57 protein-coding genes and 1 pseudogene are annotated in these 55,365 nt (G+C 49.1%); 42 read left to right on the forward strand and 16 right to left on the reverse strand.

Going from position 1 to position 55,365, the window contains the following annotated elements; genetic code table 11:
* Nucleotides 1-216 precede the first annotated feature (216 nt).
* Nucleotides 217-636 (forward strand): hypothetical protein, encoded by a 420-nt coding sequence (locus tag ACPLJI_RS04145; RefSeq protein WP_424731420.1) that lies wholly within the window; start codon nucleotides 217-219, stop codon nucleotides 634-636.
* Between the two features lie 319 nt (nucleotides 637-955).
* On the opposite strand, the gene ACPLJI_RS04150 is transcribed toward ACPLJI_RS04145, so the two are convergent.
* Nucleotides 956-1,204 (reverse strand): HypC/HybG/HupF family hydrogenase formation chaperone, encoded by a 249-nt coding sequence (locus ACPLJI_RS04150; protein WP_074358355.1) that lies wholly within the window; start codon nucleotides 1,202-1,204, stop codon nucleotides 956-958.
* A gap of 126 nt (nucleotides 1,205-1,330) precedes the next feature.
* Between ACPLJI_RS04150 and ACPLJI_RS04155 the strand changes: the two genes are divergently transcribed.
* Entirely contained in the window at nucleotides 1,331-2,614 is a 1,284-nt protein-coding gene (locus ACPLJI_RS04155; protein ID WP_424731419.1) for an FAD-dependent oxidoreductase, read from the forward strand.
* Here the strand turns inward: ACPLJI_RS04155 and ACPLJI_RS04160 are convergent.
* A complete protein-coding gene (locus ACPLJI_RS04160; RefSeq protein ID WP_424731418.1) occupies nucleotides 2,603-3,652 on the reverse strand; it encodes a glycosyltransferase in 1,050 nt (349 codons plus the stop codon). The two genes, ACPLJI_RS04155 and ACPLJI_RS04160, sit on opposite strands and share 12 nt — an antisense overlap.
* Before the next feature lie 132 nt (nucleotides 3,653-3,784).
* On the opposite strand from ACPLJI_RS04160, the gene ACPLJI_RS04165 reads away from it, so the two are divergent.
* A complete protein-coding gene (locus tag ACPLJI_RS04165) occupies nucleotides 3,785-5,428 on the forward strand; it encodes an ABC1 kinase family protein (RefSeq protein ID WP_424741145.1) in 1,644 nt (547 codons plus the stop codon).
* A gap of 5 nt (nucleotides 5,429-5,433) precedes the next feature.
* On the opposite strand, the gene ACPLJI_RS04170 is transcribed toward ACPLJI_RS04165, so the two are convergent.
* The 3 genes from ACPLJI_RS04170 to ACPLJI_RS04180 are packed head-to-tail and all read right to left on the reverse strand — an operon-like array spanning nucleotide 5,434 to nucleotide 8,584.
* Nucleotides 5,434-6,324, reverse strand: coding sequence for a hypothetical protein (locus ACPLJI_RS04170; RefSeq protein ID WP_424731417.1), 891 nt, complete (start codon nucleotides 6,322-6,324; stop codon nucleotides 5,434-5,436).
* A 30-nt stretch (nucleotides 6,325-6,354) separates the two neighbouring features.
* Nucleotides 6,355-7,509, reverse strand: coding sequence for a radical SAM protein (locus ACPLJI_RS04175; RefSeq protein WP_424731416.1), 1,155 nt, complete (start codon nucleotides 7,507-7,509; stop codon nucleotides 6,355-6,357).
* A gap of 13 nt (nucleotides 7,510-7,522) precedes the next feature.
* Entirely contained in the window at nucleotides 7,523-8,584 is a 1,062-nt protein-coding gene (locus tag ACPLJI_RS04180) for an mRNA surveillance protein pelota (protein ID WP_424731415.1), read from the reverse strand.
* 115 nt (nucleotides 8,585-8,699) lie between these two features.
* Between ACPLJI_RS04180 and ACPLJI_RS04185 the strand changes: the two genes are divergently transcribed.
* The 6 genes from ACPLJI_RS04185 (at nucleotide 8,700) to ACPLJI_RS04210 (ending at nucleotide 17,680) form a co-directional block, all read left to right on the forward strand.
* Nucleotides 8,700-9,050 (forward strand): hypothetical protein, encoded by a 351-nt coding sequence (locus ACPLJI_RS04185; RefSeq protein ID WP_424731414.1) that lies wholly within the window; start codon nucleotides 8,700-8,702, stop codon nucleotides 9,048-9,050.
* A 10-nt stretch (nucleotides 9,051-9,060) separates the two neighbouring features.
* Nucleotides 9,061-10,365: a prephenate dehydrogenase gene (locus ACPLJI_RS04190; protein ID WP_424731422.1), complete on the forward strand. Its 1,305-nt coding sequence runs from the start codon at nucleotides 9,061-9,063 to the stop codon at nucleotides 10,363-10,365.
* Between the two features lie 201 nt (nucleotides 10,366-10,566).
* Nucleotides 10,567-12,756 (forward strand): CDC48 family AAA ATPase, encoded by a 2,190-nt coding sequence (locus tag ACPLJI_RS04195; RefSeq protein WP_424731413.1) that lies wholly within the window; start codon nucleotides 10,567-10,569, stop codon nucleotides 12,754-12,756.
* 821 nt (nucleotides 12,757-13,577) lie between these two features.
* Complete coding sequence (gene ahcY / locus ACPLJI_RS04200) at nucleotides 13,578-14,831, forward strand: adenosylhomocysteinase (protein WP_424730801.1); 1,254 nt, start codon at nucleotides 13,578-13,580, stop codon at nucleotides 14,829-14,831.
* Nucleotides 14,832-14,841: 10 nt separating this feature from the next.
* Nucleotides 14,842-15,462 carry a DUF2119 family protein gene (locus ACPLJI_RS04205; RefSeq protein WP_424730800.1) on the forward strand — a complete coding sequence of 207 codons (621 nt, stop codon included), beginning with the start codon at nucleotides 14,842-14,844 and terminating at the stop codon, nucleotides 15,460-15,462.
* A 253-nt stretch (nucleotides 15,463-15,715) separates the two neighbouring features.
* On the forward strand, nucleotides 15,716-17,680 hold the full coding sequence (locus tag ACPLJI_RS04210; protein ID WP_424730799.1) for an IGHMBP2 family helicase: 1,965 nt from the start codon (nucleotides 15,716-15,718) through the stop codon (nucleotides 17,678-17,680).
* Between the two features lie 3 nt (nucleotides 17,681-17,683).
* Here the strand turns inward: ACPLJI_RS04210 and fen are convergent, their stop codons facing one another.
* From fen to ACPLJI_RS04240, 6 genes are all read right to left on the reverse strand, one after another.
* Nucleotides 17,684-18,670, reverse strand: a complete 987-nt coding sequence (gene fen / locus ACPLJI_RS04215; protein ID WP_374891969.1) for a flap endonuclease-1 — start codon at nucleotides 18,668-18,670, stop codon at nucleotides 17,684-17,686.
* Between the two features lie 10 nt (nucleotides 18,671-18,680).
* Nucleotides 18,681-19,223: a chorismate pyruvate-lyase family protein gene (locus ACPLJI_RS04220; protein ID WP_374891968.1), complete on the reverse strand. Its 543-nt coding sequence runs from the start codon at nucleotides 19,221-19,223 to the stop codon at nucleotides 18,681-18,683.
* Between the two features lie 41 nt (nucleotides 19,224-19,264).
* Nucleotides 19,265-20,521 carry a homoaconitase large subunit gene (gene hacA / locus ACPLJI_RS04225; protein WP_424730798.1) on the reverse strand — a complete coding sequence of 419 codons (1,257 nt, stop codon included), beginning with the start codon at nucleotides 20,519-20,521 and terminating at the stop codon, nucleotides 19,265-19,267.
* Nucleotides 20,522-20,583: 62 nt separating this feature from the next.
* Complete coding sequence (locus ACPLJI_RS04230) at nucleotides 20,584-21,759, reverse strand: homocitrate synthase family protein (RefSeq protein WP_321211475.1); 1,176 nt, start codon at nucleotides 21,757-21,759, stop codon at nucleotides 20,584-20,586.
* Nucleotides 21,760-22,117: 358 nt separating this feature from the next.
* Complete coding sequence (gene cyaB / locus ACPLJI_RS04235; protein ID WP_424730797.1) at nucleotides 22,118-22,651, reverse strand: class IV adenylate cyclase; 534 nt, start codon at nucleotides 22,649-22,651, stop codon at nucleotides 22,118-22,120.
* 3 nt (nucleotides 22,652-22,654) lie between these two features.
* Entirely contained in the window at nucleotides 22,655-23,050 is a 396-nt protein-coding gene (locus tag ACPLJI_RS04240) for a hypothetical protein (RefSeq protein WP_321211473.1), read from the reverse strand.
* A 255-nt stretch (nucleotides 23,051-23,305) separates the two neighbouring features.
* On the opposite strand from ACPLJI_RS04240, the gene ACPLJI_RS04245 reads away from it, so the two are divergent.
* The 5 genes from ACPLJI_RS04245 (at nucleotide 23,306) to ACPLJI_RS04265 (ending at nucleotide 30,453) form a co-directional block, all read left to right on the forward strand.
* Nucleotides 23,306-23,851, forward strand: a complete 546-nt coding sequence (locus ACPLJI_RS04245; RefSeq protein WP_013295048.1) for a TATA-box-binding protein — start codon at nucleotides 23,306-23,308, stop codon at nucleotides 23,849-23,851.
* An 11-nt stretch (nucleotides 23,852-23,862) separates the two neighbouring features.
* Nucleotides 23,863-25,338 (forward strand): phosphoserine phosphatase SerB, encoded by a 1,476-nt coding sequence (gene serB / locus ACPLJI_RS04250; RefSeq protein ID WP_424730796.1) that lies wholly within the window; start codon nucleotides 23,863-23,865, stop codon nucleotides 25,336-25,338.
* A gap of 10 nt (nucleotides 25,339-25,348) precedes the next feature.
* Nucleotides 25,349-25,504, forward strand: a complete 156-nt coding sequence (locus tag ACPLJI_RS04255) for a hypothetical protein (RefSeq protein WP_171770388.1) — start codon at nucleotides 25,349-25,351, stop codon at nucleotides 25,502-25,504.
* Nucleotides 25,505-25,521: 17 nt separating this feature from the next.
* On the forward strand, nucleotides 25,522-27,657 hold the full coding sequence (gene topA / locus ACPLJI_RS04260; protein ID WP_424730795.1) for a DNA topoisomerase I: 2,136 nt from the start codon (nucleotides 25,522-25,524) through the stop codon (nucleotides 27,655-27,657).
* Between the two features lie 255 nt (nucleotides 27,658-27,912).
* Nucleotides 27,913-30,453 (forward strand): dolichyl-diphosphooligosaccharide--protein glycosyltransferase subunit STT3, encoded by a 2,541-nt coding sequence (locus ACPLJI_RS04265; protein WP_424741146.1) that lies wholly within the window; start codon nucleotides 27,913-27,915, stop codon nucleotides 30,451-30,453.
* A 66-nt stretch (nucleotides 30,454-30,519) separates the two neighbouring features.
* Here the strand turns inward: ACPLJI_RS04265 and ACPLJI_RS04270 are convergent, their stop codons facing one another.
* On the reverse strand, nucleotides 30,520-30,897 hold the full coding sequence (locus tag ACPLJI_RS04270) for a CBS domain-containing protein (RefSeq protein WP_424730793.1): 378 nt from the start codon (nucleotides 30,895-30,897) through the stop codon (nucleotides 30,520-30,522).
* 130 nt (nucleotides 30,898-31,027) lie between these two features.
* Between ACPLJI_RS04270 and ACPLJI_RS04275 the strand changes: the two genes are divergently transcribed.
* The 15 genes from ACPLJI_RS04275 (at nucleotide 31,028) to ACPLJI_RS04345 (ending at nucleotide 39,854) form a co-directional block, all read left to right on the forward strand.
* A complete protein-coding gene (locus ACPLJI_RS04275) occupies nucleotides 31,028-32,122 on the forward strand; it encodes an OBG GTPase family GTP-binding protein (protein ID WP_424730792.1) in 1,095 nt (364 codons plus the stop codon).
* Nucleotides 32,123-32,187: 65 nt separating this feature from the next.
* The gene (locus ACPLJI_RS04280; RefSeq protein WP_424730791.1) at nucleotides 32,188-32,964 is read left to right on the forward strand and encodes a sulfide-dependent adenosine diphosphate thiazole synthase; all 777 of its coding nucleotides are present in this window, start codon (nucleotides 32,188-32,190) and stop codon (nucleotides 32,962-32,964) included.
* Entirely contained in the window at nucleotides 32,964-33,503 is a 540-nt protein-coding gene (locus ACPLJI_RS04285; protein ID WP_424730790.1) for an adenylate kinase family protein, read from the forward strand. Before ACPLJI_RS04280 ends, ACPLJI_RS04285 begins: the two co-directional genes overlap by 1 nt.
* Before the next feature lie 106 nt (nucleotides 33,504-33,609).
* A complete protein-coding gene (rnp4, locus tag ACPLJI_RS04290) occupies nucleotides 33,610-34,041 on the forward strand; it encodes a ribonuclease P protein component 4 (protein ID WP_424730789.1) in 432 nt (143 codons plus the stop codon).
* Nucleotides 33,974-34,207 (forward strand): YhbY family RNA-binding protein, encoded by a 234-nt coding sequence (locus tag ACPLJI_RS04295; RefSeq protein WP_374891921.1) that lies wholly within the window; start codon nucleotides 33,974-33,976, stop codon nucleotides 34,205-34,207. Before rnp4 ends, ACPLJI_RS04295 begins: the two co-directional genes overlap by 68 nt.
* Nucleotides 34,208-34,217: 10 nt before the next feature.
* Nucleotides 34,218-34,655, forward strand: coding sequence for a 30S ribosomal protein S19e (locus ACPLJI_RS04300; RefSeq protein WP_374891920.1), 438 nt, complete (start codon nucleotides 34,218-34,220; stop codon nucleotides 34,653-34,655).
* 31 nt (nucleotides 34,656-34,686) lie between these two features.
* A complete protein-coding gene (locus ACPLJI_RS04305) occupies nucleotides 34,687-35,022 on the forward strand; it encodes a DNA-binding protein (protein ID WP_374891919.1) in 336 nt (111 codons plus the stop codon).
* Nucleotides 35,019-35,621 carry a DUF7411 family protein gene (locus ACPLJI_RS04310; RefSeq protein ID WP_424730788.1) on the forward strand — a complete coding sequence of 201 codons (603 nt, stop codon included), beginning with the start codon at nucleotides 35,019-35,021 and terminating at the stop codon, nucleotides 35,619-35,621. Before ACPLJI_RS04305 ends, ACPLJI_RS04310 begins: the two co-directional genes overlap by 4 nt.
* A complete protein-coding gene (locus ACPLJI_RS04315) occupies nucleotides 35,622-35,777 on the forward strand; it encodes a 50S ribosomal protein L39e (protein WP_374891917.1) in 156 nt (51 codons plus the stop codon). It abuts the gene before it with no gap.
* A 13-nt stretch (nucleotides 35,778-35,790) separates the two neighbouring features.
* On the forward strand, nucleotides 35,791-36,036 hold the full coding sequence (locus tag ACPLJI_RS04320) for a 50S ribosomal protein L31e (protein WP_013295035.1): 246 nt from the start codon (nucleotides 35,791-35,793) through the stop codon (nucleotides 36,034-36,036).
* A gap of 15 nt (nucleotides 36,037-36,051) precedes the next feature.
* On the forward strand, nucleotides 36,052-36,720 hold the full coding sequence (locus ACPLJI_RS04325) for a translation initiation factor IF-6 (protein WP_374891916.1): 669 nt from the start codon (nucleotides 36,052-36,054) through the stop codon (nucleotides 36,718-36,720).
* A 3-nt stretch (nucleotides 36,721-36,723) separates the two neighbouring features.
* The gene (gene rpl18a, locus ACPLJI_RS04330) at nucleotides 36,724-36,954 is read left to right on the forward strand and encodes a 50S ribosomal protein L18Ae (protein ID WP_374891915.1); all 231 of its coding nucleotides are present in this window, start codon (nucleotides 36,724-36,726) and stop codon (nucleotides 36,952-36,954) included.
* Nucleotides 36,955-36,958: 4 nt separating this feature from the next.
* Nucleotides 36,959-37,384 (forward strand): prefoldin subunit alpha, encoded by a 426-nt coding sequence (gene pfdA / locus ACPLJI_RS04335; RefSeq protein WP_374891914.1) that lies wholly within the window; start codon nucleotides 36,959-36,961, stop codon nucleotides 37,382-37,384.
* Nucleotides 37,385-38,464, forward strand: a complete 1,080-nt coding sequence (ftsY, locus tag ACPLJI_RS04340) for a signal recognition particle-docking protein FtsY (RefSeq protein ID WP_424730787.1) — start codon at nucleotides 37,385-37,387, stop codon at nucleotides 38,462-38,464.
* A 118-nt stretch (nucleotides 38,465-38,582) separates the two neighbouring features.
* Nucleotides 38,583-39,854: a GAF domain-containing protein gene (locus tag ACPLJI_RS04345; RefSeq protein WP_424741147.1), complete on the forward strand. Its 1,272-nt coding sequence runs from the start codon at nucleotides 38,583-38,585 to the stop codon at nucleotides 39,852-39,854.
* 51 nt (nucleotides 39,855-39,905) lie between these two features.
* On the opposite strand, the gene dmpI is transcribed toward ACPLJI_RS04345, so the two are convergent.
* The gene (gene dmpI, locus ACPLJI_RS04350) at nucleotides 39,906-40,091 is read right to left on the reverse strand and encodes a 4-oxalocrotonate tautomerase DmpI (RefSeq protein WP_374891909.1); all 186 of its coding nucleotides are present in this window, start codon (nucleotides 40,089-40,091) and stop codon (nucleotides 39,906-39,908) included.
* Nucleotides 40,092-40,178: 87 nt separating this feature from the next.
* Here dmpI and ACPLJI_RS04355 point away from each other — a divergent pair, with 87 nt between their 5' ends.
* Nucleotides 40,179-40,631: a dCTP deaminase gene (locus ACPLJI_RS04355; RefSeq protein WP_424730784.1), complete on the forward strand. Its 453-nt coding sequence runs from the start codon at nucleotides 40,179-40,181 to the stop codon at nucleotides 40,629-40,631.
* Nucleotides 40,632-40,636: 5 nt separating this feature from the next.
* Here the strand turns inward: ACPLJI_RS04355 and acs are convergent, their stop codons facing one another.
* A complete protein-coding gene (gene acs, locus ACPLJI_RS04360) occupies nucleotides 40,637-42,598 on the reverse strand; it encodes an acetate--CoA ligase (protein WP_424730783.1) in 1,962 nt (653 codons plus the stop codon).
* Nucleotides 42,599-42,667: 69 nt separating this feature from the next.
* On the opposite strand from acs, the gene ACPLJI_RS04365 reads away from it, so the two are divergent.
* A complete protein-coding gene (locus ACPLJI_RS04365) occupies nucleotides 42,668-44,236 on the forward strand; it encodes a thiamine pyrophosphate-binding protein (RefSeq protein WP_424730782.1) in 1,569 nt (522 codons plus the stop codon).
* Nucleotides 44,237-44,304: 68 nt separating this feature from the next.
* Here the strand turns inward: ACPLJI_RS04365 and ACPLJI_RS04370 are convergent, their stop codons facing one another.
* Nucleotides 44,305-45,462, reverse strand: coding sequence for a pyridoxal-phosphate-dependent aminotransferase family protein (locus ACPLJI_RS04370; RefSeq protein WP_424730781.1), 1,158 nt, complete (start codon nucleotides 45,460-45,462; stop codon nucleotides 44,305-44,307).
* 397 nt (nucleotides 45,463-45,859) lie between these two features.
* Between ACPLJI_RS04370 and ACPLJI_RS04375 the strand changes: the two genes are divergently transcribed.
* Nucleotides 45,860-46,558 carry a 6-hydroxymethylpterin diphosphokinase MptE-like protein gene (locus tag ACPLJI_RS04375; protein WP_424730780.1) on the forward strand — a complete coding sequence of 233 codons (699 nt, stop codon included), beginning with the start codon at nucleotides 45,860-45,862 and terminating at the stop codon, nucleotides 46,556-46,558.
* A 343-nt stretch (nucleotides 46,559-46,901) separates the two neighbouring features.
* Nucleotides 46,902-48,026, forward strand: a complete 1,125-nt coding sequence (locus tag ACPLJI_RS04380; RefSeq protein WP_424730779.1) for an ORC1-type DNA replication protein — start codon at nucleotides 46,902-46,904, stop codon at nucleotides 48,024-48,026.
* Here the strand turns inward: ACPLJI_RS04380 and ACPLJI_RS04385 are convergent, their stop codons facing one another.
* Nucleotides 48,027-48,197 carry a hypothetical protein gene (locus ACPLJI_RS04385; protein WP_424730778.1) on the reverse strand — a complete coding sequence of 57 codons (171 nt, stop codon included), beginning with the start codon at nucleotides 48,195-48,197 and terminating at the stop codon, nucleotides 48,027-48,029.
* A gap of 123 nt (nucleotides 48,198-48,320) precedes the next feature.
* On the opposite strand from ACPLJI_RS04385, the gene ACPLJI_RS04390 reads away from it, so the two are divergent.
* From ACPLJI_RS04390 to ACPLJI_RS04430, 9 genes and pseudogenes are all read left to right on the forward strand, one after another.
* Nucleotides 48,321-48,743, forward strand: a complete 423-nt coding sequence (locus ACPLJI_RS04390) for an archease (protein ID WP_424730777.1) — start codon at nucleotides 48,321-48,323, stop codon at nucleotides 48,741-48,743.
* Between the two features lie 25 nt (nucleotides 48,744-48,768).
* Nucleotides 48,769-50,217, forward strand: a complete 1,449-nt coding sequence (locus ACPLJI_RS04395; RefSeq protein ID WP_424730776.1) for an RtcB family protein — start codon at nucleotides 48,769-48,771, stop codon at nucleotides 50,215-50,217.
* 15 nt (nucleotides 50,218-50,232) lie between these two features.
* Nucleotides 50,233-51,018 carry an S-methyl-5'-thioadenosine phosphorylase gene (mtnP, locus tag ACPLJI_RS04400; protein ID WP_424730775.1) on the forward strand — a complete coding sequence of 262 codons (786 nt, stop codon included), beginning with the start codon at nucleotides 50,233-50,235 and terminating at the stop codon, nucleotides 51,016-51,018.
* 8 nt (nucleotides 51,019-51,026) lie between these two features.
* Nucleotides 51,027-51,587 carry a flavodoxin family protein gene (locus ACPLJI_RS04405; protein ID WP_424730802.1) on the forward strand — a complete coding sequence of 187 codons (561 nt, stop codon included), beginning with the start codon at nucleotides 51,027-51,029 and terminating at the stop codon, nucleotides 51,585-51,587.
* Between the two features lies 1 nt (nucleotide 51,588).
* Nucleotides 51,589-51,918 carry a NifB/NifX family molybdenum-iron cluster-binding protein gene (locus ACPLJI_RS04410; protein ID WP_424730774.1) on the forward strand — a complete coding sequence of 110 codons (330 nt, stop codon included), beginning with the start codon at nucleotides 51,589-51,591 and terminating at the stop codon, nucleotides 51,916-51,918.
* 229 nt (nucleotides 51,919-52,147) lie between these two features.
* Nucleotides 52,148-52,735: a 30S ribosomal protein S3ae gene (locus tag ACPLJI_RS04415; protein WP_013295016.1), complete on the forward strand. Its 588-nt coding sequence runs from the start codon at nucleotides 52,148-52,150 to the stop codon at nucleotides 52,733-52,735.
* Between the two features lie 19 nt (nucleotides 52,736-52,754).
* Complete coding sequence (locus ACPLJI_RS04420) at nucleotides 52,755-53,438, forward strand: TIGR00297 family protein (RefSeq protein ID WP_424730773.1); 684 nt, start codon at nucleotides 52,755-52,757, stop codon at nucleotides 53,436-53,438.
* 25 nt (nucleotides 53,439-53,463) lie between these two features.
* Entirely contained in the window at nucleotides 53,464-54,693 is a 1,230-nt protein-coding gene (locus tag ACPLJI_RS04425) for a 2,3-bisphosphoglycerate-independent phosphoglycerate mutase (protein WP_424730772.1), read from the forward strand.
* Between the two features lies 1 nt (nucleotide 54,694).
* Nucleotides 54,695-55,365, forward strand: a pseudogene (locus ACPLJI_RS04430) (phosphoglucosamine mutase); the annotation flags it as partial.

Below are 55,365 nucleotides of genomic sequence, written 5' to 3' on the forward strand. Positions count from 1 at the left end.
GGAACATCGAAATGAATATAGAAAAGTTCGCTAAATACGTGCCAAAAAAGTACTGGTGTTACTTTGCTTATCATCCTCCGTTCAAAAAAGTGAGAGCTTATATCGGGAAAGACCACAGGATCCATTATATAGAATACGATGCCTAGACAAATACACATGTAAAAATATGTCTATTACATTTTATTTTTTTAAAATTAAATAACTGGAGGGTACTAAATGGAAAATAAGCCAATTATAATCAGCTTACTGGTAGCATTCATAATAACTAGCATTATCTCTCTTACAGGGTATATGGAAGGTGCTGGACTGATGCCGCCAAAAAGTGCCATAAGTTCGTGGATAATATTACTGGATATATTTGTTGTAGGTATGACATTAGGTTTAATAGAGGCTATTTATGGTTGGATGAAAGGAAAAGGAACTTACGTGCATATTAATATTAGAAAATCGCCTGAAAAACTTTTAATTAGTGTTTTAGTTACAGTGGGGTTCAATTTTTTGGGTTTGTTAATTTCTTTAACCTCAAAGGCTCCTCTTGAAGAAAGTATATTTACAACTACAATGATTGGTTTCATGGTGGTTGCTCTAATGTGTCTTTTGTATAGCATTATGATAATAAGGCAAGCGCCTGCGTGAAACATGAAAATCAAAGCTTAAAACCGCCTAAATGATGAGAGGTGGATTACCCAAACAACATAGTCTTCATAGAGTGAGTGGAGCCAGTGGGATCCCAGGCCTTTAAGCTATAGAGGATGGCACCATGAGGACATACAATGGATACTGGGGATCCATATAATATTCATGATGGACATACCCACATCAGAAATCAAAGATAGGAATCCGCAGAAATCATGGTATACCATGTGAAAAATGAAAAAACCTTATTTTTCTTAAATTCTTTATTTTTCGTCTTTTCCGAAACCAATCAAAAAAATAAATGGAATGGATCTGTTAATCACAGCTCCAAGTTATCCTCCTCTTCAAGGGCCTTCAGGAGTTCATCCCAGGCCTCCAGGGACTCCCTGGCCGCCTCATCAGACATCACCTCAATGGCGTAGCCTGAGTGAACAAGCACATACTTACCCTCCTCAACATCATCCACAAGATCAAGTTTCACCTGTTGCCTCACACCACCAAAGTCGACGGTGGCAACATTATCCTCGCTGTCAATTTCAATAATCTGAGCAGGTGCTGCAATACACATTCAATAACCCTCTCCAAATTAATAGGATTAAAGTCAAAAAATTACACTGTCAGTAATTAGATAAAGATTTGTGACATATAAAGATTTGTGGGAAATAACCATTCAAAATTAATACAGGTGCATCCTATGGAGTGTGTTGTGATAGGGGGAGGTCCCGCAGGAAGGGCCGCGGCCATGGAACTCGCAGCCCTCGGAAACGACGTTACAATCCTTGAAAGGAAATTCATTGGGGGAACATGCCTTAATGAGGGATGTATGGTTGTGTGTGGTCTGAATGATGTTGCAAGGTTTCTGGATGAAGCCCGCCAGCTCAGGGATCTGGGTGTCGTTGACCTTGAATACTCCTCAGACTACAGGGAAATAGCCAGGGGTGTGAGAAAAACACTCAGCAGGATAAGGCATGTTACAGAAAGGGAGACACTTGATGCGGGTGTAGAGGTAATATACGCCGACGCAGAGGTCTCAGAGGGTAGAGTAACCGCAGGGGATGATGAAATCCCCTATGACAGGCTCATAATAGCAACAGGGGCCAGGCCCAGCATACCCCCCATCGAGGGTGCTGAAAAAGCCATAACCTACAGGGACGTGCTTGATCTTGACAGGACCCCTGAAAAACTCGTTATAATAGGTGGGGGTGTGATTGCAGCTGAATTTGCAGGTATATTCTCCTCCCTTGGATCAGAGGTGAGCGTGGTATCAAGAGGCGAGTTTCTGGGTAAACTTGACCCCCTCATCAGGGATTACGTGATGAGGAAACTTCTGAAAAACGTCAGAATTCTTGAGAATACATCCACCACCACAATAGATGAGGATGGTGCCGAAACATCAGCCGGCCGGATTGAAGGCCTCACACTCCTTGCAACAGGTCAGAGACCAAACTCAGAGTTCCTTGATGGGTTCGTTGAACTCAGAGAAAACGGTGCAGTTAAGGTTAATGAATTTATGGAGACCTCAAGAAAGCATGTCTATGCTGCAGGAGACGTTACCGGTGGTCACGGGACAACGCCCATTGCAAGGATGGAAGGTGTGGTGGCTGGGCTCAATGCAGCGGGTGTTGAGAGGCGAATTGACTACCGGTACCTTCCCTATGCAATATCACTGGGGTACGATGTTGGTTTCATTGAAAGCGGGGATCATGAGGGTAGGGAGGCTGTCATACCAGGCCTTGCAGGCCCAGGTTCATTCTGGAGTGTTCTTGAGGGAAAAACAGGACTAACCAAGGTCAGAATCCATGATGATGGCACCTCGGCTGCAGTATACTCTGTTGCCCCGGGTGCCAGGTTGATAATGCCCTACCTTTCACTGCTCATGAGAATGGGTGTTTCAATGTATGAGTTTGAGGACTTGGTGGAGACACACCCATCAACGGATGGTGTGTACAAGCTCATGAGGTTCCTCTCAAGGTACTGACCTCACTGCCTCCTCCTCTATAATTTCAGCTATCCTGTCTGCAGCACCTATCACATCCCCACTGTAGGCCTCCGCAGCCCTCCTCATATCATCTGCAGACTCAAGTGCCCCTAAAATAGCCTCCTCAATACCATCAAGCTCGGTCTCCAGCACGGCCCCCCTGAAGACAGAACCCATGTTATGGTACCTTCCATACTTGACACCCCTCAGTGCCACCACAGGCAACCTCATGGCAATGGCCTCATGGACCATCACCCCATCATCAGAGAGCACAGCAAGGTCTGCGAGGCTGTAGAGGTCACTGACCCAGTCTATGTAACCAAGGTTGATTATCCCATCACGGTCCACCATCCGCCCGTACTCCTCCCGCAGGGGATGCCCCACAACCGTGATGTTTGCACTGACATTGGATTCTACAACCTTAACCGCGGCCTCAGCCATCATCCTGAAGAGGGAGGAACCTGAGGAGAAAACAATGGTTGGTCTTTCAGGGTCAAATTCAGGGGGCATCCTTTGGATGGCCCTTTCAGGATCCCCCAGTGTTATGTCAGGGTTGATGGGTGAATAAACACTCTCAACACCCTTAAATTCCTTTCCAAATAGGTTGGATTCTGGAAGCGCCACGTTCCTGTTGAGACGGGTGCAGACCCGTGCATCAGTGGGGGTTATAAGAACACCCACAGCAGGAACTCCAGTAATTCTTGCGGAAAGGCAGCCCACAACCGCGCCCCCTCCTATCACACCAACAACCACATCGGGTTGGATCCTCCTTATCAGCCTTCCGGTCTCGTAAACCGCCCTCAGGGTCCTGAAAGCAGCCTTCAGCAGTTTCAACCTGCTTGCTGCGTGGCCCCCAGCCTGCGGTATCCTGACCCTGTGCCATCCAATACCCCTCTTCTTGAGGAGTATTCCAGGGGCGCTGTGATCAAGTGCAAATTCACATTCAAATCCTCTCTTCTCAAGTGCACTGGCTATGTTAAGTGCTGTTATTGCGTCTCCACCCATTCCCCGACCTGTTACAGTGAAAAGTGCCTTCATATGATCACCATAATTTCAGTGAAAAACCCATGAAATGTGACGGGAGATTCTATATCTGCAAAATAGGTTTAAATATCATACATTAAATAATTGGTTAATATGAACATACCCCCATATAATAAGAGGCCTGACATGGGGCGCCTCAGGGAGATAATAAGGGTAATGGGCAAGTACCACTTCGGGAACATACTTGAGGCCATAGGCCTCAAAAACAGGCTATTTGAAAGCCTGAAACTCTACATAAGGAGCCCTGAGGAGATCCATGAACCGGCCCCAGTACGCCTCAGACTTGTCCTTGAAGAACTGGGGACGACCTTCATCAAACTTGGCCAGGTGCTGAGCACCAGGGCGGACCTTGTGGGCAGGGAAATAGCAGATGAACTGGCCAAACTTCAGGATGAGGCACCTCCATTTCCCTTCAGGGACGTCAGGATGGTTATCGAATCTGAACTTGGCATGCCCCTGGAGGATATATTTTCCGACTTCCAGGAGGAACCCGTTGCATCGGCATCCATAGGCCAGGTCCACAGGGCTAGGTTGAAAAGCGGGGAGACGGTTGCCGTTAAGGTGCAGCGCCCCGGTATAACCGCCACCGTGAAAAGTGATATCATACTTATGAAGTACCTTGCAAAGCTTGCAAATGATCGCATCCCTGGTCTGGAGTACTACAACCTCCCTGGGATAGTGGCGGAGTTTGAAAGGGCCATCAGAAAGGAACTGGATTACCACCAGGAGGCCAACAATGCTGAGAGATTCCGTGCAATGTTCCTTGATGACGAAACCGTTTACGCCCCCTACGTCTACAGGGAATACTCCACCAGCAGGGTGCTGACCATGGAGTACGTTGAGGGCGTTAAACTCACAGAAATCCTGGGATCCGACATAAAATTCAATGCGAGGACAATAGCAGAGCGGGGTGCCCGTTGCTATTTCCGGCAGATATTCATACATGGCTTCTTCCACGCCGACCCCCACCCTGGCAATATACTCGTCCAGAGGGGTAATGTGCTGTGCTTCCTGGACTTCGGAATGATGGGTCACCTTGACCGTTCATTCAGGGATAAACTGGCTGAACTCTTCATTCTACTCATGAACTATGATGTGAACGGTATAGTGAACCAGCTGAGGTACATGAATATCCTCACAGAGGACACGGACCTTGAAGAGGTCAAGTACGATATAATAGACCTCCTTGATCGCTACTATGGTGCAGACGTTAAGAAGGTTGGGGAGATCCTCACAGAATTCACAATGCCCGAGATGATAATGAAGCACAGGATAAGGATCCCCAGGGACTTCGTGCTCCTTGCAAGGGTCATGAGCATGGCAGAGGATCTTGGTGAGCGCCTGGATCCCAGATTCAATGGAGTGGAGGTTGCATGGGAGATGACCCACAGCCTCATAAGAAAACGCCTGAACCCCCTGCGGAACCTGGACGAGGTCCCCTCGGCGTTCATAGAACTTGAACACATAGTGAACGATCTCCCGCGTGGCATGATAAGGGCCCTTCAGCGACTGGAGGAGGGTAAACTGAAGATGGAGCTTGAACACAGGAACCTCGATGAGATATCAAGGAGAATTGAAAGATCAACCAACAGGATATCGGTGGCCATGCTGGTCTCAGCCCTTATAATAGGCTCATCACTGGTTGCAATCCCAAAGGAGGCCCTTATACTCCAGAAGTTCCCCTTCCTGGGGCTTTTCGGTTTTGCTGTGAGCTTCATCATAGCCCTTGCACTCATAATTTCAATCATAAAATCGAGAAAGATGACCTGATGGAATCAGAGCTCATCCCTGAACCCCTGGGACGCATGGGGGTTGAAAAGTAGCCTCCTGAATCCAAGGGAAATCAGAAGAGGGTTATGGATTCTGAAAGCCCTTCTACCAAGTATTATTCTCCTTAAAAGATCCCCAAGGCCTCCGCCCGTCATGACATCCATATAAAGATCTCCAAGGGTGGGGTTCTCAATTTTAAGTCTCTTCTCAATGAATTCTGAGAGATTAGCCCTCCTTAAAATGGCTGTTATAAGGGGTGTCAGGAGAAAGAGTGACAGGAGAAGCAGCGGGCCCCCTGCAATGTAGAATAAAAGTCCAAGGGCAACTGCAAAGCTGTGGTTTCCAACCTCACCCATCATTATCCTTCCCATGTAATCAAGTGGTGAGTATGCAAGTGCAGCCACAATGATAAGAAGGGCTAGGTGGATGCCTGAACCTGTTATGATGGCTGCAGGTAGTGCCAGGAGGGACATGATGACCGTCACGGTGCAGGCCACCCCTGGCTGCATGTCGGCAATGTTCACCGGCTGTACCATGAGTGCCACAAGGAGTCCCCACGCCCCCATCAGGGGGTAGGTGATGATAACAACTGCCAGCATGCCCATGCCCCGTGAAAGCTGCCCCAACTCAATGGGAAGGTTCATTATCCTTCTTCTCCCAGTAATGTCATCAATAAATGCAAGAGCCCCCATCACAGCAACAGGGGTGTTGAATGGTGGGGGTGTGAATATCGAGAGGGCCGCCCATGGCACAATACCTGCAGCGCGGGGTGTGCCCCCCCTCACATCAGTGTATAGATTTGAATTTTTAAATAGCGATATGATGGCTGCGGCAGCAGGTGTCAGTACAAGCACGGCCACAGCCGCTACAAGCAGGGACCAGTCATCAATTAACATCACCATCAATCTCCATGACTCTGTCTGTGATCACCCTATGAACCCCGAGGATGTCTGGACAATTACCCTTCTGAGGCCCTCATCAAGCATCAGATCACGCACCTCAAGCATTTCAGGAACCGATGGCCTCTGAATATCCTTAAGCCTGAACTCCGGTCTGTAGTCAAGAAGAGTTACCTGGACGTCTGCACTGACAGAGACTATTTCAGACGCCATTTCAGCAATCTCCCGCGTGGATATGAGTGCACTGTTGTATGGGACCCCCAGCCCCATGAATATTCCATGATGCTCCTCAGAGATGTAGCTGAAAGCATTCCATGAGTTTTCAAGGTATACCCTGGCTTTTTCAGGATCACTGAGCCCTGTTATCCCCATGAAGGTCTTCAGCCTCCTCCCCTTGATGTCAATTCCTATCCTGTTCATGCCGGCCTCAGCAAGCTCATCAATGTATGGGGGCGTGAGCACCGTGCCATTTGTATCCACGTGAATGTTGATCCCACCATCAAGTTCCCTTACCCTCCTGACTGAACCGGAGAGCCATGACCTGTTAAGTGTGCATTCACCGCCAGAGAACGTGACAGTGCCTGTCCTGTAAATCGATTCAACACCAAGCAGCATCATTGCGGTTTCTTCAGGGTCAAGCAATGTGACCCCACGGGTGAACGCCACCTGGCTGTTCTGGCACTGGGGACACCTCAGGTTGCATCCATGGGCGAAGCATACCACCTCAACAGGGCCCTCCCCCCTTTCACTGAGGGGTGTCCCCACTCCCCCCGCTGTATGGGGGCCGAAATTACCCACATATCTCAGTGGCGGTTCAGGTATGGTCTCTATGACCATCCCCTCCTCAAGGGGTGTTACACAGGACTGCAAACTCATCCCATTTGCTGATACAGCGCATGCCCAGCACCCCCCTGTACCGCATGGTGAGAATACCTCCCCTTCCCCTGGTATGCCACTTACCCTGATACCCGCAGCCTCAAGGGCGTCCCCCACGGTGCCCGTGGCCCTGACATCTTCACTGTTTACTTTCACCCTGTACTCTGTATCATCCCTTCCTCCGGGAACAAGTGCGCCCTCAGGGCATACCAGCTGGCAGGCACCACAACCTGAACAGTTTTCACTGCACTGGAGCATCCTGCATCTTCCGCACCCGGTGCATCTATCCTGGAGAATTCTGAACAATGACAGTCCCCCATCATGAGATCCTGAACCTCAAGATACCTACAAGTCCGCCGAGGGATTCCAGCTGTTTGCCACCCTCGTGTTCACTGCTTATGAGCACAACAGAGCCGCCCATGCTCTCAACAATATCAAGGTATCCCTCAATATCCTCCCTGCTCACAACCCTGTCAAGGACCAGCAGCCTCTCAACAGCCCCCATGTTGATGGCATCCAGCACCTCCTCCCTGCCATAGACCACCGTTTCAGGGTCCCTTGCCAGCCTTTCAAGGACCTCATTCACATTCCTCACCTCTGCTGCCACCCTTTTCTCTGATGAAACCCTCTCCACTGTGCCCTTCCTCAGAACCTCATATATTCCTGACCTTCCACCGGTCCCTGTATTCTCAACCACGGCCTTACTTCCAATTTCAGGGTGTTTTTCCAGCAGGTATTCATGGAAATCTGACTTGTAGAAGCCAGGCCCTGCAATTATGATCGTCTCAAGTTCACCGTATTTTTTGAGGGCGTCCACTATCCTCTCATAGAACTCAAGTCGCAGTTTACCCCGGTCCCTCTGCTGCATCCTCTTACCTGGAATGTGACCTGTGATGGGGCCCTGGTACTCCACACCATACTGTCTTATGACTCCAATGTCTGCCACATCATCCTCAATTACAACTATCAGTGCCCTGATATGCTTTGATGCATTCACGGCCTCCTGAAGCCTCCTGAGTGTCCATCTGCTCCAGGAATCCTTTTTGATCCTGAGGGGGGTGTTGAGTTTAACCTCAAGGGTGTGGTGGGACCCGAGGGGCACAAGGTCCTCAGGGCCCCGCTCTATAACCCCTGTTGCCCTGAGTTTTCCTGTGTAGACGTGGAAACTGACACTTTCAACCCTTATACCAAGATAGAACGTTTTCTTAACTCCCCTGTCGCTTCTTATCTTCTCTCCGCTGGTATCCTGTATTCTTCTTGTTGTCCTTGCTGAAAGCAGGTCTCCCTCCTCAATTATATGGGAGAGGTGCCAGAGGTCGTCAAGGGTTTCGGGTACAACTTCTATGACACCGTTTTTCTCATCCTCATGTACTATCCTCATCTCTTCACCCTGAAATCATTGGAAAATGATTCTATCATGCTGAATGATCAGTGATAATATATATGAATACTTTTATAAATTAAGAGTCAGCTAAGTGGGAGAGGAGTGTAATCTGATGGGTGACTATGAATCAGGTACGGCAATTTTTCTGAGCATCATCGTGGGCTTCATCATGCTATTCTTCATTGACGGCCTCTTTGTTTATACCTTCACAGGATTCCTGGCGGCCTACCTCACAAGGGCTGAAAGGAGAAGTGCAGGTGAAGGGGCTGCCGCTTCACTCATACTTGCAGTTATGAGTTTCTCATCAGGGATGATATTCGGTCCCAGAATGCCCGGTAGAATTGCAGGTCTTGCCGCGCCTGATATCTTCACCTTCACCACAGGTCTCGTAATAATTGGGGGCCTTAGCTTCCTGCTCGGTGGTATCGGGGGCTACATCGCTGTGAAGGCCTTCAGGGAGTAGGCTGGTGGAAATGATTGTGAGCATCATAGGGGGTACTCGTGGGCTTGGATACTGGATAGCCCGATTCCTGAAAAGGGAGGGCTTAAAGGTCATAATCACCGGAAGGGACCATGATGCTGGAATGGAAGCCGCATCAAAGATTGGTGTGGAATACTGTGGTGACAACGTTCAGGCAGCATCCCGTGCAGATGTCGTGGTTGTTTCTGTGCCGATAGATGTAACTGCAGATGTTATAAGGGAGGTCGCCCCCCACGTCAGGGAGGGGGGTCTCCTGATGGACGTCACATCTGTAAAGGAGGAGCCAGCCCGGGTCATGGAGGAGTCCATAGGGGATGGCGCCCACCACCTTCCAGCCCACCCCATGTTCGGACCCAGGGTGTCCTCTCTTGAGGGACAGGTAGTTGTACTCACACCTACAAAGGAAAATCCATGGGTTGATACTGTTATTGAGTTTCTTGAGAAACATAAGGCCCGTGTTATAGTAACTGACCCGGCGACCCATGACCGTATGATGAGCGTTGTCCAGGTCCTCACACACTTTGCCTACATAAGCATAGCCTCCACCCTTGAGGCAGAGGGGGTAGATATAAGGGAGTCAAGGAAATTTGCAAGCCCAATATACAACCTCATGATAGACACCATTGCAAGGATAGTGGCCCAGAACCCATATCTGGCGTACTCCATCCAGACCCATAACCCCCATGGACAGGATATGCGTGACAGTTTCCTCAGGACGGCCTCTGAACTCAATGAGATGCTCAGTGCTGGCAGAATGGATGAATTCGTATCAAGGATGGGTCTTGCAGCCAAGAACATCGATGATGTTGAGGCGTCCCTTGGAAGGTCCGATAAGGCAATAGAGGCCCTCAATGAGGAACTTAAAATTCTGAAGGATTCCGTTGGAGCCGAAGTTGGTCTGAGGCACATCTATTCAGGTAAGGTGCATGTGGGGGTGCTTGAGTCGGTCACACCGGATTATGCGACCCTGAGGGAAGGTAAGAGGGTTCTCAGCTTCAAGATTTCCAATATAATGGTTCTCTCTGATGAGGAACTTCAGAGGTGGAAGGCTGAAAACCTTTCCACACGTGTGTATGATATATCGGCTGTTTTTCCAGATACAGTGGATCCCCATGTTATTGAGTACCTGACAGGGCTTCTTGATGGTGTTGCTGGCTCAGAGGTTGTTGATGTTTACAGTGGGCCGCAGATACCCGCAGGTCATGTGAGTTTAACCCTCAGGATTCATGTATTCCAGCAAGAGGACTACCAGAGGGTCAGGGAAATCCTTGAGGGTATGGGGGCCAGGATAAGGTAGTGGCTGCCCTCCGGTTAAAGATGGCTGAAGTGGGGCGGCAGCGTGGGTATTAATTGGTTCTGATATTAATATATAAATATACCGAAAACTTTATATATGATGACTTGCTTCAATATTATAGTAACTTAAATTTACTAAAACATTCCGTTAAATTATAAATTTAACTGGAAACATAATAATCATATAAAAGAGGTGGGTTGTATGGCAGAAAAGGAAATAAAATTAAAGGTTGCAGAGGCCCTCGCCCAGCAGGACGTTGGTAGGGGGATAGCCCGTGTGGACCCCGCATGCATGGAAAAGCTGGGTCTCTCCGACGGAGACATAATCGAAATAGAGGGTAAAAAACTGACCGCTGCGACCGTCATATCATCACAGTCCGACATAGGCCTGGGAATCATAAGGATAGACGGATACCTCCGTAAAAATGCAGGGGCATCCATCGGCGAGGAGGTGACAGTGAGGAGGGCAGACGTAAAGGACGCCCAGAAGGTCGTGCTGGCACCCGTCGACCAGGAAGTGATCATACGTGGAGATATAAGATCAGCATTCCTCAACAGAGTCCTCGTCAAGGGAGACATAATCGTATCAGGCATAAGGCAGCAGATATCCGGTGGAGGACTCTTCGATGAGTTCTTCAGGGACTTCATGGACCTCTCACCACTGGGGGAAATAAAACTCGCGGTCGTATCAACAAGCCCCGCAGGTGTCGTGAGAGTCACACCCACAACCCAGGTGGAAATTCAGTCAAAACCCGTTGACGTCAGCAAGCTGGAGGGCGTGAAGAACCTCGTGGACGTCACATACGAGGACATCGGAGGCCTCAAGGAGGAGGTAAAAAAGGTCAGGGAGATGATAGAGATCCCCCTCAAGAGGCCAGAACTCTTCGAGAGACTGGGCATAACTCCACCAAAGGGCGTCCTCATGCACGGACCGCCAGGTACAGGTAAAACACTCCTCGCAAAGGCAGTCGCCAACGAAAGCGACGCCCACTTCATAGCCATAAACGGTCCTGAAATAATGAGCAAATACGTTGGGGGATCAGAGGAGAGACTGAGGGAATTCTTCGAGGAAGCAGAGGAAAACGCGCCATCCATCATATTCATAGACGAAATAGATGCAATAGCACCCAAAAGGGAGGACGTAAGTGGCGAGGTTGAAAGGAGAATAGTTGCCCAGCTCCTCACCCTCATGGACGGCCTGAAAAGCAGGGGACAGGTTGTGGTCATAGGTGCAACCAACAGACCAGACGCCCTTGACCCTGCGCTGAGAAGACCCGGAAGATTCGACCGTGAAATCGAAATAGGCGTCCCTGACAGGGAAGAAAGAAAGGAGATACTCCAGATACACACCAGGGGGATGCCCCTCGCAGAGGACGTTGACCTGGATGAACTTGCAGAGATAACCCACGGCTTCGTAGGTGCCGACCTGGAATCACTCTGTAAGGAATCCGCCATGAGAGTGCTGAGGAGGGTTCTGCCTGAAATAAAGGCCGATGAGGAGATACCCAAAGAGGTCCTCAAGAAGATGATAGTCACAAGGGCAGACTTCAAGGAAGCCCTTAAGGAGGTCCAGCCCTCAGCCCTCAGGGAGGTCCTCGTACAGGTGCCCAGCGTCTCATGGGAGGACATAGGTGGACTTGAAGACGCCAAACAGGAACTCAGGGAGGCCGTGGAGTGGCCCCTCAAGTACCCCGACAGGTTCAAGAAATTCGGCATAAAACCGCCAAAGGGCATCCTGCTGCATGGATCACCGGGTACAGGTAAGACACTCCTCGCAAAGGCAGTGGCCAATGAGAGCCAGGCCAACTTCATAGCCGTGAAGGGCCCTGAACTACTCTCAAAGTGGGTGGGCGAATCTGAGAAGGGTGTCCGTGAAGTATTCAGAAAAGCACGTCAGACAGCGCCAACCGTGATCTTCTTTGATGAGATAGATTCAATAGCCTCAGTGAGAAGTGGAAGCACAGCAGACTCAGGGGTGACACAGCGTGTTGTGAACCAGCTCCTCACAGAGATCGATGGACTTGAGGAACTTCAGGACGTTGCTGTGATAGCCGCAACCAACAGGCCGGACATACTGGACCCTGCACTCCTCCGACCTGGAAGATTCGACAGACACGTCAAGGTCAATGATCCAGACAGGGAGGCAAGGCTCGCCATATTCAAGGTACACACAAAGGACATGCCACTTGCAGATGACGTGGACCTTGAAAAACTCGCAGACAAAACAGAGGGATACGTTGGTGCCGATATTGAAGCCGTATGCAGGGAGGCCGCCATGCTGACACTCAGAGAGAACATGGATGCAGAGGAGGTCCCAATGAAACACTTCCTTGAGGCCATGGAAAAGATAAAACCAAAGGGTGGCTTTGAGGAACAGGTTCAGTACCATTAACCTCCACTTTTTTTAAATGAATATAATACATTTTTAAATTTAAAATATTTCAATCCCATTTTGGTCTGATTTTAACAGGGCGGATTTTTTCTTTATTTGACCTGTATCGTTCTGAAATTTCTCCTCTCAGACTTATAAATCTGTCGATCCCCAATAATGCAGTTCATTTATATTGACAGACGACTCCCTGTAAGGCTTCATAAGTAAAAAATAAAGATCATGAACTGTTCAAAAAATTATAATCAAAATTTTAGCAGGATAAAAATTCAAAAATCAAATATAAAGTCTTCTAATGATAAAAAAGCTTAAAATAACATATGGTTATTATAAAAGGCCGGTTAGAAAATGGTCAAAAACTTCCGGAGAATATCCCTTCAATGACCGTAAAAAATAATTTTAGCGGATTAAAAGTTTTAAAAATAATTTTTAGCGTGATATGAAATTATTAGAATCATTAAAAATGTTTTATAAATTCATAGAGTTTATTGAAATTCCTATTATTGAATCAAAACCCTCTTAAATTTCTATAATCTAAAAAAACAAAATTTAAGCAATTATATAGGTCATTTTGGTGGATTCAGAAGGTAAAAATCACTAAGGTAAATACTGGAAAGAGTCAGACATCCTCACAACACCTTTAAGTGGTAATTTCAGTGTATCCTGCTGAGGCCCCGAGTTCCATATCGTCTCCTCATAACTATTTTTAAGTGGTCATTCCAACTATATCTAAAGTCAATTTATATTAAGTGTATTGGGAGGACCCCGAACACGGTGGTCATTCCAACTATATCTAAAGTCAATTAGGTTAACCTGGTGATAAGATGCCATATAATGTTAAAGACATTTCACTTGCCCCCCAGGGTAAAAAGAAGATCATGTGGGTTCAGGAACACATGCCTGTACTTGAAAGGATCAAGAGGGACTTCTCAGAGGAAAAACCATTCAAGGGGATCACAGTAGCATCATGCCTGCACATAGAACCAAAGACCATAAACCTGGGACTCACCCTCCTGGCAGGCGGTGCAGAGGTTGCCATGACAGGATGCAACCCACTATCAACCCAGGACGATGCAGCCGCCGCCGGAGCGAAAATGGGCCTCAACATGTACGGCTGGCGCGGTGAAACCAATGAGGAGTACTATGAAAACATACACCGCGTCCTGGACCATGAACCAGACATCCTCATCGACGACGGGGCAGACATGATATTCCTCGTCCACAGGGAAAGAAGAGAACTACTGGATGGAATAATAGGTGCCTGTGAGGAGACAACAACAGGAATACACCGACTGAGGGCCATGGCAGCCGATGGTGCCCTCGAATTTCCCGTAATGGCCGTGAACGACGCCTATACAAAGTACCTCTTCGACAACCGATATGGTACCGGCCAGTCAACATTTGACTCCATAATGGGGACCACCAACATGCTCATAGCAGGTAAAACCGTTGTGGTGTGTGGCTATGGCTGGTGCGGGCGTGGAATAGCCCTGAGGGCGCAGGGTCTTGGCGCGAATGTCATAGTAACCGAGGTTAACCCCATAAGGGCGCTTGAGGCCCGTATGGATGGATTCAGGGTGATGAGGGTTTCAGAGGCCGTTAAACATGCGGACATACTCGTAACTGCAACAGGAAACACCGATGTGGTCGCTGGTGATGACTTCATGAACATGAAGGACGGCTGTGTGATGGCAAATGCAGGCCACTTCAACGTTGAAATAAACAGGGAAGATCTTGAAAGGCTATCAGAGGATAAAAGGCTGGTTAAGGAGGACATAGAGGTATTCATCATGCCTGATGGGCGCAAATTATACCTCCTCGCCGAGGGAAGACTGGTTAACCTCGCCTCAGAAAGGGGTCAGGGTCACCCTGCAGAGATAATGGACATGAGCTTTGCAATGCAGGCACTATCAGCAAGGCACCTCCTCAGTGAAAAACCTGAACCCGGCGTCTACAGGGCCCCTGATGAAATAGACATGCGGGTTGCGGAGATGAAACTGGAGGCCATGGGGATCCAGATCGATGAACTGACAGAGAAACAGCTAAGGTACCTTGAAAACTGGGAAGAGGGGACATAGGAGGAAGAACTTGGGTTTCTTCAGGATGATAGATAAGGGCAAAAGCCCTGTAAGGCTCTTCGTTGGTGGTGTGCATGGAAAGGAGGGTCTCACAGCAATAAGGGCCCTCAAGAGGCTGGGTTTCAATGACATCCGGAGGGGAAAGCTTATAATATACAGCTGCAACCCCACAGAGTACATGAGCACCCTTGACCCCAATTATTACAGAAGCGAGCAGGGAATGGAAATAATAGGACTCATAGAGAAGTACCGGCCATCAACATACCTTGAGGCCCACTGCTACAGGGAGGGGAGCTACGGCAGGTTAACTGATCCCTCAAGGAGGAGCCTTGATGGTGTCCCTCCCCTAATAGAACTGGAGAGGGGTGTTCTGATAGGTTCAGTATCACCCCACATACGCAAGAAACTCTTCAGACGCGAGGATATCTGCCTCACCATTGAAATGCCCTGTCTGAGGAGTTCCAAAGACGAACTTGATGGACTTGAGGTTTACGTGAATTTCCTGAAGACTGTTGCATCATCAGAAACCCGTGAAGAACTGGAAGAGCGTCTTGGCAGGAGATACCCTGAACAGGTTGAAACCGCGAGGAGATACGCCAGGGAGTTCTTCGGGGAATACCCCCCATTCTAGAATGCTGGAAAATCATGTCCATGATGAATGGGATACAGATGATGCTTAGGGCTTAACTTCTATGATGATAAGAATGAAGTTAAAATCGGATGAATGGGATACAGATGATGCTTAGGGATAAAACATTATACTGAATCATGTTAATGAAGATATACCTTAGGTGAAGTCTGGGGAAAATAGAAGAAAAACCCGATATGGATTTTGAATGAATGAAGATATACCTTAGGTGAAGTCTGGGGTGGATAACATCAGTGTGAAATCATACATAAAGAGACTTATTAAACTTGTTGAGATGGAGAGGGAGGCAGAGATAAACGCCATGATGAATGAGATAAGGAGGCTGTCCCCCCAGAAGCGTGAAAGGATAGGAAGGGCCATAAATGGTCTTAACGGTAAGGTGACCGGACGTGAACTTGGATTCCATCTCGTGAAATACGGAAGGAGAGAACCCATAGATACCCAGATATCGGTGGGTGACCTTGTCCTGATAAGCCGTGGAAACCCCCTGAGAAGTGACCTCACAGGTACCGTGGCGGCGAAGGGTAAACGATTCATTGTGGTGGCACTTGAAAATGTCCCGAGATGGGCCCTGAAGAACGTCAGGGTGGACCTCTACGCCAATGACATAACCTTCCAGAGGATGATAGACAACCTCAAGGGGGCAGGCAGGAATGTGTTCAGGGTTTTAAGGTTTCTGCTGGGGGAGGAGAAACCATCTGATCACCAGATTGTTGAATTTGAACCCATAGACCCTGAACTCAACAGGTCCCAGAGGGAGGCCATAATGAGGGCACTGGGATCAGATGATTTCTTCCTTATACATGGACCCTTCGGTACAGGAAAGACACGTACACTCCATGAACTCATAAGGCAGGAGGTCAGGAGGGGTAACCGTGTCCTTGTGACAGCTGAGAGCAACGCTGCAGTTGACAACCTCCTTGAGGGAATTGCAGGTCATCTGAGATGTGTCCGGCTCGGACACCCCCAGAGGGTCTCCAGGACAAACCTGCAGGAGACACTTGCATATAAACTTGAGAACCACCCCGAGTACACGAGGGTCCTCCAATACCAGGGGAGGATTGACAGGCTCATTGAAGAGCGTGAAAGGCACCATAAACCCACCCCACAGTTGCGCAGGGGGCTCACAGACACTCAGATAATGATCAACGCCACAAAGAGGAGGGGTGCCCGGGGCATATCCCCTAATGTGATGATATCCATGGCCCGATGGATAGAGATCAACCAGCAGATAGACGACCTCCACAGGAAGATGCAGGAGGTTGAAGTTGATATCGTTGACAGGATAATCCGTAACAGCCAGGTTGTCCTTGCAACCAACTCCTCCGCGGCCCTTGAGTACATAGATAACGTGAAGTTTGATGTTGCAATTGTCGACGAGGCATCCCAGGCCACAATACCCAGCATACTCATACCACTCTCACGTGCACCGAGGTTCGTGCTGGCAGGAGACCACCGACAGCTTCCACCAACCATACTGAATCCTGATGCCTCTGAACTGGAGGTGACACTCTTTGAGGAGCTCATAGGGTCATGGCCTGAGAATTCATGGATGCTGAACTGTCAGTACCGTATGAACCCTGCTATAATGGAGTTCCCAAACAGGGAATTCTATGGGGGTAGGATAAGGGCCCACCCATCCCTTGAGGAAATCTCAATACTGGATGTTATATCCTCTGAAATCCCTGACTCCATGCCCCACAGAAAACTTGCAGAGAAGAGCCCTGTCCTCTTTATTGATACCTCCAAGGTTGGAAAGGGTGAGAGGAGGCTGAAGGGCTCAACATCAATTCAGAATCCCCTTGAGGCAGACCTTGCAGTCATAATCGCAGGTGCCCTCATGAGGATGGGTGTTAAAGAAGAGGATATCGGTATAATAACGCCCTACGATGACCAGGTGGACCTCATATCCTCCATGACCGATGTTGAGGTTAACAGTGTTGATGGTTTCCAGGGGCGCGAGAGGGAGGTTATCATCATCTCAATGGTGAGAAGTAACAGTGAAGGTAACATAGGTTTCCTGAGGGACCTCAGGAGGCTCAATGTTTCACTTACACGGGCAAGGCGCAAGCTCATAATAATGGGTGATACCAGTACCCTATCATCCCACCCCTCCTACAGGAGGTTGATTGAATACTGCAGGGAGAGGGGATTCCTCTATGAACCATCAGCTGATGATCTGAGGGAGTGGGGCCCATGACCTTTAGAACCAGTCCTCAAGGCTTTTCTGTGTGAATGAAGCTCTTTCAATTTTTTTAAGTGCAGCCATCACCCTTTCCTCTGAAAAGCCATGCTCATCGCAGAGGAACCCGATGATCCCATCCCTATCGGGTTTCCTCCATCTGAGTTCATAGTCCCCTGTCACGTCAGGTTCAAGGAATATCCTCCTGAGGACCTCAGGGTCGCCTCCTATGTCTCCATCAACCTCATCAATTACACTGAATACGTCACCCTTTTCCTTTATGAGTTTGAGTCCTCTCCTGGCACCTATCCCCTTTATTCCATCATTGAAGTCTGTGCCAACGAGGAGTGCAAGGTCCACCAGCTGCTCATGGGTGATTGAAAGGGTCTTGAGGGCTGATTCCAGTTCAATTATCTCTGGTTCCTCCAGTTTTCCGCTGAGTGTGAGGTTTCTCACGACCCTCGGGGCGCCGAAGAGGAGGCAGTCATAGTCCTGGGATGCCACTGCCCAGGCATCGCCCCTCCTAACAATGAATGATGCCTGTGCCTCACCTTCTCCGGGTGCCTGAACGTACGGGATCCCAAGGAGTTCAAGGAGCCTTTTGGAGCTTTCAACTATATCCTGTGACATCCTTGAGGACCTCACAGCATACTTCCTTGCCCTCTCAATGTCCCCCTCCTCAAGGGCCCTCCTCCATTCCATCTCAGACTTCTTTCGGGTCTCAATTCTCCTTGTCACTGTTTCGCCCTTCAGGTGATGGGATTTCCCGTCAAAAACATAGGCAACCCTTATATCCCTCTCCATCACCGCCGCTGTCCTGTAGAGTATGCCGCTGAGGTGGGATGTCACCCGCCCCTCTGAGTCCATGAGGGGTGTTCCATCCCTCTGTCTTATGCTTGAGAGGAACTGGTATATGCTGTTGGCTGCATCAACTGCAACGGTGCGTCCCCTGAGATCCTCAAGCCTTATCTTCTCTGCTGATACTATATCCTTTAATTTAACTCCCATGCGAACACCGTTACTGGAATTCTTCCCTGAACCAGTCAAAGGGGAAGGTCTCCTTTATCCTTATGAGCACCTCGTCCTGGTGGATTATGTTATAGGTCCTTGTGAGCATGGGGGAGTCTGTTCTGAATATTTCCCTGAGTTCTCTGCTGGGACTTTCTATGTCAAGGATCTCTATCTCCCTCCGGGATTCTATACTGTGCTTCTTAAGTATCCTGCCTATGGGTATATCCGCCCTTATGAGGTCCTCTCTGAAGGCATCATCAAGCCTTGATAGTGGTATGTATGATATGGCGTGTATCAGGGGCTCCCTGTTTCCTATGACAACCACCCGGTGATTAACCATTTCTCCCGGGGATATTCTGAGTTTATCTGCGATTTCAGGAGTTGATGGTATGAATTCCTGTTTCAGGGTCCTTATGGTTACTGTTCCCCTCAGCACGTCAAGTATCCTTGTTACCGAGCCATCTGTTGATAGCAGTATTTTCTGGGTGTTTGAGAGTCTCCCTATTATCCTCTCGATGCGTTCGATCTCCTCCATGACATTGACATCCATTTCCTGCCTCCCTCATAATGCAGGTCTTTCCGGTATCTTTTTTATTCGGGTGCGCTGATCACCCCTTTAATTGCAGATTCCGCCACTACCGCCGGGTTGGCCAGGTAGACCTTTGATGATGGGTCCCCCATCCTTCCCCGGAAGTTACGGTTGGTTGTGGCTATGCTAACCTCCCCTGGAGCCAGGACCCCCATGTGGGCCCCGAGACATGGGCCGCAGCCCGGGTTGCAGACCACTGCCCCTGCCCTTATGAAGGTCTCTATTATACCATCCTCCAGTGCCCTGAGGTAGATCTCCCTTGAGGCAGGTGCAACTATGAACCGCACATCATCATGGACCCTTCTATCTCCAATGACATCTGCTGCCATTTTAAGGTCCTCGTAGCGACCGTTTGTGCATGAACCAAGGAATGCCTCGTCTATGTGGGTTCCCTCAATCCTGTGAACAGGGGTGACGTTATCCACATCATCCGGACAGGCAACCTGTGGTTCGAGGTCAGAGACATCGAAGTGGTGGTCCTCCACGTACTGGCTGTCCCCATCGGAACGGTAAACCCTGAAGTCTCTCCCTGTCCGGGTCTTTACGTACCTGATTATCTCCCTGCTGGGCTCCATTATACCGTTTTTGGCCCCCATTTCAACCGCCATGTTGCAGATGGTCATCCTTCCAGCCACGTCCATATTATCAACTGTGCTGCCTGTGAACTCCACCGTCCGGTATGTTGCCCCATCCACACCGATTTCCCCTATGATTTTCAGTATAACATCCTTTGCTGTGGTCAGCCCCTGCAGTTCACCTGTAACCTCGATGCGCATTGCCTCGGGCACCATGAACCAGGTTTTTCCTGTGGCGAATACCATTGCCATGTCTGTGGCGCCCATTCCAGTTGCAAATGCACCGAATGCCCCGTATGTGCATGTGTGTGAGTCTGCACCCACTATAACCATTCCAGGGCTTACAAATCCCTTCTCGGGGAGTACCTGGTGGCATATGCCCTCAGCGTTTTTGAAGATATTATTTATTCCCTGTTCAGCCGCGAATTCAGAGGTTACCCTCTGGAACTCTGCTGCGCCGATCGTGTTGGGTGGTACGTTGTGGTCGAATACCATGACGATCCTCTCAGGGTCCCATACCCTGCTGGGGCCTCCCCTTGAGGCTATCTCCCTGAATGTGCGGATTGTTGGGGGTGATGTGCCGTCGTGGGTCATTGCAAGGTCAACCCGTGCCTCTATTATCTCTCCGGGTGTAACCTCAGCCACTCCGGCTGCATCTGCAAGGATCTTTTCTGTGATGTTCATTTTAACCACCTGAAAGCCATCTGAGTATAAAGTGCCGTAACCCCTCCCATGTTCATTCCAACCTAGAAGTCAACGGGTCCCCTCACAGACCTTACGATCCTGTAGAAGAGTTCATCGTTAATGTATTTCCCCTTCTCCCTGTTTTTCTTTACCTCCTCCACTATCCTGCAGAGTTCCTCCCTTGTAACCTCTATACCGTACTCCTCAAGTTTTGCCTTGACTGCCCTGCAACCTGAGTGTTTACCCAGTACTATCTTGCGCTGGTGACCTATCATCTCAGGGAGGAACGGTTCATATGTGAGGGGTTCCTCTATCACCGCATCCACGTGTATACCTGACTCGTGCCTGAAGACGTTCCTTCCAACTATGGGCTTGTTCTCAGGTACCTTCATGCGGGTGTGCTTCTCAACGAGCCTTGACAGCTCATAGAGGACGCTGATGTTGAATCCAAGGTCAATGTCATAGATTATCCTCAGGGCCATTATAAGCTCCTCAAGGGAGGTGTTCCCTGCCCTTTCACCTATACCGTTAACCGTGGTTGAAACTGCTGTTCCGCCCGCCAGGAGCCCTGCTATTGAATTTGAGAGGGCCATGCCAAAGTCATTGTGGCAGTGCATTGCTATGTCCACCTTTATATCCTTTCGAAGTTCCCTTACAAGGTAATCCATTCCCTGAGGACTTATGGCACCCACTGTATCCGCTATATGGACCCTGTCTGCCCCGTAACTCTCTGCCTTTCTGTATATCTGCCTGAGGAATTCCAGGTCAGTCCTTGTGGCGTCCTCTGCTGAGAATGCCAGGAAGAGGCCGTGTTCCTTTGCATACTCTATGGAGTTCATGCACACATTGAGGGCCTCCTCCCTTGTGAGTTTGAGTTTGTGTTTGAGGTGGAGGTCGGATGTGGCCATGAAGGTTATGACGCCATCAACGTCGCAGTCAATCGCAACGTCTATGTCCTCCTTCTTTGTCCTGCTCAGGGCCAGTATATCTGCATTGAGACCTTCATTGGCTATTGTCTTTACTGAAACCTTTTCCTGCTTTGATACAACTGGAAAACCGCTTTCTATCTGGTGTATGCCCAGTTCATCAAGTTTTCTGGCTATTTCAAGTTTTTCCTCGGTTCCAAGGCAAACTCCAGGGGTCTGCTCCCCGTCGCGGAGTGTTGTATCATAAATCGTGATCTTATCAGGAAATTCTAATTCAGCTTCCTTATTGAAGGGACTGACAAAGTATTTCAAGGGATTACCACCTTAACTGATTTATTAAAATGAAGACCATAGCATTTATTTAAATTTGATATCCAAGTATAAAAGGTTTGAGAGTACAGGCATCTTCCGGCCCTACATGTTTCATCTGTTGTGACCATACCGACGCCTTTCAGCCTCCAGATAAATAAGGGAGTGACCTGATCCCTGGCCCTGGCGGTTATCTGGCCTTGGCTCCCTGGACTTTTGAGATCCCTCTCAGATTTTTTATGGGTCCCTGGCAGTGCCTATTCAGATTCAGCCTCAAGAAGTTCACATAAACCCCCAATTCTCAATCAACTATCCAGATTCAGCCTAAAAAAGTTCACATAAACCCCCAATTCTCAATCAACTATCCAGATTCAGCCTCAAGAAGTTCAAGGTAGGATTTTCTCTCGAATCCCCCGCTTACCCCCAGTTTTCTGTAGAGACCAAATATCTCGCTGAGTGCATCCCCGTAATCACTGCCATCAGGGAGGTCCCTCTCTATTTCAAGGTAGGTCCCGAGGCCCCTCACGGTGTCAATTGATAGGGTGAAGTCTCCGAGTGAGTAGGTCCTCCTCTCCTTGAAGACCTCCCTCACCCTTCGAAAGCCAAGGGACTCCAGTATTCCCGCTGCCGTTTCAGGGTCTGCAACCTCAACCTCCAGTTCCTTCCGGGTCTTACTCATATCATCAATTTTGGGACCCTTGTAGGTTATGAATGTCTTTTCGCCTGTTTTTCTTATTCTCAGCGCTTCATCGGTCTCTGCAAAGTCCCTGTGGGGGGCATTGAAGTATAGGTCAGTCTGTTCCTCATCTGAAACATGGCACCCGCCAAGTGAGATTATGCGCTCTCTTAATTCATCCCCGCTGGAAATTTTAGCCTTAACCTCAACCTCTATCAAAGTCTACCACCCTTCAATACCGCTGGATACACCTGTATCCTCAAGGTCAGCGTATTCCCTTAAAAACTGTGCGGATTCATCCAGTTCATCAAGGAGGGCATCTATGATCCTGTCAACACCCTCATATGGACCCAGGAGATCATCTCTCTCATCCATGATACTCTTTCTCTTCCGGAGGTCATCCTTCACCCCCGGGTCCCTCATTTTCTCAAGGTACTGCATTCTGATGATCCTCATGTCCATATGGAGATTGTACCTTATCCTCTTAAGGTTTTTTATGTATTCTTCAACCTCCTCCAGAAGCTCAAGGGCCTCCTCTCTGGTTGAGGGGTTTATTTCAAGCCCCTCAACTCCAAGTTCCTCAACCTGTTCCTTGTAGATTCTCGGATCGATAACCACATCATCCCCCCAGCCAGGACCCCCTGGTCCTAAAGAATTCTGTGTATGCTATCCCTTATGGAAATCAAATTATTTAAATTCTGGTATAGATGGTGCGTAATTTACAGGAAAAATGGCTGGAGGTGTGAATGATTTCAATGTACCGATGGATTATTAAGTATATTATTATTCATAATAACTAGTTTTTTACGTCAATATTAATATAGGTGCATTTAAATTTATATGTAGGTTTAAACTTCACCGGGAGGTATCTAGTTGACAGATGTGGATATCAAGATAGAAAATATTGTTGCTTCTGCAACCCTTGGGAAATCCATTGATCTTCAGACAGTTGCTGAAGCCCTTGAAAATGTTGATTTTAACCGGGAACAGTTTCCGGGTCTTGTATACAAATTAAAGGAGCCTAAAACCGCTGCTCTGATCTTTGGATCAGGTAAACTGGTATGTACGGGTGCAAAATCCATTGAGGATTCCAAGAGGGCCATAAAACTCACAGTTGATATGATGAGGACCATGGACCCCGATATACCCGAGGAATTTGAGATAAAGATCCAGAACATAGTTGCCTCGGCAAACCTCGGGAAACCTCTGAACCTTGAGGCTGTTGCCCTGGGGCTTGAGAACACGGAATATGAACCTGAACAGTTCCCTGGCCTTGTTTACAGGCTGGATGAACCCAAGGTTGTCCTGCTGCTTTTTGGTTCAGGGAAGGTTGTGTGCACAGGTGCCAAGAGTGCTGAGGACGCTAAGCTTGGAGTTGAAAAGACCAAGGCAAGGCTTGCCGAGTTAGATCTGATTTAATGGTGATATTTTTGATTAAACTTGTAGTTTTCGATCTCGACAATGTCATTATTGATGGGGAAGCCATAGACGAGATAGGGAAAATCGCTGGAGTCCATGAGGAGGTAATGGAGATCACCGAAAAGGCCATGCAGGGCGATATTGATTTCGAATCCTCCATAAGGGAGAGGGTGAAGCTCCTCAAGGGAACAGCGGTTGAGGATATAAAGGCTGTTGCAGATGAATTGCCCCTCATGGAGGGTGCCGAGGAGACCATCAGGGCCCTGAAGGAGAAGGGTTACCGTGTTGCGGTTATAAGTGGAAGCTTTGACCTGGTGGCCGAGCCCATCAGAGACAGGCTTGGTATTGACTATCTGTTCTGCAACACGCTCCATGAGGAGGACGGTGTGCTGACCGGTGAAGTGAGCGGACCTCTTGTGGAAAACTCAAAGTATGATGTTCTCTGTAAGATCCTCGATAGTGAGGGTATAAGTACCCGGGAATGTGTTGCTGTTGGCGATGGTGCCAACGATATATCCATGATACAGGCTGCCAGGTTGGGTATAGCATTCAATGCAAAGCCCGCCCTCAGGAAGAAGGCTGACGCCGTGGTTGAGGAAAGGGATCTCAGGAAAATATTGCCAATCATCGAGGAGATGGCTGAGGTGGATGATAAGCTGGATAAACTCGGCTACGATGAGGTAATGGACCTTAAAAATGAATACGAGGAGAAACTCTCAGGCGTGGCATCTGAAAGGGATGAACTGAATAAAAAGGCCCGTGAAATGAAGGAACTCAGGGATAAACTGAACACTGAACTTCGTGAAACCCTCAACAGGGCTGTGGAACTCAGGGACAGACGTAATGAGATAAATGCGAAGGTTGAAGAGAACAAGAAGCTCAGGGATGAGATAAACCAGGAGATAAAGAAGCTTGAGTGGTCCTCAGGTGGGCGTGACAGGATAAAGATAGAGAATGAGATCAGGCGTATAGATAAGATCATAGAAACAAGGGTCCTTGACATTAACAAGGAGAATGAGCTGGTAAAAACTGCCAATGAACTACGTAAGAAGCTCATGAAGATCCAGGAGGATGAGGAGACCAGACAGAAGGCCCTTGAGCTCAGGAAAAAGTCAGAGGAATACCATGAGATGGTGGTCTCACTCTCAGATGAGGCCCAGAAGTATCATGAGGAGATGCTTGAGTACTTCAGAAAGACTGATGAGATACGTAAGAAGGCTGATGAAGCCCATGAGAAGTTTCTTGAATTCCGCAGGATGGCCTCAGAGAAACATGAGGAATTCAAGTCAACTCTTGGCAAAATTAAGAGGATAAACGAACGGATAAACGCCCTCAGATCAGAAAATAGAAATGTCAGAAGAAGAGCCACCCGTGAAAGGGATCTTGAGGAAAAGGAGAGGGCCCGTGAAATATATGAGAAATTCAAAGAGGGTAAAAAGCTTACAAAGGATGAAATCCTTCTTCTTCAGAAGCACAGGATCGTTTAGGGGATCATATATGTGTGAAGGGAAGTCCTCGGACGAAGAGAAAATAGAAGTGTGCTTCATATGCCATAAGAAGTTCAACATAAACGCCGATGACTCAAGCCATTATCATTACGGTAAGTATCCAATGTGCAGTTACTGCAGTGACTTCTATGGATTCTACAGGTGACGATTCTGAGTGGTAAGATGCACGAAGTTATAATATGTGAGAAGCCCAAGTCCTCAGAGAAGATCGCAGGAGCACTCTTTCCAGATGCAGAGAGAAAGAAGTACAGGAAGGTTTCCTACTGGGAATACAGGGAAGGCAATAAAAGGGTGACCATTGTATCGGCGGTTGGACACCTCTATTCACTTCGCCCGAGAAAACCGGGGGATGAGCACTTTTTTGACCTTGAATGGGCACCCCTTCCTGAGATTGATAAGAAGAAAAACTACGTCAAGGACTACCTCAATGTAATAAAAAAGTTCGCTGCCGGCGCTGACCGCTACATACATGCATGTGATTACGACATAGAGGGTACACTCATAGGTTTCAACGCCATCAGGTATGGCTGCGGCCGGGATGCTCTCCAGAAAACCGTCAGGATGAAGTTCTCAACCCTCACAGGGGAGGAGATACGTAGTGCCTATGAGAACCCCATAGAACTTGACTGCGGGCAGGTGGACAGTGGCGCTGCAAGGCACATCCTTGACTTCATATTCGGTGTGAACATCTCCAGGTCCCTCATGAAATCCGTGAAGGAAGCAACCAGCCGCTTCATTAAATTATCTGCAGGGAGGGTTCAGACACCAACCCTCGCGATACTCGTTGAAAGGGAGAAGGAGATACGGGAATTCGAGCCGGTCCCCTACTGGATAATCCAGGCAGAACTTGAATCAGGGATCGTGGCAGAGAGCAGGAGGGGTAAGATATTCCAGCGCCCCCTTGTTGATGAGGTCCTTGAGAGGTGTGGTGGCAGCGATGCCTCGGTCAGGAGCGTGAAGGTAAGGGACACCGTAAGGAAACCTCCTGTGCCCTTTGACCTCGGATCACTCCAGTCAGAGGCATACCGTGTATTTGGATTCAGCCCCAAGAAGACCCAGACCATCGCACAGAACCTCTACACCGAGGGTTACACCTCCTATCCCCGGACATCATCCCAGAAACTCCCTGAAAGCATAGGTTACCGTAAGATACTGGACAGGCTTTCAGAGGACCCCCGGTTCGGTGAGCACATTGAAGGGCTCAGTGAACCCCTCAAACCCCACGAGGGTAAAAAGGTGGATGATGCACACCCCGCAATACACCCAACAGGTCTTCTCCCGTCAGATCTTTCCGGCGATGAAAGAAAGATCTATGACCTCATCGTCCATCGTTTCATAAGTGTATTTGGTGAGGATGCGGTTCTGCAGACAATGAGGGTCGACCTTGAAATAGGAGGAGAGGAGTTCAGTTTCTCAAGAAAGAGGGTGAGCAAGAGGGGATGGATGGATAGCTACCCCTACACCCGCATTGAAGATGAGGTTTTCCCTGATATATCCGGGGGCGATGTTATGGGCGTTGTGGAGGTATCCGCCATAGAGAAGGAGACGAAGCCCCCGGCCAGGTACAATGAGGCTTCACTCATAAGGGAACTGGAGAAGAGGGGTCTTGGAACCAAGTCAACCCGTGCCGATATAATAGCCAAACTTTATGACAGGAAGTACATTGAGGGTAAGAAGATACGTGTGAGCCCCCTGGGTGAGAACATAATTGACACCCTCACAAAATACTGTGAGAAGATAACCAGTGAGGAGCTCACAAGACAGTTTGAGAGGGAACTCGAGGAGATCATGGAAGGGAAGATAAGCCGGGATAGGGTGGTTGATGAGGCCATAGAGGAGGTTAAATCCATCCTCAGTGATATTGAGAGGAACATGAAGGACATAGGCAGGGACCTCTACAGGGCCTATCAGGACAGCAGGGTTGTGGGTGAATGCCCCGAATGTGGCAGGAACCTTGTCATAAAATATTCCTCCAGAAATAAAAGCACCTTTGTGGGGTGTTCAGGCTACCCTGATTGTAGAACAGTGTATTCGCTCCCCAGGGGGGCAAGTGTACTTAAAAGTCGCTGCGAACGATGCGGCCTTCCCATGATATCATATGGCAGACCACGTCAGAGGGCCTGCCTCGACCCTGCATGTGGAAAGAAAAAGTCTGAAGGTGAAGAAATCGTTGGTAAGTGTCCTGAGTGTGGATCTGATCTTATAAAACGTTCAGGGCGTTATGGTGAGTTCGTGGGCTGCAAGGGATTCCCCAGGTGTCGATTCACCTGCTCGGTTGACGATGTTCCAGGTGCGTAGTACATTTTCACCGGAATACTGCCTCAACTGGGCATGAGGGGATAAGAACCTGGATATTGCGGTACATTTTCACCGGAATACTGCCTCAACAGGATAAGGGAGGGGTTCAGGGCGGATCCCGCCACGGTACATTTTCACCGGAATACTGCCTCAACCTGGAGACGGATCAAAGTTTATAAGTTAACTGAACTAAATGGTATATATCATCCATAAGTTCCTGAATTTATTACCAAGTTAAGGTAAAGAGGCGGTTAAATGGATATCAGAAATTTGATTGAGAAATTGAAGCCCTTAATAATAATTATACTGCTGTTCTCAGCGGTATTCTATATAAGGGCCGAGGCCAGTAAAATCGGAGGCGTCCCTGCTGATGCAAAGGACTTCTATAAGGACTCTGATGGACTGCCATACTTCAGTGAGATGGACTCATACTATAACTACAGGCTCACAATGGATTACCTCACCAGGGGCATAATGGGGGATACCCTTGTCCATGGCAAACCCTACGACCTGCACTCCTACTATCCCCCTGGAAGACCCGTTGATTACCCTCCCCTCATAGTTTACGTAACATCCGCTGCCTACAGGGTGACCAACGTCTTTGGTGACTTCAGCCTCAAGGAGGTGGCTTTCTGGATGGGGGCCCTAATAGGTTCCCTCTGCGTAATCCCGGCCTACCTCTTTGTCAGGAGAATCACCAACGACTATGGAGGCATAGCAGCGGCCCTGGTGGTTGGGCTGGTCCCCACCTACGTTGCCCACACCTACGCAGGTTTCTTTGACACTGACATGTTCAACTTCGTGCTCCCACTGCTGGTGTTCTGGTTCTTCACAGAGAGCATGCTTGCAGTGGATCTGAAAAGGAAAACAGCCTATGCGCTTGCAGCTGCAGTTTCAATACTTGTATTCTCGGCTGCATGGGTTGGTTACATATTCTATCTGGCCGTTCTGGTAGCCTTCATCATAGTTTACTCCCTGATCTCAAGGTACGTTCTTGGTGAGAAACCCAAGAGGGAGTTCGAAGGTAAGGTTGACTGGCTGCTGCATCAGCGCGAGGTATTCCCCCTCCTGATTCTCCTCCTGGGTGGCGGGATTCTCATAGGCATATTCGGAGGATTTTCCAGCCTGGCTGGTGCTGTGACGGGTCTTGTGAGCACCACCCAGATACAGGCAACGGCCCAGACAACAGCCTACCCCAACGTGTATGTTTCAGTTTCAGAGCTCCAGGTGCCTGAATTCATAACCACAGGTGCCGGGGCAAAGAACCTCTTCATGCCGGGGCAGGGATCAGTTGTTGGTGGTGTTGGTGGCCTTCTGGTATTCATTCTGGGCATACTAGGTGTCGCTGCCCTCCTGTGGAAGTACCGGGAGCCTGAGGTCAGGGTTAAGGAAACTGACAGAAAACTCAAGGCCGGCAAGAAGAGCAAATTCATTAAAAGGCAGAAGACCAGGCCCTCCGACAGTGAAATGAGGCACCGGTATATCCTATACGCTGTCCTCATGGCCGTGTGGCTGGTGATGAGTGGATACGCTGTCACAAAGGGTTCAAGGTTCATACCAACCTTTGCAATACCCCTGGGACTTTCTGCAGGGATATTCACAGGATTCCTGGTTGAATACCTCAGGGAAAACATAAAGACAACCTCATCCATTGCACTGGTTGCCTTTGTGGCTGCTATTGCCATTACAATGCCCTTTGGTGTCTCGGTTGCCGTTAAACTCCTTGCAGGGGTGATTGCAGCCGGATTCATATACGTGGTCAGGAAGCCAGAGGTGAGGGCACCCTTCATGATGGCCCTTGTTGTCCTGGCAGTGGTGGCCCCATCTGTGAGCGGAGCACATTCACTGACATCAAGCGTTGTCCCTGGCACAGATGACGGGATGTGGAAGTCAATGGAGTGGATCAAGAAGAACACCAGCAAGGACACCGTGGTCATGTCCTGGTGGGACTTCGGTCACCTCTTTGCTGTTGCAGCCGACAGGCCAGTTACATTCGATGGTGGTTCACAGAACACCCCAAGGGCTTACTGGATCGGTAAGGCGCTTACAACCAGTAACGATACACTCTCAAGGGGTATACTCACAATGCTATCATCCAGCGGGGACCTTGCCTACGAAACCCTCGACAACTATACACATGACAGTGGTAAAACCGCCGAGATACTGACATCAACCCTGGGACTTTCAAGGGATGATGCCAGGGCAGTTATGACGGGACGCTACGGCCTCACAGAGAAGGAGGCTGACAGTGTGCTCAGATACTCACATCCATCAAAACCAAAACCCTTCGTGCTTGTACTCAGCTCTGACATGCTCGGGAAGGCCCCATGGTGGACATACTTCGGTACCTGGGACTTCAAGAAGAAAACAGGGTCAAGGTACGGCTACTATCCATCGATGGGAAGTTCAAAACCCCAGGTCGTGAACAACACAACAGTGATCCAGACCGTCAACACCATGGTGGAGGACAACCTGGTTGGAACAATCATAGAGAAGAGGGACAATACAACAAATGCAACGATAGCCATCGGCAACAGCAAGGCCGTTCAGAGGATTAACCCCCACAAACTCATAATAATCGAGGGTAATCTCCTTGTCAGGAATGAGATTGTGGACAGCAATGCCCATCTCAGCCTCATTGTAATTGGAAGCGGAAATCAGTACACGACGGTGATAATGAACAGGGAGCTGGAAGACGCGGTATTCACGAAACTGTTCCTCCTGGGCGGATTCAACCAGACATCCTTTAAGTTCCTCCATCAGGAACCAGGTGTGCTGCTGTGGACAGCAGCATAACCCTATTTTTTATTTTATAAAATCGAGAAAAATTCAGTCAGTAGATTGAAGAGAAACATCAATTTTTCAGTAGCGTTTGGCCATCTTGGCCCTGAGTATGTCTGTTGCACTGACCACGCCGATTATCTCGTCATCATCCTCAACCAGGAGGCGCCAGACAACGTTCTTGACCATCCTCTCAGCAGCCTCCTTCAGGGTTGCCCTGGATGGGACTGTGACAAGGTCCCTCTCCATGACCTCCCATACCTTGACCTCTCCAAGATCATCCCCCTCGGCAATTGCCTCAAGCACGTCCCATGTGGTTACAATTCCCACCTTGACACCATCCTTGACAACAACCGAGCTCCCCTTACCTTTCTCAACATAGTTTCTGAGAACATCCTCAAGACTGGCCGATATGTCAATGGTGTCAACATCTGCAACCATAACGTCCTCAACCCTCATAAAATCACCGTGGTATATTATGAATCTTATGATATAAAATTATAAGGGAAAATATTTAATAATGTGGATTAGAGAACATTGAATGATTACACTGATTCTGCCCAGCTTCAACAATGTTCATGTGAGTATTATGGATATCGAGGAGAAGATCAAAAAGATAGAAGAGGAGATACAGAGGACCCCCTACAACAAGGCCACAGCACACCATATAGGGAAACTGAAGGCAAAGATCTCCCGCCTGAAGGAGGAGGCACTCCAGAGAAGGTCATCCTCCGGGAAGGGAAGGGGCTTCCATATAAAAAAGTCAGGAGACTCAACCGTTGTGCTCATCGGTTTTCCCTCCGTCGGTAAATCCACCCTCCTCAACGAACTCACCAATGCAGAGTCAAAGGTGGGAGAGTACCAGTTCACAACCCTTGAGATAGTGCCTGGTGTGATGGAGTACCGGGGAGCCCAGATACAGATCTTTGACATACCCGGGATAATCACCGGTGCCTCCCGCGGTAAGGGCCGTGGAAGGGAGATACTCTCTGTTGCAAGGAGCGCTGACCTCATAGTCATAGTCCTGGATGTCTTCAACACGGACCACATGGACGTGATCCTCCGCGAACTCCGGGATGTTGGAATAAGACCCAACGAGACGCCCCCTGACGTGACCGTGAAGAGGAAAAAACTTGGTGGTGTGAATCTTTCATCAACAGTTGACCTGACCCACCTGGATGAGAGGATCATACGCTCTGTCCTCAATGAGTACGGCATCCACAATGCCGATGTACTCATAAGGGAGGATATAACCGTTGACCAGTTCATAGATGTTATGGAGGCAAACCGCGCCTACATACCGGCCATCACCGTTATAAACAAGATAGACCTTGTGGATGAATCCTATCTAAACCATTTAAAGCATGAATTTCCAGATGCAATACTGATATCTGCAGACAGGAACCTGAACATCCATGAGCTCAGGGAGGAAATATTCAACCGCCTTGGCCTCATAAGGATATACATGAAGCCACAGGGACAGAAGGCAGACTACAGTGAGCCCTTAATAATTAAAGAGGGTTCAACCGTTGGTGATGTGTGCCGGAAACTCCACAGAGACTTTGTCCGTAAATTCAGGCACGCCAGGGTCTGGGGTAGCTCGGTTAAATTTGACGGTCAGAAGGTGGGTATCGACCATGTCCTCAACGATGAGGATGTGCTGAGGATCATCATAAAGAAGTGAACGCCCACCGGAGAATTAAATAGAAATAGTGTATCATGAACACATATTATTCTGAAGGTGTGAAGATGAAACTTGATGATATAAAAATTTCAAGAGCCATTGTTGAAGGATACATGGAGGAACTCCTGGACTACATGGAGATGGACGTTGCGATTGGTGGAGGGGGACCCTCCGGACTGACAGCAGGTTACTACCTTGCAAGGGCTGGTCTGAAGGTTGCCCTGTTTGAGAGAAAGCTCTCCATAGGTGGGGGTATGTGGGGCGGCGGTATGATGTTCAACAAGATCGTTGTCCAGGATGAGGGTAAGGAGATCCTGGATGAGTTCGGTGTAAGGTCAAGACCCTATGATGAAGGATACCATGTTGCAGACTCCGTTGAGGCAACATCAACCCTCTGCTCAAGGGCCTGTCAGGCAGGACTCAAGATCTTCAACCTTATGAGCATAGAGGATGTTATGATACGTGATGAGGGCATAACAGGCCTTGTTCTTAACTGGAGCTCGGTTGAGATGGCCGGACTCCACGTTGATCCCCTCACTGTGAGGGCAGGGGCGGTTATAGATGCAACTGGCCATGACTGTGAGATAGTGAAGGTTGTTGAGCGGAAGATAGGCCCGGAACTCAACACCCCTGATGGGAGGATACAGGGTGAGAGGTCAATGTGGGCCGATGTGGGTGAGGCCGCCCTCATAGAGAACACCCGTGAGGTCTACCCCAACCTCTATGTGGCCGGTATGGCCAGCAATGCGGTCTACGGCGCCCCCCGTATGGGGCCCATATTCGGGGGTATGCTGGTCTCGGGTCGAAGGGTTGCAGAGATGATAATTGAAAAGCTGAGATAATGAGGCCCATCTGCATAACAGGCACCCCCGGTGTGGGTAAGAGCACCGTGGCCGGAATTCTCAGGGATTCTGGTTTCAGGACCCTTTCTGTGGGTGAACTTGCACTGGAGGCTGGATTCATCCTTGGAAGGAACCCTGACCGTGGTTACCTTGAGGTGGACATCAAATCCCTCTGCAGCCACGTTGAGGGCCTTGAGGGTGATGATACCATCCTTGAGGGTCACCTATCCCATCTCTGTAGCTGCTGCAGTATGGTGATAGTGCTGAGGCTCCACCCAAAAATCCTTGAGGGGCGCCTTAAGGCCAGGAATTACCCTGAAGAGAAGATCACTGAAAACCTTGAGGCGGAGGCCCTGGACGTCTGCCTGGTGGAGGCGGTTGAGATCCATGGTGAGAGGGTCCATGAGGTTGATACAACCGGCAGATCAGCCAGTGAGGTTGCCGGTATCATCATGGATATTATAAACGGTGACAGGGTGTGCCCGCCGGGTGGGGTTGACTTCTCGGGATGGCTCCTGGGTGATGGAAAAGCTTTTTAAATATGGAAACACAAATCACTTATAATATTCTTCTTGTGCTTAAGTTACAACACCATCTTAATGTGCAAGATCAGGGATGTTCTATTCCGTTGTGAGAGGTTAAACCTTGAGGAGAGGAAAGAGACCCGGATGGATGCTGAAGATTGCCCGTGAGAGAATAGACATCCTCTTCAGACTGGCTGACCGTGAATTTGCAGCTAACCCGGGGAGATCGCACAGGTACACCGAACTTGCAAGAAACATATCCATGAAGTACCGTGTAAGGATTCCCAGAGAGTGGAGAAGGAGGTTCTGCAGGAGGTGTTACAGCTTCCTCAAACCAGGTTCAAACTGCACCGTCAGGATATCCGGTGGGAAGGTTAATTTTAGGTGTCATGAGTGCGGTCACATCATGAGATTCCCCTACATCCGGGAAAAAAAGGAGAAAAGGAGAAGTAAAATTGAGTCTCACACCATCAAAAAAGGAACTGATGAGCAGGTCACTTTCAGCGCTCACAATAAATGTGGGAAAGGCCGGAGTGACCGAAAATCTCATTGAAGAGGTCAGGAGGCAGTTGAAGGCAAATGAACTTATAAAGGTAAGAATTGCCAGGACAGTGGCCTCACAAAAAGAAAGCTATATTACCGAGATAGTTGAAAAAACAAATTCTAAGCTCATAGATTTAAGAGGAAATGTGGCAATAATTTTTAAAAAAAGATCTTAGGAGGATAAATATGACTACAGTTTATGATGTGCCAGCAGATCTGCTTATAAACAAGGTTGCCGAGGACCTTAAGAAGGATGGTAAGGTTAAATCCCCCGAGTGGGTTAACTTTGTCAAGACAGGTGTCCACAAGGAAAGAAGGCCCGAGAACCCTGACTGGTGGTATGTGAGGGCAGCTGCCCTTCTGAGGAGGGTCTACATCGATGGGCCTGTGGGTGTTAACAGCCTCAGAACCCACTACGGCGGTAAAAAGGATAGGGGTTCACGGCCAGAAAGGTTCAGAAGGGGAAGCGGTGCAATAATAAGGAGAGCCCTTCAGCAGCTTGAGGAATCAGGCCTCATAACAAAGGAGGATGGCGGGAGAGTCATAACACCTGAAGGCCGTTCATTCCTGGATAAGGCTGCTGCTGAAGTGAAAAAAGAAGTTGAAGGCCTTGATAATTACTGAAAAAAATGAAGGGGCCTGGGAGGTTTTCTAATTGACAGACCTCGAAGAAATACGTCGCAAAAAGATGCTGGAACTTCAGCAGAGGGCGCAGCAGCAGGCAATGGAAACTGAAGCCCAGGAGCAGATGCGTCAGCAGCTTGAAGTTCAGAAGAAACAGATAATGATGCAGATACTCACCCCTGAAGCCCGCAGCCGTCTTGCGAATCTGAGGCTTACTAGGCCAGAATTCGTTGAGCAGATAGAACTCCAGCTGATACAGCTGGCCCAGATGGGTCGTGTGAGGTCAAAGATAACAGATGAACAGCTCAAGGAGTTGCTCAAGAGAGTTTCTGGCAAAAAAAGGGAGATAAAGATCAGTAGAAAATGAATGCATGCGTACTCTACAGTGGCGGTAAGGACAGCTCACTGATGGCTGTGATGCTCCATAGGATGGGGATCCAGGCCGAACTTGTAACTGTGAACTTTGGTGTCTATGATTCCTGGAGGCCCGCATCCATGGCGGCAGATGCTCTGGGCTTTAAACACAGGGTCCTTGAACTCAGTGGGGATGTGCTCAGGGAGGCCACTGAACTGATAATAAATGATGGGTTCCCCAATAACGGTATAAGGTATATGCACAGAAGCGCCGTTGAGGCCGCTGCATGTGAGTACGATCTGGTTGCTGATGGAACGCGACGTGATGACAGGACCCCCAAGCTTACAAGAAATGAAATACAGAGCCTTGAAGACCGCAGGGATGTTGAATACGTGAACCTTGATGGTTTTGGTTACAGGACCATCAACAGATTCGCTTCAGAGTTATTCACGCTTAAAAGGGAGAAGAGTAATCCTGAAAACAGCTCCGACTATGAGGTTGAGGTTCGCCTCCTCATGGAGAAGATGGGCTGCAGATCAGAGTCGTTCTTCCCCGTTCACTTCCAGACCAGGGTGACTGGCTGGAAAGATTCACAGCAAGGAGGATGCTGAATGAGTAGAAACAAACACGTTGCCAGGAAAATTAGAATGGCGAAGGCTAACAGACAGAACAGAAGGGTGCCCGCATGGGTGATGGTTAAAACCAATTACAGGGTCAGAAGCCATCCCAAGATGAGGCACTGGAGAAGGACCAAACTCAAGGTGTAGGAGGGATCTTAAAATGGAAAGAATTTACGTTATACCCCTGAGAAAGGCGAAGGAAGTTCCAAGAACCATAAGAGCGCCGAAGGCTGTTAAGATTGTCAGGGAATTTCTCATGAAACACATGAAGACAGACACTGTTAAAATTGATGAATCCATCAACGAAAAAATCTGGGAAAGGGGTATCCAGAAGATTCCCCCCAGGATAAAGGTGAGAGCCGTCAAGGATGAAGACGGTGTGGTGGAAGCCATTCTCGAAGAATAAAAAAAATGGTGGAGTATGATCAGAAGGATCAACCTCAGCGGAAACCCCAACCTTGGAGTCTACATCTCTGTAACCGACAGCGTGGCCCTCATACCTGTGAATGCATCCCCCAAATTTGAGGATGCTCTGAGGGAGGCCCTTGAAGTTGAAGTCCTGAGGACATCCCTCAGTGGCAGCAGCCTCAACGGGGCGCTTTCAGCTGGGAATTCAAACGGTTTCGTGGTTTCAAACCAGACCATGGACCGTGAAGTTGAGGCGCTCATGGCTGCAGGTCTTGAGGTTACCCGCGTCCCCGACAGATTCACAGCAGTTGGTAACCTTGTTCTGGCCAATGATAATGGTGCTGTTGCAAGTCCACTGCTATCAGAGGATGCCCTGAATGTTATAGGGGATGTTCTTGAGGTTGATGTTAAGGTATCCACGGTTGCAGGCCTCAGCATCATAGGATCCCTGGGGGCTGTGACCAACCGCGGAGCACTCCTGCACCCACACACCTCAGAGGATGAGATGAGAGTTATTGAGGGGGCGCTGGGAGTCGAGGCGGATGTTGGCACCGTCAACCATGGGGTGGCACTTGTAGGTGCCTGCTCAGCAGCCAACTCAAACGGTGTCCTTGTGGGTGAAGAAACCACGGGACCTGAACTTGCAAGAATAGAAGAAGCTTTAGGTTTTCTTGAGGGATGAAAAATGAAAACGAAGATATTTAGGGTTAAAGGAAAGTTCCAGATGGGTGATAAACTTCAGCCATTCACAAAGGAACTCAAGGCAATAAGGGAAGAGGAGATCTACGAGAGACTCTACTCAGAATTCGGAAGTAAACACAGGGTTCCAAGAAGTAAGGTTATGATAGAGGAGATAGAGGAGATATCACCCGAGGAGGTAGAGGACCCGGTGGTCAGGGCGCTGGTCCAGAGGTGATCCCATGGAAGACCAGCAGAAACTTGAGGAGATAGTTAACCAGCTCAACATTTACCAGAACCAGGCGGAACTCATCCAGCAGCAGATGGAGGCTGTCCGGGCAACGATCAGTGAACTGGAGATACTGGAAAACACTCTGAAGGACATTCAGGAAAAGGAGGGCTCTGAAACCCTCGTGCCTGTTGGTGCCGGTTCCTTCATAAAGGCGGAACTCAGGGAAACAAGCGAGGTCATAATGAGTGTCGGTGCTGGTGTTGCCATAAAGAAGAACTTTGAGGACGCAATGGAAACCATCGATTCCCAGAAGAAGGAACTTGAGGCAACACTACAGAGGATGGGTGAAAACCTCCGCAAGATAACCGACATCATGCTCAAATTATCTCCTCAGGCAGAGGAACTCCTTAAAAGGGTACGGGGAAGTGAGGAGTAAGTGTTTGAATCCCTGAAGAAAAAATTCACTGAAACAGTGGGGAAGATCACCGAGAAGGTATCCTCAGGGGCCGAAGCTCCATCTGAGGATGAGGAGGTTTCCCCTGAAGAGAGCGGCCCTGAGCCTGTGGCAGGAGATGAATCCCAGAAGACAGAATCTGAGACTCCCCTCCCAGAAGAGGATGATAAAACTGACGAACCGAGTGGTGAAGAGGGCTCAGGTTTCCTTTCATTTTTCAGAGAAAAGAAAATATCAGAGAAGGACGTTGAGGACGTCCTCTGGGAACTGGAAATGGCTCTCCTTGAAAGTGATGTGGCCCTTGAAGTGGCTGAAAGAATCGTCGAGGAACTCAAGGAGGAGCTGGTTGGTAAGAAGGTTAAGAGGAGCACTGAGATATCAGATTACACAAGGGAAGCCCTTAAAAAGGCCGTCATGGATGTTCTGAGTGTTGATGGCGTTAAAATCAGAGAACTTGTAGAAAAAAGGAAGCCCCTTGTTATAATGTTCGTTGGTATAAACGGTACAGGTAAGACAACCACAATCGCCAAGGTGGCCAGATACTTCATGAGGATGGGTCTTGAACCTGTTATGGCTGCAGCAGATACATTCCGTGCAGGTGCGATAGAGCAGATACATGAACACGCAGATAAACTTGGTGTTAAAATTATAAGCCACCGAAAGGGGGCTGATCCTGCTGCAGTGGCCTTCGATGCCGTATCCCATGCAAAGGCTAAGGGTAAGGATGTTGTCCTCATAGACACGGCGGGAAGAATGCAGACAAACGTTAATCTCATGGATGAGATGGGCAAGATAAAGAGGGTTGTGAAGCCAGACCTCATAGTATTCGTTGGTGATGCCCTTACAGGTAACGATGCCATTGAACAGGCAACAAAATTTGATGAAGCCGTGGGAATAGATGCTGTTATCCTCACCAAGGCCGATGCCGATGCCCGTGGAGGAGCAGCCCTATCCATAGGTTACATGATCCGTAAGCCCATAATATTCCTCGGTACGGGGCAGGGCTATGATGACATCATGGAATTCAGGCCCGAATGGATGGCAGATCAGCTGTTTACCTGATAAACCTTATTCTCAGTTTATTAGCAGTTATCCCCACACATCATCCAAAAATTTTTTATACAATGTGATCTATTTTTATACAATGCCATCTCCATTTCACATTGATGAGGGATTCCAGATGACTGCAAGGATACTGCTGGTTGAGGATGAGGCAATAACTGCAATGGACCTCCAGAGGAAACTTGAATTTCAGGGCTACGATGTGACTGGAATCGCGCACAGCGGGGAAGCTGCAGTTGAACTTGCAGAGAAACAGCGGCCGGACCTTATTATCATGGACATAATCCTGAAGGGTTCCATGAGTGGAGTTGAGGCTGCAGAGAGGATAAGAACCCTTGATATACCTGTCGTTTTTCTATCAGCACACTCTGAGGAATCCATGATGGGGAGTGCCCGGAGGGTTGAGCCATACGGTTACCTCATAAAGCCATTTGATGAGAAGGAACTCTTTTTCACAATAGAACTGGCCATCCAGAGGCACAGAAGCGAAAGGAAGATAAGAAAACTCAACCGTTACCTCAGGATGCTCAGTGACTGCAACCAGGCCATAGTCAGAATCAAGGATACTGAAGAACTCTTAAGGGAAATATGCAGGATCATAGTTGATGTGGGCGGCTACAGAATGGCCTGGATAGGATTTAAGGAGAATGATGAGTTCAGATCCGTCCGTCCGGTTGCAGAGTATGGGTTCCATGACGGATACCTTGAATCGATAAGGGTGAGCTGGGGTGAGGGCAGGTACAGCAAGGGACCCACCGGAAGGTCCATAAAGGAGGGAAAACCAGTGATTATAAGGGACACAGAGAATGATCCATCATTCACCCCATGGAGGGATGATGCCATTGGCAGGGGATACATGTCTGTTATGGGACTCCCCATCAGGGTCAGGGACGAGAATATCGGGGCCCTCACCGTTTACTCCTCAGAGAAGGATGCATTCGACCCTGAGGAGGTGAAACTCCTGGTTGAACTTGCAGGTGACATGTCATTCCGTCTTGAATCTGAAAGTGTCCTGGGTGAAATGGAGAAAAGGATAGGTGAACTTGAAAGAGGGGAGGAATTATTCAGGAAAATCTTTGAATCAACCCCCCTGGCCATACTCAACTTCATGGTTGGAGATGGTATCCGGCTTGCTGAACTCAATAGAGCAGCCTCACTCTTAACCGGCCTGGAATCCGCAGGTGGTGAGCCCATTGAAGATGTGCTCAGCGGGCTTCATGAGGATGATTTAAATGAGATAATCAGGGCCGCTGAGAGGGGTGAGGATTCCAGATGGGAACGTCTCCAGTACCGTACAGGGGATTCTGTGAATTTTCTGGAATTGAGAACCGTTAAAACCTCCAGGGACACTTTAACAGTATTTTTAATTGATCTACCCTCTGAGAATTAAAACCTGAAAATTCCTTGATAGACCACGCTCCTGAAATTAAAAAATCTGAAATCACTCCCTGTCACAGAGGAGTATCCCCCCAACACCAACATCCTCAGGTGGGACCTCCCTTATGAGTACCGTTATGGTTGACTCTGGAAGACCCATCACCTCACTTGAGACCTCTGTTATGCGTTTTACAAGTTCCCTCTTCTTTTCCCTTGTCAGCTTGTTGCAGCTTATCTGAATAACAGGCATGGTACCACCAGATATAACTATGGAGTCACATAAGTCTTAAACTGAACGGTTTTATATCGGCAGTATCAAAACAGAGAGGAATCAGATATGATGGGAGAAAAGGAGTTAATAAGGCTTTTTCCGGATTTTAAGGAACTTGTGCAACCTGCGGGAATTGACCTCCGTGTTGATGAGGTTTACCGGCAGGCAGGTCCAGGTTCACTGATTGACGATGAAAAGGATCTGCCGCCCCTTGAAAGGCTGGATCCACCGGTATACACACTTGAACCCGGAAAATCCTATCTTGTGAGTACTGACAGAAGGATAGAGATACCAGAGGGTTATGCCATGCTTTACCTTCCAAGGTCGACTCTACTGAGATCCTTTGTGTCGGTCCACACTGCGGTTGGAGACCCCGGATTCAGGGGAAGGCTCCAGTTCCTTGTCCAGAACTGTGGTGAATATGATTACAGGATCAAAAGGGGTGAAAGGATAGCACAGGGAGTTGTATTCCCTGTTAAGGGTTCTGGGAGGTACAGTGGGAGCTACCAGGAGGAGTGAGTGAATCAAAATGTCTGAAGCCTCTCCTCAAGCATCCTCACAGACCCGGGGTTTGAGAGTGTGCTCAGATCACCAGCATCCTCACCCCTTATGAGGGCCTTTATAACCCTCCTCATTATCTTACCTGAGCGTGTTTTGGGTAGATCCTCAACGAATTCAATGTAGCTCGGGCTTGCTATGGGCCCTATCTCCCTCCTGACGTGCTCCCTCAGAATGCCCTTGAGGCGTGGTGCAGGCTCCACGGTGTCCCTGAGTGTCACGAATGCCGCTATCTCCTCACCCTTCAGTATATCCGGTTTTCCTACCACAGCTGCCTCAACGACGTCAGGGTGGCTTACAAGGGCCGATTCAACCTCAGCGGTGCTTATTCTGTGACCTGCCACATTGAGAACATCATCCTCCCTTCCCTGTATCCAGAAGTAGCCATCCTCATCTATCCTTGCAACATCCCCGCTGAGGTAAACCCCGGGGAAGGTGCTCCAGTATGCCTCCACATACCTTTCAGGTTCCCTGAATAGTGTCCTGAACATTGCAGGCCAGGGAGTCCTTACAACCAGGTGTCCGCCGCTTCCACGTATGCTTTCGCCGTTATCATCAACCACATCGGCCACCACTGTGGGGAAGGGCTTCCCTGCAGACCCCGGCTTGAGTGGTGTTACAGGAAGGGGTGCTATCATGTGCATCCCGGTCTCTGTCTGCCACCAGGTGTCCATGATTGGGCATCTGCCGCCGCCCACGGTCCTGTAGTACCACATCCATGCCTCAGGATTTATGGGTTCACCAACGGATCCGAGGAGCCTTAGGGTGCTGAGGTCATGCTTTTCAGGCCACTTGTTCCCGTACTTCATGAAGAGCCTGATGGTTGTGGGGGCAGTGTAGAATATGGTCACACCGTACCTTTCAATCATGCCCCATATCCTTCCAGGGTCCGGGTAATCAGGGGCCCCCTCGTACATGACCGATGTTGAGCCCTCAATCAGGGGGGCGTAGACTATGTAGCTGTGACCTGTTATCCATCCTATATCCGCTGCGCACCACCATATATCCCTTTCCTTCACATCAAATACAAACCGGTAGGTGGAGCTGACACCGACTGCGTAGCCTCCATGTGTATGGACCACACCCTTGGGTTTTCCTGTGGTGCCCGAGGTGTAGAGTATGAAGAGGGGGTCCTCCGGATCCAGCTCCTCACAGGGGCATTCATCACTCATCCCCTCAAGCGCATCCTCCCAGTGCACATCCCTCCCCTCAACCATGTTCACATCCTCCCCAAGCCTGTCAACGACTATGACCCTCTCAAGTGAAAGGATGTCATCTGCTACAATGTCCAGGGTCTCCTTGAGCCTTATTACCTTACCCCTCCGGTAGAATGCATCTGCAGTTATTGCAACCTTTGCCTCTGCATCTGCAGCCCTCTCACGGAACGCCTTGGCCCAGAAACCGCTGAATACGACGCTGTGAACGGCCCCTATCCTTGCACATGCCAGCATCGCAACCGGAAGCTCCGGTACCATTGGAAGGTATATGCTCACACGGTCTCCCTTCCTGACACCCATCCCCTTCAGTGCATTGGCAAGACGGTTAACCTCACGGTAGAGGTCATAGTAGGTGAGTTTCCGGACACTGCCATCCTCACCCTCCCATATATAGGCGACCCTGTTCTTTTCAGGACCCACTACGTGTCTGTCAAGTGCATTGTAGGTTATATTGAACTTTCCTCCTGTGAACCATCTGGCATGGGGTGGTTCCCATTCAAGGACCCTCTCGTATGGGCTGAACCATTCAAGTTCAGATGCCATTTCATCCCAGAACCATTCAGGATCTGACCCGGCCCTCTCAAGGAGCTCATCATAATCACCTATGCCATGTTGATCCATCCAGATCCTTATATTGCTGTTTCTAACTGTATCATCATCCGGATTGAAAATTCTTTCCTCCTTAAGGAGAGAATCTAGCTGCCCGCTCATAATAAACCCCCACTTACAGTGATTTTTCTATTTCATGATTTAAATAGTTGGCAGAATATACTTGAAGTCATGAAGATGTGCGCAGAGATCCTCACAGAGATACTTGAGGAGGCAGGTTTCACCCACATATTCGGGCATCCCGGTGAACAGATACTACCCCTCTATGAGGCCCTCAGAAAATCAGAGATCCAGCATGTTCTTATGAGGCACGAACAGGGCGCTGTCCATGCTGCAGATGGCTACGCCCGGGCCTCTGGAAGGCCAGGTGTATGCGTGGCCACAGGTGGTCCCGGGGCCCTGAACCTTGTGATGGGGGTGGCTGCTGCAAACACCGATTCTGTACCCCTCATAGCCCTAACAGGGGACCTTCCCCGGGGTGAAGGTGGCGGCAGATTCCAGGAGGCAGACATAGAGGGCGTCTTCAGATCAGTTGTAAAGAGCAGCAGAACGGCCGTGAATGGGGAGGACGCTGCCCTGGCGCTTATCGATGCCATCGCTGCATTTGACAGTGGCCTCACCGGTGTGATGCACATCAACCTGCCCAAAGATGTGCTTGAGGAGGGGGTGGGGACCATTGAAAAACCCCCCAGCACACCAGGTAAAACACCGGGCATTGGTGATGCCCTTGAAGTTCTGAGGTCAGCGAAAAGGCCCCTGGTCCTGGCAGGTGCAGGTATAATCTGGGCCGGAGCCGTTGAGGAGTTCAGGAAGTTTATCACTGAAAACAGGCTTCCAGTTGCGACGACCTACAGCGGGAGGGGTGTTCTCCCAGAGACCCATCCCCTCTGCCTTGGAATGGCAGGTACAAGGGGGACACCCGCAGGAAACTATGCTGCAGGGAAATGTGATGTTCTTCTCGTGCTCGGCTCAAGGCTCTCAGAAAGGACCGCGGCGGCGATTGGTAACCCTCTGATTATACACGTTAATACAGATCCCAATGTTCTGAGGGGTGATTTCAGATTAAATATGAATGTAAGGGACTTTCTGATGTATGGTATTCGTGTGAAACATCCTGTGAGATGGTTAAGGGAACTCGGGACATTCAGAGTCAAAAATCCACCAACCTATGATTTACCTGCCGGGGAATCGGAAATCCTTAAGACCTCCTCAGCCGTCCGCAGGATCCTTGATGCAGCCCCCGATGCGGTTGTGGTCAGTGACGCAGGAAGCCACACAACCTGGGTCACCCTCCACAGGAAGGTTCTCAGGGAGCGCAGCCTCATCTTCTCAGGGGGATTTGGGCCCATGGGGTATGGTCTCCCTGCTGCGGTGGGTGCCAAAATTGCAAGGCCAGATGACGATGTTCTGCTGGTTGCAGGTGACGGGGGTTTCCAGATGACCATTCAGGAACTCGGGACCGTGGCTGAACTGGAACTTGGAATCACCATCTGCATACTGAATAACGGGCAGCTTGATGTTATAAGGCAGTGGCAGGAGATGAAATACGGTGAAAGCTACTCTGTTAAGATGAAGAACCCTGATTTTGTGAAGCTTGCAGGTGCATATGGTATAGGTGCAGAGAGGGTTTATGAAATCGATGATGTCACAGGGGCCGTTGAGAGGGGCCTTGGTTCAGGGAAACCCTATCTCGTGGAGTTAATGGTTGGAGAGGAGGACATACCTCTTCCAGATTTATAGTTCATGAATTGGAGGGAAAAGGGATTTCTGAGCCTGGATGGGAAAAAAGAATTAAAGGATAATCCACTTCAGATATCCTCAGGGAGGTAGGTATCAGCAACCGCAGCCACTGCCTCCCCCATTTCAACTTCAAAGCCCAGTTCCCTGAGTGTCATCTCCAGTGCAGAGAATGTGGTTATGAGTTCCCTGTGGGTTATGTTACCCATGTGGCCTATCCTGAATATCCTGCCCTTGAGGTGATCCTGGCCACCGGCGAGCTCAACGTGGTACTTGTTCCTCATTGTACCCCTTAGTTCCCCATCGGTGACACCCTCAGGTAGATTGACTGCTGTCACTGTGGTGGATGATACCGATTCATCAGGGAATAGTTCAAGGTTCAGGGCCTTTATGGCATTTCTGGTTGCCTCAGCTGCCAGTTTATGCCTCTTTATCCTGTTGTTGAGTCCCTCCTCCATTATCACCTGAAGGGCCTCGTGCATTGCGTATATGAGTGAAACTGCAGGTGTGTAGGGGGTTTCAGGTGGCTCGGCATCCCCGCTTTTCCTGTACTTCTTGAGGTTCAGGTAGTATGTCCGGGGGTTATCCACTGATTCAACAACCCTCCAGGCGTCGTCACTGAGTGTTATGGCTGCCATGCCCGGTGGGGCTGCAAGGCACTTCTGGGAGCCGGTCACGCAGATATCTATGCCGTAGCCGTCAACATCAACCTCGTCCCCGCCGAGGGATGAAACAGTGTCAACTATGTAGAGGGCGTCATAATCCGCCAATATCTTACCTATCTCCCTTATTGGGTTTGCAACACCGGTTGATGTCTCATTGTGGACAACGGTGACCGCCTTTATATCATCATTCTCCTCAAGCATGTATCCTATCTCATCTGGGTTGACGGCGCTGCCCCATTCCACGTCTATCCTGATTGATTCCCCGCCAAAGGCCTCAACTATCTGTGCAAACCGCTGACCGAATTTGCCGCCAACAACATTCAGGACCTTGTCACCTGGTTCGATGATGTTCGCAACCGCCGCTTCCATGGCAGCTGTCCCCGACCCTGTTAGCAGGTAAGATTTACTGTTTGTCCTGAAGACATCGGACATCATCTCAGTTGTTTCAGTGAGTATTTTACCGAACAGTGCGCTCCTGTGGTTAACAATGTTCTCTGACATTGCCTTAAGGACTCTCTGGGCCACCCGTGTTGGCCCGGGGATCATAAGCAGTGTTTCATCCATTCCAAAAAACCTCCAGATTCAAGTGGATTCTGTAACCTGTACTTATTTTTAATCCCTGCATTTAAAAAGATTTACACGGTGATGATGTCACAAGGTTGGAGGACCACATGAGGTCAGCGGAGAGCATTGCCCGGATGGACATGAAGTGTGTGCTGCCACAGATTATCTCCACACCCCACCACTATCCTTATCTTCACCGATGAAACCATGAAAGCATGTGCTGCCACCTGATCAAAATCATATACCACCCCAAGTAGGACACCCATAAGAACCCCCAATGACTACAACAACCCAATCAAAAAAATCATATACCACCCCAAGTAGGACACCCATAAGAACCCCCAATGACTACAACCTGATCAAAAAAATCATATATCACCCCTGATAGATTTGGCCCATGGAAATGGAAGTATGGCTCGAATGGTATGAGAAAATACTTGATGACTTTGGATTCAGCAGGAGGGCTGATGAGGAGTCTGCATCCTACCTGGAATCCTTCCTGAGGGAACATGGCTGCCCGGGACCCGAAAGCCTGAGGGTTCCCTCACGGAACTTCATCGTATTCGGTGCTGGGCCATCACTCAGAAAACACATTAAAAGATTCAAACCGCTCGGAAGGGATTTTACCAGGGTGGCGGCAGATGGTGCAACAACAGCGCTTCTTGAGGAGGGTCTGGTCCCCCATATAATCGTGACAGACCTTGACGGTAGAATGGAGGATATAATTAGGGCCAACAGAAGGGGGGCATCCCTCGTGGTTCATGCCCATGGAAACAACCTTGAGGCCCTAAGGAAGTATCTGCCACGCCTTCAGAACCTTATAGGGACAACCCAGAGTGTCCCCTATGGATGCATATACAATTTTGGGGGCTTCACAGATGGTGATCGGGCCGTTTTCCTTGCGGAGGCGCTCGGTGCAGAAACCGTGATACTGGCCGGCATGGACTTCGGTGAGGTTGTAACCAGGTACTCAAGACCGGATATGGATTCCGAAACAGGAAGGGCCGATCCAGTTAAGAGACTCAAACTTGAATATGCTGAGAGACTGGTAGAGTGGATTGAAAGGAACGGGAGAATCCAGATAGAGAGATGGTAACCTTTTAAGGAGACTATGCGGTGCATAAATGCTGTGTCTACTGATCCTCCAATTTGATCATCAAGGCGTGAACCATGATCCTTTCCCGGGTCCCGCCCTTTAAAGGTTGAATTAACGTTATCCGGTTACCGGATGCCTTGGGGGGGTGATTCCGGTAACAGCCGCCTCAATCAGGAAAATAAAATATGGAGTCTTATCCCCCTGATTAAAGTGATCTGGACGCGATCTCATCCGGGGGTCCATCCATATAAAACCTTATTAGGTCCTTAAAAGATAAATTATTAGGGTACTAATGTGCTCCTGCAAAAAATCCAAATGCCCAATTTAATAAGCTGTGAAGGATATGAAGGATATAAGGGATATACTGCTTCATGATGAAACCGTCTTCAGGGATATGAATGCCTTTGATCCTGACTATGTCCCTGAGAACTACAGGTACAGGGAATCCCAGATGGAGGCCCTTGCGGTCTGCATAAGGCCTGCGCTGAGGAATGGGAGACCCGTGAATGCCGTCATACTGGGGTCCTGTGCAACAGGTAAGACCACCGCCATAAAAAAGATCTTTGAAATGGTTGAGTCAACATCCGAAAACGTCGTCTGCTGCTACATAAACTGTCAGCTTCACACCACAAGATTCGGTATCTTCTCACAGATCTACAGCAAAATATTCGGGCACCAGCCCCCTGAAACAGGTGTGCCCTTCTCCAGAATCTACCAGGCAATAATGCAGCACCTGGCCAGTGAAAACAGGGCACTTGTGGTGGCCCTGGACGATATAAACCACCTCTTTTACAGTAAAAACGCCAACAAGGTCCTTTACGATATACTTAGGGCCCATGAGGTATTTGAGGGGGTGAGAACCGGCGTATTCGCGGTTTTATCTGACATTGAATTCAGGTACGCCCTTGATAAAAATGTCAACTCCATATTTATACCCCAGGAAATCATATTCCCACCATACACCCGTGAGGAGATATTCAATATCCTCAGAGATCGGGTGAGGGTGGGTTTCTATCCCGGTGTAATCTCAGATGAACTCATAGATAGAATAACCGATCACACCGTGGATACCGGGGACCTGCGCTACGGCATAGACCTCCTGAGGGTATGTGGCAACCTTGCAGAGTCCGATGCCTCACCTGTAATAAGAGAGGAACACCTTGAAAGGGCTTTGAGGAGCGCCGGGCCGGTCAACCTCATGCACACTGTGAGGACACTCAACAGACAGGAAAGGGAGTTTCTCATGAGCATGGTTGATGCTGAAGATGACGAAATAACCGCCGGTAGGCTCTACGAGCTCTTCCATAAAAGGACAGGGGCCAGTTACTCATCATTCAACAGGACAATTGAGAAGCTGGAATTTCTGAGGCTCATTGACACGAAACTGACAGGTAAAGGTGTTCGTGGTAATTCAAGGATTGTGATCCCCAGATTCAGCAGAGATGAACTTAATAGGTGCCTCGAATGATCAGACCCCTGCAGGGCAGTTGGAGTTGGCCCCTGCCGCAACCATGAGAAGGCCCCACACCATGACAGAGAGTACCAATGAGATTAAGATCAGTGACCTTGGATCAACACCGGCCACCGTCAGCAGCCAGAACCTTCTCCTTATACCATTTGGTTTCCTGAGACCGTGCATACTATCACTCCACTATCATCTTCAACAGGGATTTATTTAAAAAAAGAGATAGAGAGCATCTGAAAACTAACCAGGGAATGAATAGTCAGTGGCCCCCAGAAGTGGATAAATGGAGAGTCCCCAATGAAAAGGTTTGAATTCTTTGATGTGACTGCAGATGCAGGATACTGGGCCTATGGCCGTACACCCGAGGAGGTTTTTGAAAACGCCGCCCTTGCAATGTTTGAGATAATGACAGACACATCACTTGTTAAAGCAGAGGAAAGCCGGAGGGTGGAAATAAAATCCGAGGATATGGTTTCACTACTCTATGACTGGCTTGATGAACTGCTCTTTATCCATGACACTGAATTTATTTTATTCAGTAAGTTCAAAGTTAAGATAACCGAAGATGATGATGGTCTGTGGCTTAACGGTACAGCCTCAGGAGAGGTGATTAAGGACCACCATGAGAGACGTGATGAGGTTAAGGCCGTGACCCTTCACATGATGGATATACTTGAAGAGGATGGCCTGCTGAAGGCAAGAGTTATTCTGGATCTGTGATTTATAAGTAGAGAGGATGATGCGCATGGATATAAGGGAAGATCTGGTTAAGGTAAGAGAATCCGTCTGGGAAGTTCCAACATCATATAAGAAGGGAATGAGAGTCCCTGGCAGAATATTCCTGAAGGATGAGGCCCTCAGGGACCTTGAGAGGGGGGCGGTTGATCAGGTGGCAAACGTTGCATGCCTCCCCGGGATCCAGAAGTTCTCAATTGGGCTTCCAGATATACACTTCGGATACGGATTCAGCATAGGGGGTGTGGGTGCATTCAGCGCCCGTACAGGAGTCATAAGCCCGGGGGGTGTTGGATTCGACATAAACTGTGGTGTCCGCATGGTCAGGACAAATCTGGACCATGAGGATGTAAGGCCAAAGATAAAGGAACTAATAAACACCCTCTTCACCAACGTTCCGTCAGGTGTTGGAAGCAAGGGAAAGATAAGGCTAGGGCCAGGTGAAATCGATGAGGTTCTTGAAAACGGCGCTGAATGGGCTGTTGAAAATGGATACGGATGGGATCAGGACCTCAAATTCCTGGAGGAGAACGGGAAAATGGAGGATGCCAGTGCAGAAAAGGTCAGCGATAAGGCCAAGAAGAGGGGCATACCCCAGCTTGGATCCCTTGGATCCGGTAACCACTTCCTTGAGGTCCAGGTGATAGATGAGATATTCCATGATGAGGCTGCCGCCGCCTACGGTGTGAGCCCCGGGAAGGTCGCCGTTATGATACACTCCGGTTCAAGGGGATGCGGCCACCAGGTATGCTCAGACTACCTTAGGCTCATGGACAAGGCATACAGGAGGTACAAGATAAACATACCCGACAGACAGCTTGCCTGCGCCCCGGTGGACTCTGATGAGGCCATGGATTACTTCCAGGCCATGGCAGCCGCAGCAAACTATGCCTGGGCCAACCGCCAGATGATAGTCCACTGGGTGAGGGAGTCCTTTGAAAGTGTCTTTGGGATGAGTGCAGAGGACATGGAGATGGAGATCGTCTATGACGTGGCGCATAACATAGCAAAGAGGGAGGTCCACACTGTAAAGGGACATGATACAGAGCTATTCGTCCACCGTAAGGGGGCCACAAGGGCTTTTGGGCCGGGAAGAAGGGAGATACCCGGTGAATACAGGAAGATCGGTCAGCCAGTCATAATTCCAGGTACCATGGGGACATCATCCTATCTGCTCCACGGGACAGAGGTTGCAATGGAGGAAACCTTCGGTTCAACCGCCCATGGGGCGGGGAGAAAGATGAGCCGTGCCGGTGCAAAGAAAACCTACCGTGGAGAGGAGGTTCAGAGGAAACTTGAAAGTGAGGGTATCTATGTGCGGGCAACATCCATGCCAGTGGTTGCAGAGGAGGCCCCCGGTGCCTACAAGGATGTTGACCTGGTGGTCAGGACAGCCCATGAGACCGGCATATCCAGGCTTGTTGCAAGGATGCTTCCACTGGGAGTTGCAAAGGGATAGACTGGCGGTGAATCAATGATAGGGCTCATCGGAGGTACAGGGGTATACGAGATAGTGGAGCATGGAAGGATAATCGGAAGGAAATCCATGGAGACACCATACGGTAGAACACCCGAGATATCAGTTTTCAGACTTCATGACAGGGATGTGGCATTCATGCCAAGGCACTCCAGGGTCCATGATAGCCCACCCCACATGGTCAACTACAGGGCAAACATATGGGGCCTTAGGAGGCTGGGGGTCAGACAGATACTGGCAACAAACGCTGTGGGTTCCCTTGACGAATCCATAGGGCCAGGGGAGTTTGTAGTCCCGGATGACTTTCTGGACTTCACAAAAAACAGGCCCTCAACATTCTATGATGAGATGACCGTCCACGTGGACATGACAGAGCCCTACTGCAGGGACCTTCGCTCTGCACTGGTGGAATCATCAGAAGCTGTTGATGGGGGTGTATACGTCTGCACCGAGGGACCGCGGTTTGAGACAGCAGCCGAGATAAGGATGTTCCAGTCACTTGGGGGCACAGTTGTTGGAATGACCGGAATCCCTGAAGCTGTGCTTGCAAGGGAACTTGAGATGTGCTATGCAAGCATATGCCTGGTTTCAAATTACGCTGCATCCATATCCCCCTCAAAGCTCACCATGACAGAGGTCTTTGAGGTTATGGAGGAGAGGCGGGAGGATCTCATAGACATACTCGAGGGGGCGATTTCGAGGCTTCCGGTGGCCCCTGCCTGTAGCTGTCAGAGTGCCCTGAGCGGCGCTGGTGTTAATGAAAATATGGAGGAATTTCCTTGAAGGTTTTAATGATATCTGCAAGTCCAAGGAAGAAAAGCAACACCATGATGGTGCTTGAGCACTGCAGGGATGCTGTGGAGAGTCGTGGTGTTGAATGTGAGATATTATCCCTCCGGGGGATGAATATAGAGTCCTGCCGGGCCTGCCTCAGCTGTGCAAAGAAGCACCGCTGCAAGATCGATGACGGCCTCAACGGCATAATCGACAGGATAAGGGAGGCCGATGGGTTGATAGTTGCAACCCCTGTATACTTTGGCACAGCCAGGGGCGACCTCATGTCAGCCCTCCAGCGTATCGGAATGGTTTCAAGGGTATCAGACGGCTTCCTTAGCTGGAAGGTTGGGGGCCCCATCGCGGTTGCAAGGCGGGGAGGCCACACAGCAACTATACAGGAACTCCTCATGTTCTACTTCATAAATGACATGATAGTCCCCGGCTCAACCTACTGGAACATGGTATTTGGATGGGCTCCAGGCGAGGTTGAGGATGATGATGAGGGAATCGAAACCATAAGGCGCTTCGGGGAAAACGTGGCCGAACTCATAAAGAGGATTCACAGCGGGGAGTAATATGAGGGTAGCAGTCGCCTCCTCCAACGGGGAGGAGGTTGACCTCCACTTTGGAAGGGCCTCAAAACTTTTAATATATGAGTACAGCGACGGAAAAATGGAATTCGTGGAGGAAAGAAAGGTTGATATCGCTGAAGGCGATAAACATCAGTGGAGAAAGGTTCTCGATTCCATAACGGACTGTGATGTTATAATAGCCGTCCAGGCTGGCCTTAAAGGGAAGATAGGAATCGAGGAGGCCGGATTAAAATTTGTAGCCGACGAGGGACCGGTTGATGAGGTCCTGGAAAGGTGGGTGAGGCACTTCGAATTCATGAGCTCCGCCATATGAATATCCAGATGAACCCCAAAGTGGAACCCCACAGTTCAGGGGGATACCCCTCTTCAGGTAAACCACATGCTCAACATGATGTCAAGGTTTAAATACTGCCTCATCATAATTATAGACTATTCATAACTGGCGGTGTAGAAACTTCCTATCATGGTTTACCAGTTAAGATGAATTTTTTGAATTATATTAAACAAGCTGTTTTTACGGTGTTAATATTTAAGGTGATATAATGGCAAAGGCTCGACGAAGGAGAGTACGTGATACATGGAAAGAAAAGAAATGGTATGTGATAAAGAGTCCTAAAATGTTTGGAGAAAACGATATAGGAACAACACCATCAAGGGACCCCGATTTCCTCCTCAAGAGGAGGGTTGAGGCAACAATGAGGGAACTGACAGGTGACTTTTCAAAGCAGTACGTCAAGCTGAAGTTCCAGATAAACAACGTTGCCGGGAGTGAGGCGACAACAAAATTCATAGGCCACCAGGTCACAACAGACTACGTCAGAAGCATGATAAGGAGGGGTACGAGCAGGGTCGATGCCCCGGTTATAGTTGAAACAAAGGATGGCTACAAACTCAAGGTCCATCCACTGGCCATAACAATCAGGAGGGCCAAGTCCTCACAGCAGAAATACATGAGACAGAGCATAGAGGAGCACGTGAAGGAGATAGCCTCTGAAAAGACCTTCGAGGAATTCGTTGAGGGCATTGTAACAGGAAAAATCGCCTCAGAGATATACCACCAGGCAAAGAAGATATATCCCCTAAAGAGGGTTGAGATAATAAAAACAAGGGTTCTAGAGGAACCAGCCTGAAACATGGACCGGGACCCCCATGACAGACCTTAACATTGGATACGTGCTTCTGTGCGTATTCATTGGATTTTTAACATACCAGAGAGGTGCGCTTGATGTATGGGGATCCCTTTTCATGGTCCTTATGGGCTTGCTCATAATATTATCTGCCGGTTTTAACTGGTTGATTCTCATTTTTATTTTTCTGATCCTTGGCCTTCTCTCAACAAAGTACAGGCATGAATACAAGAAATCCATTGGAGTTTTTGAGGGAACAAGAAGCGCCAAGAATGTTATATCCAACGGAATAGTGCCCTTTGTAATGGCTGCCTTTGGATACTATGATGGATTCTTCGGAGGGTTCATAGGATCCGTTGCAACAGCTACCGCAGATACCATGGCAAGTGAAATCGGTGTTCTGCAGACACCACGCCTCATAACAACACTCCAAAGGGTGGAACCCGGGACAGATGGAGGTATATCGGTTGCCGGAACCGCCGCTGGAATATTAGGGGCTGGTATAATTGGTTTATCAGCATTTCTGCTTGGTGTCTGTCCAGATCCGCTTAAATCAATGAAAATAGCTGTGATTGCAGGTACAGTGGGCTGCTTCATGGACAGCCTCCTGGGGGCAGTGCTGGAGAGAAGGAAGTACCTAAACAATGAGCATGTTAACCTCCTTGCAACAGTAACAGGGGCAGTTATAGGAATTTTATTAGCATAAATAAATCTAGGAAGGTGGGTGAATCATGAAAGGGGTAATAATGATAATAGATGGAATGGCCGACCGCCCCGTTGAAAGCCTCAGAGGCAAAACACCTCTTGAGGCCGCAGAAACCCCTAATATGGACAGGCTGGCCAGTTCAGGTATCAATGGTATAATGGATCCCATAAGACCCGGGGTCCGTGCAGGAAGTGACACATCACACCTCTCCATACTGGGATATGACCCCTACAGTGTATACACTGGAAGGGGTCCATTCGAGGCCGCAGGTGTGGGGCTGGATGTGAGGCCAGGGGACATTGCATTCAGATGCAACTTTGCAACCGCAGACGATGACCTTGTGATAACCGACAGGAGGGCCGGCCGCATAAGGTCAGGGACATCCCAGATAGCTGAGGCCATCAATTCAATGACCCTCGATGGATTTGAGGATGTTGAAATAATCTTCAGGGAGTCAACAGGCCACAGGGCAGTTCTGGTCCTCAGAGGACCCGGTCTGGGCGATAATGTATCAGATGCAGATCCCAAGAATGAAGGAAAACCCCCAAAGAAGGTAAAGGCCCTTGATGGATCCCCTGAATCACAGAAAACCGCAGATATCCTTAACAGTCTGGTGAAGAAGTCCCATGAAATCCTCAGGGACCATCCCGTGAACACCGAAAGAATCAAAAAAGGCGAGGCACCTGCAAATATAATACTGCCGAGGGGTGCTGGTGCTGTTCCTGACGTTGAAAAATTTGAGGACCGTTACGGTCTGAGGGCAGCCTGTATCGCTGAGACTGGCCTCATAAAGGGTATAGGGCACATCACCGGAATGGATGTGATTGATGTCGAGGGGGCCACCGGGGGTACAGATACCGACCTGGAGAGTATAAAGAATGCAATAAAGGATGCCCTTGATGATGAATATGACTTTCTACTCATAAACATAGATGGTGCAGACGAGGCAGGACATGATGGTGACCTTGAGGGTAAGGTTGAGTTCATAGAGAGGGTTGACTCAATCCTCGGCGACCTTATAAGCGATGACGTCTACTTCATACTCACTGCGGATCATTCAACGCCTGTATCCGTCATGGATCACACAGGGGACCCTGTTCCCATCACAATAAACGGACCAGAGGTCAGGGTTGATGATGTGAGTGTATTCGGTGAGAGGGCTGCTGCCGCTGGTGGCCTCTGCAGGATAAGGGGATCGGATGTTATGGACATACTCCTTGACCTCATGAACAGAAAGGAAAAATTCGGGGCTTAAAATGAAGCAGGAAAAGCGATTATTCGGAACATCTGGCATAAGAGGCCGCTTCGGGGAGAAGGTGACACTTGAACTTGCAGTGGATGTTGGAAGGGCCCTTGCAACCCGCCTGGGATCAGGTAAGGTTGTTGTTGGCTACGACACCAGAACATCCAGCCAGCTCCTTGAGAGTGCCCTGATTGCAGGAATAATCGAGTGTGGCTGTGACGTCATCAGGCTCGGAATGGTGCCAACACCCCTTGTTGGTTACGCGGCTTCAAGACTAGGTGCTGACGCAGGTGTCATGATAACTGCATCCCACAACCCGGCCCCCTACAATGGCATAAAGCTCTGGAATCCTGATGGGATGGCCTACAATCCATCACAGGAGAGCGCCATAGAATCAATAATTCATTCTAGAGAATTTAAGAGGAGGGGATGGGATGGTCTCGGTTCGGTGAGGGAAGCTGACCTCAGGGATGACTATGCAGATGCCGTTGCTGGAATGGTCAACATTGAAAGACCCCTAAAGGTGGTGATTGACTGTGGATGCGGTGCAGCGTCCCACCTCTCACCACTCATATTCAGGATGGCGGGCTGCAGTGTTGTGACCCTTAATTCCCAGCCTGATGGGTTTTTCCCTGGTCGTGACCCTGAACCTGTCCCTGAGAACCTCTCTGAGCTCATGGATAC

It is taken from the genome of Methanothermobacter sp., from assembly GCF_049720995.1.
In the GTDB taxonomy this organism is placed as follows: domain Archaea; phylum Methanobacteriota; class Methanobacteria; order Methanobacteriales; family Methanothermobacteraceae; genus Methanothermobacter.

Coding starts and splice junctions, on each gene's coding strand:
- ACPLJI_RS04145 (WP_424731420.1), top strand. CDS start 217: ATGGAAAATAAGCCAATTATAATCAGCTTACTGGTAGCATTCATAATA.
- ACPLJI_RS04150 (WP_074358355.1), bottom strand. CDS start 1,204: ATGTGTATTGCAGCACCTGCTCAGATTATTGAAATTGACAGCGAGGAT.
- ACPLJI_RS04155 (WP_424731419.1), top strand. CDS start 1,331: ATGGAGTGTGTTGTGATAGGGGGAGGTCCCGCAGGAAGGGCCGCGGCC.
- ACPLJI_RS04160 (WP_424731418.1), bottom strand. CDS start 3,652: ATGAAGGCACTTTTCACTGTAACAGGTCGGGGAATGGGTGGAGACGCA.
- ACPLJI_RS04165 (WP_424741145.1), top strand. CDS start 3,785: ATGGGGCGCCTCAGGGAGATAATAAGGGTAATGGGCAAGTACCACTTC.
- ACPLJI_RS04170 (WP_424731417.1), bottom strand. CDS start 6,324: ATGTTAATTGATGACTGGTCCCTGCTTGTAGCGGCTGTGGCCGTGCTT.
- ACPLJI_RS04180 (WP_424731415.1), bottom strand. CDS start 8,584: ATGAGGATAGTACATGAGGATGAGAAAAACGGTGTCATAGAAGTTGTA.
- ACPLJI_RS04185 (WP_424731414.1), top strand. CDS start 8,700: ATGGGTGACTATGAATCAGGTACGGCAATTTTTCTGAGCATCATCGTG.
- ACPLJI_RS04190 (WP_424731422.1), top strand. CDS start 9,061: ATGATTGTGAGCATCATAGGGGGTACTCGTGGGCTTGGATACTGGATA.
- ACPLJI_RS04195 (WP_424731413.1), top strand. CDS start 10,567: ATGGCAGAAAAGGAAATAAAATTAAAGGTTGCAGAGGCCCTCGCCCAG.
- ahcY (WP_424730801.1), top strand. CDS start 13,578: ATGCCATATAATGTTAAAGACATTTCACTTGCCCCCCAGGGTAAAAAG.
- fen (WP_374891969.1), bottom strand. CDS start 18,670: ATGGGAGTTAAATTAAAGGATATAGTATCAGCAGAGAAGATAAGGCTT.
- ACPLJI_RS04220 (WP_374891968.1), bottom strand. CDS start 19,223: ATGGATGTCAATGTCATGGAGGAGATCGAACGCATCGAGAGGATAATA.
- hacA (WP_424730798.1), bottom strand. CDS start 20,521: ATGAACATCACAGAAAAGATCCTTGCAGATGCAGCCGGAGTGGCTGAG.
- ACPLJI_RS04255 (WP_171770388.1), top strand. CDS start 25,349: ATGTGTGAAGGGAAGTCCTCGGACGAAGAGAAAATAGAAGTGTGCTTC.
- topA (WP_424730795.1), top strand. CDS start 25,522: ATGCACGAAGTTATAATATGTGAGAAGCCCAAGTCCTCAGAGAAGATC.
- ACPLJI_RS04265 (WP_424741146.1), top strand. CDS start 27,913: ATGGATATCAGAAATTTGATTGAGAAATTGAAGCCCTTAATAATAATT.
- ACPLJI_RS04270 (WP_424730793.1), bottom strand. CDS start 30,897: ATGAGGGTTGAGGACGTTATGGTTGCAGATGTTGACACCATTGACATA.
- ACPLJI_RS04275 (WP_424730792.1), top strand. CDS start 31,028: ATGGATATCGAGGAGAAGATCAAAAAGATAGAAGAGGAGATACAGAGG.
- ACPLJI_RS04280 (WP_424730791.1), top strand. CDS start 32,188: ATGAAACTTGATGATATAAAAATTTCAAGAGCCATTGTTGAAGGATAC.
- ACPLJI_RS04285 (WP_424730790.1), top strand. CDS start 32,964: ATGAGGCCCATCTGCATAACAGGCACCCCCGGTGTGGGTAAGAGCACC.
- ACPLJI_RS04295 (WP_374891921.1), top strand. CDS start 33,974: ATGAGCAGGTCACTTTCAGCGCTCACAATAAATGTGGGAAAGGCCGGA.
- ACPLJI_RS04300 (WP_374891920.1), top strand. CDS start 34,218: ATGACTACAGTTTATGATGTGCCAGCAGATCTGCTTATAAACAAGGTT.
- ACPLJI_RS04310 (WP_424730788.1), top strand. CDS start 35,019: ATGAATGCATGCGTACTCTACAGTGGCGGTAAGGACAGCTCACTGATG.
- ACPLJI_RS04315 (WP_374891917.1), top strand. CDS start 35,622: ATGAGTAGAAACAAACACGTTGCCAGGAAAATTAGAATGGCGAAGGCT.
- ACPLJI_RS04320 (WP_013295035.1), top strand. CDS start 35,791: ATGGAAAGAATTTACGTTATACCCCTGAGAAAGGCGAAGGAAGTTCCA.
- ACPLJI_RS04325 (WP_374891916.1), top strand. CDS start 36,052: ATGATCAGAAGGATCAACCTCAGCGGAAACCCCAACCTTGGAGTCTAC.
- rpl18a (WP_374891915.1), top strand. CDS start 36,724: ATGAAAACGAAGATATTTAGGGTTAAAGGAAAGTTCCAGATGGGTGAT.
- pfdA (WP_374891914.1), top strand. CDS start 36,959: ATGGAAGACCAGCAGAAACTTGAGGAGATAGTTAACCAGCTCAACATT.
- ACPLJI_RS04345 (WP_424741147.1), top strand. CDS start 38,583: ATGACTGCAAGGATACTGCTGGTTGAGGATGAGGCAATAACTGCAATG.
- dmpI (WP_374891909.1), bottom strand. CDS start 40,091: ATGCCTGTTATTCAGATAAGCTGCAACAAGCTGACAAGGGAAAAGAAG.
- ACPLJI_RS04355 (WP_424730784.1), top strand. CDS start 40,179: ATGATGGGAGAAAAGGAGTTAATAAGGCTTTTTCCGGATTTTAAGGAA.
- acs (WP_424730783.1), bottom strand. CDS start 42,598: ATGAGCGGGCAGCTAGATTCTCTCCTTAAGGAGGAAAGAATTTTCAAT.
- ACPLJI_RS04365 (WP_424730782.1), top strand. CDS start 42,668: ATGAAGATGTGCGCAGAGATCCTCACAGAGATACTTGAGGAGGCAGGT.
- ACPLJI_RS04370 (WP_424730781.1), bottom strand. CDS start 45,462: ATGGATGAAACACTGCTTATGATCCCCGGGCCAACACGGGTGGCCCAG.
- ACPLJI_RS04375 (WP_424730780.1), top strand. CDS start 45,860: ATGGAAATGGAAGTATGGCTCGAATGGTATGAGAAAATACTTGATGAC.
- ACPLJI_RS04380 (WP_424730779.1), top strand. CDS start 46,902: ATGAAGGATATAAGGGATATACTGCTTCATGATGAAACCGTCTTCAGG.
- ACPLJI_RS04385 (WP_424730778.1), bottom strand. CDS start 48,197: ATGCACGGTCTCAGGAAACCAAATGGTATAAGGAGAAGGTTCTGGCTG.
- ACPLJI_RS04390 (WP_424730777.1), top strand. CDS start 48,321: ATGAAAAGGTTTGAATTCTTTGATGTGACTGCAGATGCAGGATACTGG.
- ACPLJI_RS04395 (WP_424730776.1), top strand. CDS start 48,769: ATGGATATAAGGGAAGATCTGGTTAAGGTAAGAGAATCCGTCTGGGAA.
- mtnP (WP_424730775.1), top strand. CDS start 50,233: ATGATAGGGCTCATCGGAGGTACAGGGGTATACGAGATAGTGGAGCAT.
- ACPLJI_RS04405 (WP_424730802.1), top strand. CDS start 51,027: ATGATATCTGCAAGTCCAAGGAAGAAAAGCAACACCATGATGGTGCTT.
- ACPLJI_RS04410 (WP_424730774.1), top strand. CDS start 51,589: ATGAGGGTAGCAGTCGCCTCCTCCAACGGGGAGGAGGTTGACCTCCAC.
- ACPLJI_RS04415 (WP_013295016.1), top strand. CDS start 52,148: ATGGCAAAGGCTCGACGAAGGAGAGTACGTGATACATGGAAAGAAAAG.
- ACPLJI_RS04420 (WP_424730773.1), top strand. CDS start 52,755: ATGACAGACCTTAACATTGGATACGTGCTTCTGTGCGTATTCATTGGA.
- ACPLJI_RS04425 (WP_424730772.1), top strand. CDS start 53,464: ATGAAAGGGGTAATAATGATAATAGATGGAATGGCCGACCGCCCCGTT.